The organism is Prochlorococcus sp. MIT2309, assembly GCF_059772305.1.
The window spans coordinates 1491368-1549038 of the sequence record NZ_CM186282.1 but is presented as its reverse complement, the minus strand read 5'-3'; the positions used below and the strand labels follow the sequence as shown (position 1 = coordinate 1549038).

61 protein-coding genes and 2 pseudogenes (2 of these 63 running past the window's edge) are annotated in these 57671 nt (G+C 36.1%); 21 read left to right on the top strand and 42 right to left on the bottom strand.

Annotation, left to right across the window (positions count from 1 at the left end):
* The 3 genes from AC6EJA_RS08385 to AC6EJA_RS08375 all read right to left on the bottom strand — a co-directional run.
* On the bottom strand, positions 1-441 hold the 5' end (the start) of the coding sequence (locus AC6EJA_RS08385; RefSeq protein WP_498502202.1) for an OsmC family protein. It extends 450 nt beyond the left edge of the window; 441 of the gene's 891 nt are visible here — the first part of the coding sequence; it begins with the start codon at positions 439-441; the stop codon falls past the left edge of the window.
* Between the two features lie 50 nt (positions 442-491).
* Positions 492-656 carry a hypothetical protein gene (locus tag AC6EJA_RS08380; protein WP_498502201.1) on the bottom strand — a complete coding sequence of 55 codons (165 nt, stop codon included), beginning with the start codon at positions 654-656 and terminating at the stop codon, positions 492-494.
* Positions 657-1170: 514 nt separating this feature from the next.
* Positions 1171-1518, bottom strand: coding sequence for a hypothetical protein (locus AC6EJA_RS08375; RefSeq protein ID WP_498502200.1), 348 nt, complete (start codon positions 1516-1518; stop codon positions 1171-1173).
* A 444-nt stretch (positions 1519-1962) separates the two neighbouring features.
* On the opposite strand from AC6EJA_RS08375, the gene AC6EJA_RS08370 reads away from it, so the two are divergent.
* On the top strand, positions 1963-2340 hold the full coding sequence (locus AC6EJA_RS08370; protein ID WP_498502199.1) for a hypothetical protein: 378 nt from the start codon (positions 1963-1965) through the stop codon (positions 2338-2340).
* Positions 2341-2343: 3 nt separating this feature from the next.
* On the opposite strand, the gene AC6EJA_RS08365 is transcribed toward AC6EJA_RS08370, so the two are convergent.
* On the bottom strand, positions 2344-3426 hold the full coding sequence (locus AC6EJA_RS08365; RefSeq protein WP_498502198.1) for a metal ABC transporter substrate-binding protein: 1083 nt from the start codon (positions 3424-3426) through the stop codon (positions 2344-2346).
* Positions 3427-4329: 903 nt separating this feature from the next.
* Here AC6EJA_RS08365 and AC6EJA_RS08360 point away from each other — a divergent pair.
* From AC6EJA_RS08360 to psb28, 6 genes are all read left to right on the top strand, one after another.
* Positions 4330-4476: a hypothetical protein gene (locus AC6EJA_RS08360; protein ID WP_498502197.1), complete on the top strand. Its 147-nt coding sequence runs from the start codon at positions 4330-4332 to the stop codon at positions 4474-4476.
* Between the two features lie 441 nt (positions 4477-4917).
* Positions 4918-5454 carry a prepilin-type N-terminal cleavage/methylation domain-containing protein gene (locus AC6EJA_RS08355; RefSeq protein WP_498502196.1) on the top strand — a complete coding sequence of 179 codons (537 nt, stop codon included), beginning with the start codon at positions 4918-4920 and terminating at the stop codon, positions 5452-5454.
* Between the two features lie 152 nt (positions 5455-5606).
* On the top strand, positions 5607-6647 hold the full coding sequence (locus AC6EJA_RS08350) for a discoidin domain-containing protein (RefSeq protein WP_498502195.1): 1041 nt from the start codon (positions 5607-5609) through the stop codon (positions 6645-6647).
* 69 nt (positions 6648-6716) lie between these two features.
* Positions 6717-6833 carry a type IV pilin protein gene (locus AC6EJA_RS08345; protein WP_498502194.1) on the top strand — a complete coding sequence of 39 codons (117 nt, stop codon included), beginning with the start codon at positions 6717-6719 and terminating at the stop codon, positions 6831-6833.
* 266 nt (positions 6834-7099) lie between these two features.
* Positions 7100-7264 (top strand): hypothetical protein, encoded by a 165-nt coding sequence (locus tag AC6EJA_RS08340; RefSeq protein ID WP_498502193.1) that lies wholly within the window; start codon positions 7100-7102, stop codon positions 7262-7264.
* Positions 7265-7395: 131 nt separating this feature from the next.
* Complete coding sequence (psb28, locus tag AC6EJA_RS08335) at positions 7396-7752, top strand: photosystem II reaction center protein Psb28 (protein WP_498502192.1); 357 nt, start codon at positions 7396-7398, stop codon at positions 7750-7752.
* Positions 7753-8206: 454 nt separating this feature from the next.
* Here psb28 and AC6EJA_RS08330 read toward each other — a convergent pair whose 3' ends face one another.
* The 5 genes from AC6EJA_RS08330 to AC6EJA_RS08310 all read right to left on the bottom strand — a co-directional run bounded on the left by AC6EJA_RS08330 (position 8207) and on the right by AC6EJA_RS08310 (position 9254).
* Complete coding sequence (locus AC6EJA_RS08330; protein WP_498502191.1) at positions 8207-8482, bottom strand: cupin domain-containing protein; 276 nt, start codon at positions 8480-8482, stop codon at positions 8207-8209.
* A 61-nt stretch (positions 8483-8543) separates the two neighbouring features.
* A complete protein-coding gene (locus AC6EJA_RS08325) occupies positions 8544-8708 on the bottom strand; it encodes a hypothetical protein (RefSeq protein WP_498502190.1) in 165 nt (54 codons plus the stop codon).
* A complete protein-coding gene (locus AC6EJA_RS08320) occupies positions 8709-8894 on the bottom strand; it encodes a hypothetical protein (protein WP_498502189.1) in 186 nt (61 codons plus the stop codon). It abuts the gene before it with no gap.
* 5 nt (positions 8895-8899) lie between these two features.
* On the bottom strand, positions 8900-9052 hold the full coding sequence (locus AC6EJA_RS08315; protein ID WP_498502188.1) for a hypothetical protein: 153 nt from the start codon (positions 9050-9052) through the stop codon (positions 8900-8902).
* Positions 9053-9056: 4 nt separating this feature from the next.
* A complete protein-coding gene (locus AC6EJA_RS08310; protein ID WP_498502187.1) occupies positions 9057-9254 on the bottom strand; it encodes a hypothetical protein in 198 nt (65 codons plus the stop codon).
* Positions 9255-9611: 357 nt separating this feature from the next.
* On the opposite strand from AC6EJA_RS08310, the gene AC6EJA_RS08305 reads away from it, so the two are divergent.
* The 6 genes from AC6EJA_RS08305 (at position 9612) to AC6EJA_RS08280 (ending at position 16361) form a co-directional block, all read left to right on the top strand.
* Positions 9612-10607 (top strand): lectin-like protein, encoded by a 996-nt coding sequence (locus AC6EJA_RS08305; RefSeq protein ID WP_498502186.1) that lies wholly within the window; start codon positions 9612-9614, stop codon positions 10605-10607.
* 366 nt (positions 10608-10973) lie between these two features.
* Positions 10974-11555 (top strand): prepilin-type N-terminal cleavage/methylation domain-containing protein, encoded by a 582-nt coding sequence (locus tag AC6EJA_RS08300; protein ID WP_498502185.1) that lies wholly within the window; start codon positions 10974-10976, stop codon positions 11553-11555.
* Between the two features lie 278 nt (positions 11556-11833).
* Positions 11834-13396, top strand: coding sequence for an FG-GAP-like repeat-containing protein (locus AC6EJA_RS08295; protein WP_498502184.1), 1563 nt, complete (start codon positions 11834-11836; stop codon positions 13394-13396).
* 1054 nt (positions 13397-14450) lie between these two features.
* Positions 14451-15362 carry a type IV pilin protein gene (locus tag AC6EJA_RS08290; protein WP_498502183.1) on the top strand — a complete coding sequence of 304 codons (912 nt, stop codon included), beginning with the start codon at positions 14451-14453 and terminating at the stop codon, positions 15360-15362.
* A 426-nt stretch (positions 15363-15788) separates the two neighbouring features.
* Complete coding sequence (locus tag AC6EJA_RS08285) at positions 15789-15917, top strand: prepilin-type N-terminal cleavage/methylation domain-containing protein (protein ID WP_498502182.1); 129 nt, start codon at positions 15789-15791, stop codon at positions 15915-15917.
* A 78-nt stretch (positions 15918-15995) separates the two neighbouring features.
* Positions 15996-16361: a hypothetical protein gene (locus tag AC6EJA_RS08280; protein WP_498502181.1), complete on the top strand. Its 366-nt coding sequence runs from the start codon at positions 15996-15998 to the stop codon at positions 16359-16361.
* Positions 16362-16419: 58 nt separating this feature from the next.
* Here the strand turns inward: AC6EJA_RS08280 and AC6EJA_RS08275 are convergent, their stop codons facing one another.
* From AC6EJA_RS08275 to AC6EJA_RS08210, 14 genes and pseudogenes are all read right to left on the bottom strand, one after another.
* On the bottom strand, positions 16420-17352 hold the full coding sequence (locus AC6EJA_RS08275) for a type IV pilin protein (RefSeq protein WP_498502180.1): 933 nt from the start codon (positions 17350-17352) through the stop codon (positions 16420-16422).
* Between the two features lie 32 nt (positions 17353-17384).
* Positions 17385-18599, bottom strand: coding sequence for a hypothetical protein (locus tag AC6EJA_RS08270; protein ID WP_498502179.1), 1215 nt, complete (start codon positions 18597-18599; stop codon positions 17385-17387).
* A 2-nt stretch (positions 18600-18601) separates the two neighbouring features.
* A complete protein-coding gene (locus AC6EJA_RS08265) occupies positions 18602-19192 on the bottom strand; it encodes a type IV pilus modification PilV family protein (protein WP_498502178.1) in 591 nt (196 codons plus the stop codon).
* 8 nt (positions 19193-19200) lie between these two features.
* A complete protein-coding gene (locus tag AC6EJA_RS08260; RefSeq protein ID WP_498502177.1) occupies positions 19201-21501 on the bottom strand; it encodes a hypothetical protein in 2301 nt (766 codons plus the stop codon).
* A 45-nt stretch (positions 21502-21546) separates the two neighbouring features.
* Positions 21547-22092, bottom strand: a complete 546-nt coding sequence (locus AC6EJA_RS08255) for a prepilin-type N-terminal cleavage/methylation domain-containing protein (protein ID WP_498502176.1) — start codon at positions 22090-22092, stop codon at positions 21547-21549.
* A gap of 204 nt (positions 22093-22296) precedes the next feature.
* Positions 22297-22851 (bottom strand): hypothetical protein, encoded by a 555-nt coding sequence (locus tag AC6EJA_RS08250; RefSeq protein WP_498503606.1) that lies wholly within the window; start codon positions 22849-22851, stop codon positions 22297-22299.
* Positions 22852-22854: 3 nt separating this feature from the next.
* Positions 22855-22932, bottom strand: a pseudogene (locus tag AC6EJA_RS08245) (hypothetical protein); the annotation flags it as partial.
* A gap of 160 nt (positions 22933-23092) precedes the next feature.
* Complete coding sequence (locus AC6EJA_RS08240) at positions 23093-23530, bottom strand: hypothetical protein (protein WP_498502175.1); 438 nt, start codon at positions 23528-23530, stop codon at positions 23093-23095.
* Between the two features lie 93 nt (positions 23531-23623).
* Positions 23624-24430 carry a prepilin peptidase gene (locus tag AC6EJA_RS08235; protein WP_498502174.1) on the bottom strand — a complete coding sequence of 269 codons (807 nt, stop codon included), beginning with the start codon at positions 24428-24430 and terminating at the stop codon, positions 23624-23626.
* Positions 24431-24481: 51 nt separating this feature from the next.
* A complete protein-coding gene (locus AC6EJA_RS08230; protein ID WP_498502173.1) occupies positions 24482-26797 on the bottom strand; it encodes a type II secretion system protein GspD in 2316 nt (771 codons plus the stop codon).
* Positions 26798-26914: 117 nt separating this feature from the next.
* Positions 26915-27838, bottom strand: a complete 924-nt coding sequence (locus AC6EJA_RS08225; RefSeq protein ID WP_498502172.1) for a hypothetical protein — start codon at positions 27836-27838, stop codon at positions 26915-26917.
* Positions 27835-28380, bottom strand: coding sequence for a hypothetical protein (locus AC6EJA_RS08220; protein ID WP_498502171.1), 546 nt, complete (start codon positions 28378-28380; stop codon positions 27835-27837). The genes AC6EJA_RS08225 and AC6EJA_RS08220 overlap by 4 nt, the downstream gene beginning before the upstream one ends.
* A 197-nt stretch (positions 28381-28577) precedes the next feature.
* Positions 28578-29558 carry a hypothetical protein gene (locus tag AC6EJA_RS08215; protein WP_498502170.1) on the bottom strand — a complete coding sequence of 327 codons (981 nt, stop codon included), beginning with the start codon at positions 29556-29558 and terminating at the stop codon, positions 28578-28580.
* A gap of 242 nt (positions 29559-29800) precedes the next feature.
* A complete protein-coding gene (locus AC6EJA_RS08210; RefSeq protein WP_498502169.1) occupies positions 29801-30355 on the bottom strand; it encodes a hypothetical protein in 555 nt (184 codons plus the stop codon).
* 330 nt (positions 30356-30685) lie between these two features.
* On the opposite strand from AC6EJA_RS08210, the gene AC6EJA_RS08205 reads away from it, so the two are divergent.
* The 4 genes from AC6EJA_RS08205 to AC6EJA_RS08190 are packed head-to-tail and all read left to right on the top strand — an operon-like array spanning position 30686 to position 35594.
* The gene (locus AC6EJA_RS08205) at positions 30686-32428 is read left to right on the top strand and encodes a GspE/PulE family protein (protein ID WP_498502168.1); all 1743 of its coding nucleotides are present in this window, start codon (positions 30686-30688) and stop codon (positions 32426-32428) included.
* 1 nt (position 32429) lies between these two features.
* Complete coding sequence (locus AC6EJA_RS08200) at positions 32430-33503, top strand: type IV pilus twitching motility protein PilT (RefSeq protein WP_498503581.1); 1074 nt, start codon at positions 32430-32432, stop codon at positions 33501-33503.
* A gap of 15 nt (positions 33504-33518) precedes the next feature.
* Complete coding sequence (locus tag AC6EJA_RS08195; protein ID WP_498502167.1) at positions 33519-34814, top strand: type II secretion system F family protein; 1296 nt, start codon at positions 33519-33521, stop codon at positions 34812-34814.
* Between the two features lie 54 nt (positions 34815-34868).
* Positions 34869-35594, top strand: a complete 726-nt coding sequence (locus AC6EJA_RS08190; RefSeq protein ID WP_498502166.1) for a hypothetical protein — start codon at positions 34869-34871, stop codon at positions 35592-35594.
* Between the two features lie 30 nt (positions 35595-35624).
* On the opposite strand, the gene AC6EJA_RS08185 is transcribed toward AC6EJA_RS08190, so the two are convergent.
* The 3 genes from AC6EJA_RS08185 to AC6EJA_RS08175 form a co-directional block, all read right to left on the bottom strand.
* Positions 35625-35972 (bottom strand): hypothetical protein, encoded by a 348-nt coding sequence (locus tag AC6EJA_RS08185; protein ID WP_498502165.1) that lies wholly within the window; start codon positions 35970-35972, stop codon positions 35625-35627.
* 307 nt (positions 35973-36279) lie between these two features.
* On the bottom strand, positions 36280-37128 hold the full coding sequence (locus AC6EJA_RS08180; protein WP_498502164.1) for a type IV pilin protein: 849 nt from the start codon (positions 37126-37128) through the stop codon (positions 36280-36282).
* A 198-nt stretch (positions 37129-37326) separates the two neighbouring features.
* Positions 37327-38160, bottom strand: a complete 834-nt coding sequence (locus AC6EJA_RS08175; protein WP_498502163.1) for a type IV pilin protein — start codon at positions 38158-38160, stop codon at positions 37327-37329.
* A 378-nt stretch (positions 38161-38538) separates the two neighbouring features.
* Here AC6EJA_RS08175 and AC6EJA_RS08170 point away from each other — a divergent pair.
* A pseudogene (locus AC6EJA_RS08170) lies at positions 38539-39435 on the top strand (replicative DNA helicase); the annotation flags it as partial.
* 155 nt (positions 39436-39590) lie between these two features.
* Here the strand turns inward: AC6EJA_RS08170 and AC6EJA_RS08165 are convergent.
* From AC6EJA_RS08165 to AC6EJA_RS08135, 7 genes are all read right to left on the bottom strand, one after another.
* Positions 39591-40397, bottom strand: coding sequence for a prepilin-type N-terminal cleavage/methylation domain-containing protein (locus AC6EJA_RS08165; RefSeq protein WP_498502162.1), 807 nt, complete (start codon positions 40395-40397; stop codon positions 39591-39593).
* A 108-nt stretch (positions 40398-40505) separates the two neighbouring features.
* The gene (locus tag AC6EJA_RS08160; protein ID WP_498502161.1) at positions 40506-41492 is read right to left on the bottom strand and encodes a prepilin-type N-terminal cleavage/methylation domain-containing protein; all 987 of its coding nucleotides are present in this window, start codon (positions 41490-41492) and stop codon (positions 40506-40508) included.
* 276 nt (positions 41493-41768) lie between these two features.
* On the bottom strand, positions 41769-42743 hold the full coding sequence (locus AC6EJA_RS08155; protein ID WP_498502160.1) for a lectin-like protein: 975 nt from the start codon (positions 42741-42743) through the stop codon (positions 41769-41771).
* 177 nt (positions 42744-42920) lie between these two features.
* Positions 42921-43091, bottom strand: coding sequence for a hypothetical protein (locus AC6EJA_RS08150; RefSeq protein ID WP_498502159.1), 171 nt, complete (start codon positions 43089-43091; stop codon positions 42921-42923).
* Positions 43092-43553, bottom strand: coding sequence for a hypothetical protein (locus AC6EJA_RS08145; protein WP_498502158.1), 462 nt, complete (start codon positions 43551-43553; stop codon positions 43092-43094).
* Between the two features lie 58 nt (positions 43554-43611).
* Positions 43612-43803 (bottom strand): hypothetical protein, encoded by a 192-nt coding sequence (locus AC6EJA_RS08140; RefSeq protein ID WP_498502157.1) that lies wholly within the window; start codon positions 43801-43803, stop codon positions 43612-43614.
* A gap of 110 nt (positions 43804-43913) precedes the next feature.
* Positions 43914-45614, bottom strand: a complete 1701-nt coding sequence (locus tag AC6EJA_RS08135) for a ShlB/FhaC/HecB family hemolysin secretion/activation protein (protein WP_498502156.1) — start codon at positions 45612-45614, stop codon at positions 43914-43916.
* A gap of 472 nt (positions 45615-46086) precedes the next feature.
* Here AC6EJA_RS08135 and AC6EJA_RS08130 point away from each other — a divergent pair, with 472 nt between their 5' ends.
* Positions 46087-50403, top strand: a complete 4317-nt coding sequence (locus AC6EJA_RS08130) for a beta strand repeat-containing protein (RefSeq protein WP_498502155.1) — start codon at positions 46087-46089, stop codon at positions 50401-50403.
* A 313-nt stretch (positions 50404-50716) separates the two neighbouring features.
* Here the strand turns inward: AC6EJA_RS08130 and AC6EJA_RS08125 are convergent, their stop codons facing one another.
* From AC6EJA_RS08125 to AC6EJA_RS08100, 6 genes are all read right to left on the bottom strand, one after another.
* Positions 50717-51928 (bottom strand): prepilin-type N-terminal cleavage/methylation domain-containing protein, encoded by a 1212-nt coding sequence (locus AC6EJA_RS08125; RefSeq protein WP_498502154.1) that lies wholly within the window; start codon positions 51926-51928, stop codon positions 50717-50719.
* A gap of 273 nt (positions 51929-52201) precedes the next feature.
* Complete coding sequence (locus tag AC6EJA_RS08120; protein WP_498502153.1) at positions 52202-52900, bottom strand: hypothetical protein; 699 nt, start codon at positions 52898-52900, stop codon at positions 52202-52204.
* Between the two features lie 5 nt (positions 52901-52905).
* A complete protein-coding gene (locus tag AC6EJA_RS08115) occupies positions 52906-53664 on the bottom strand; it encodes a hypothetical protein (RefSeq protein ID WP_498502152.1) in 759 nt (252 codons plus the stop codon).
* A gap of 283 nt (positions 53665-53947) precedes the next feature.
* Positions 53948-54109 carry a hypothetical protein gene (locus AC6EJA_RS08110; protein ID WP_498502151.1) on the bottom strand — a complete coding sequence of 54 codons (162 nt, stop codon included), beginning with the start codon at positions 54107-54109 and terminating at the stop codon, positions 53948-53950.
* Positions 54110-54193: 84 nt separating this feature from the next.
* Positions 54194-54820 carry a hypothetical protein gene (locus AC6EJA_RS08105; protein ID WP_498502150.1) on the bottom strand — a complete coding sequence of 209 codons (627 nt, stop codon included), beginning with the start codon at positions 54818-54820 and terminating at the stop codon, positions 54194-54196.
* On the bottom strand, positions 54774-55301 hold the full coding sequence (locus AC6EJA_RS08100) for a hypothetical protein (RefSeq protein ID WP_498502149.1): 528 nt from the start codon (positions 55299-55301) through the stop codon (positions 54774-54776). Before AC6EJA_RS08100 ends, AC6EJA_RS08105 begins: the two co-directional genes overlap by 47 nt.
* Before the next feature lie 249 nt (positions 55302-55550).
* Between AC6EJA_RS08100 and AC6EJA_RS08095 the strand changes: the two genes are divergently transcribed.
* Entirely contained in the window at positions 55551-56024 is a 474-nt protein-coding gene (locus AC6EJA_RS08095; protein WP_498502148.1) for an EVE domain-containing protein, read from the top strand.
* Here AC6EJA_RS08095 and AC6EJA_RS08090 read toward each other — a convergent pair.
* The 3 genes from AC6EJA_RS08090 to AC6EJA_RS08080 all read right to left on the bottom strand — a co-directional run bounded on the left by AC6EJA_RS08090 (position 56021) and on the right by AC6EJA_RS08080 (position 57253).
* Positions 56021-56341, bottom strand: a complete 321-nt coding sequence (locus AC6EJA_RS08090) for a DUF2811 domain-containing protein (protein WP_498502147.1) — start codon at positions 56339-56341, stop codon at positions 56021-56023. The genes AC6EJA_RS08095 and AC6EJA_RS08090 overlap by 4 nt on opposite strands.
* 302 nt (positions 56342-56643) lie before the next feature.
* Entirely contained in the window at positions 56644-57063 is a 420-nt protein-coding gene (locus AC6EJA_RS08085) for a DUF1818 family protein (RefSeq protein ID WP_498502146.1), read from the bottom strand.
* Complete coding sequence (locus AC6EJA_RS08080; RefSeq protein WP_498502145.1) at positions 57026-57253, bottom strand: DNA-directed RNA polymerase subunit omega; 228 nt, start codon at positions 57251-57253, stop codon at positions 57026-57028. The genes AC6EJA_RS08085 and AC6EJA_RS08080 overlap by 38 nt, the downstream gene beginning before the upstream one ends.
* Positions 57254-57414: 161 nt before the next feature.
* Here AC6EJA_RS08080 and AC6EJA_RS08075 point away from each other — a divergent pair, with 161 nt between their 5' ends.
* Positions 57415-57671 carry the 5' portion of an Hsp70 family protein gene (locus AC6EJA_RS08075; RefSeq protein WP_498502144.1) on the top strand. Its footprint extends 1357 nt past the window's final position, so the window shows 257 of its 1614 coding nt (coding positions 1-257); the start codon lies at positions 57415-57417; the stop codon falls past the right edge of the window.

Genomic DNA, 57671 nt, shown 5'->3' with positions numbered 1-57671 from the left:
TTTGACTCCAGCATCAAAAAAAGTGACTTGAGGTGTTTCCCTAAACACATTCGTGGCAACAAAGTTTAGAGAAGTATTTTTTTTACATTTCGGTAGGTTCCACTGAACATTAATTTGTATTGATTCATCTAGATTTCTCAAAACAGGACAGTCCTTCGTAGCCTTTTGAAGAACCTTTAATTGATAAGGCTCTAAACCATCTGGCATCTTAATTTGTAAAAGTAGTGATTCAATCTTGCGTGGGCCATGAGTTGTCATCTTCTTTTCAATTTCAACTATTATTTCACCTAATTTAAAACCTTTTTCTTTTGCTGTAATTCCCATCACTGTAATAAAACAAGTACCTACTGCAGTCGCCAATAAATCAGTAGGAGCAAAATTTTCTCCTTTTCCTGCATGATCAATAGGCGCATCAGTTCTAAGTGTTTGCCCAGAATGCACATGCCGGGCTTCTGTCTGCAGACCACCTAAATAACGGCAGAGAATTCTGTCTACACTTCGTAAAGCTTACAAGTAGATTTAGTAGGATGAAGTTTGCATTCCTCTTCCCAAAATAAGTCTTGCTTTTCTTCAGGCAATTCATAAGAGAAGTCATGAATATAGTCAAGATCTCTCAAAGGGTTTGGAAGAACTGTAAAAGGAGTTCTAAGTTTCATAATCCTCCTATTCGGTTGATTTATTTCTAACACATTCTTGAAATTTATGTATAGTGCTTACACGAAAGTATTTAAACTGTACGGTTCTACCTGCTCAAAGTTTTTTTAACCGTTTTAGATGATATTTACTGTATATATTTCTTGGGTTCATATTATTGTTAAATTTTAAAAATAGATTGAGAGTAATATTATTTATGAACGGAACTTTATATACAGTCCTTATCAAAAAGAGCTATCCATAACTCATTATTATCTTAAATGAGTAGGGAAAAATAATGATAGTTTAATCATGAAGAAGGAGGACCTATTTCAACGCAATTCTTTGAGTCCAGCTCTTTTTTAATACCAACTAGCTCGTACTCTATATAATTTCTAATCAACTAAGAACAATGCAAAAAATATAAGTACTTCTTTATAATATTTACTCCCCAACCAAAATGAGTGCAAGTTTAATTAAAAGAATAAAAGGACTATGGAATTGAATTTAAACGTTCTGATCAAAGCAATAGCGTCTTTAAACGTTTCCAAATCCCCACTCGCAGGATAATTCACACTTAGCGAGGCTTCCCTTCTCAAGGCGACTTAAAATTCTAACCATATCAACAGATGAGAGACTTCCATCAGCATTCCACTTAAGGGTTGTTTTTCGCTGAGCTGGAATGGAGTCTTTAGTTCTTGTTGAGGGAAGAAATTTAACCTTTTTATTTTCAAGCCGATCTAAAAAGTTTTTGGCAGCATGGAGATCTGCTGTATAAGTACATTTATTTAAAGAGCAAGCTCTAAACATTCTGCCAGTCAACCCTTGCATGCAAACAATTGAGCCACCATTAGGAGTTGTATGGAAAGGCTTTTGACTTGTCATTATTCTCTCTCCATTACTGAAGGGAAATGCATTTTTGTATCAATCAACACCAAATAGCAATGAGTCTTAATGCCTATACACCGAGTTTTTACCGTTCTCGAAGGTAAGTTCATTTTCACAATATTTATGAAATATATTGCCATGACCAATAAAAAACTACTGTTCAAGAAAAGGCCAATTATCGTTAGTTACTATTTGTAGGCTATTTATTATCAGAACTTGATTAAAGTACAATAAAGAAATATAGGTGAGAAGTTAAATCCATCCACGCGTCACCAACTCATTGCAATAGCCCTGAGCTCCAATAGCACTACTGGAGATTAATTAAAAGCCAATTAAAATTGATTCTGTAATTGCTGAAATGGATTAGATAGTCTAAAAGATATTCCTTAAGAGTAAAATACACACAATATTTTCATTAAAGATCCAAACTAAGAAAAACAAATGTGCGAAGAAATCACAGTTGAACATGCCAAAAAAGCTCAGAAAGATGCTAAATGGGCCTACAACAATGCAATGGAAAAGTTCTACTACTCTATGTTGGAGGTTGTTTTCTTAAGAATCAAAAGTCATCTCAGTCCAAAGGGGTTAAAGAAAGTAATAGAGATAGATAAAAAAAGGAACAACAATGAGAAACTTGCCATTAAATTCAGTCAAAAAACTTGGGCAGTTTTAGCAGAGTCTTGGACAGGGGCGGAAGGTTTAGCCATGACAAAAATCGCTGATCTATACGGACTGGATATAGCTGATTTCGATATATCTAAAATTGAAAAGCTCAATGAAAGCTCTAATTCAAAACAATGCAAACCAAATACAAAATAAAAATCAACGATTGGTTAACGAATCCCACCTATTTCCAATTTGACTACCTGACGTCTTATTACATGAACCACCCAAAGAATTCACAATGGAACAAGTATTATGAACAGCAACAGAAATAGTATTTCCAGTAGTCATTAAGCCATCAACATAAATTTGATTTGGTGCTATTGGAATAGAGGTCTGTCGACTCAAGTTTTTTAATAATTTTGAAGAAGGCTTTTGCTCGGGAAATAAGACTTTCACATTTCCTTCCCTTAGCTCCCTTAGCACAGTAGTCATGGCTTGAGGTCTAAGGCTGGCTGAGCTGCCAAGGACATCTAGCAAGCTAATAGTATTCAAGCCAAACGCTTTCCCAAAGTATTCCATAGATTTATGTTTTGAAACTAAAGTCCTTTGATCAGAGGGAATTGTGGCTACTTGTTTTTGAGTCCATTGATTTAAATCTTCCAAAATGACGTTAACTGATTTAGATCTATCTCTTAATATTTTTTTAGTTTCTCCATCAAAGGATGAGAGGTTCTTATTAATGTTTGCAGAAATGACATTACCCATTTTGATTATGTTCAAAGGATCATGCCAAACATGAGGGTCTAATTCGCCATGATTATGATGATCGTGACCTTTGGCTGTAATTTGGGCTAAGGGTTCATCATCGTGGTCGTCATGATGATCATGGTGCCTCGCAGATGAGTGATTATCGTGATCTTCTTCAATATCTATTGCACTTACACCAACTACAACAGTTTTAGATTTTTTCTGCCATTTCTTCATTGCAGGGGTCATCTCATGACCAAGGGTAAAAACTTGACTGGCTTTATCTAAATCTTTAGCCTGGCTAGGGGTAAGTACGACATCATGAACGTCTACATTTCTACCAATTAAACATTTAATCGGCATTGGAGGTGGAGCAATAGCCTTGACCAAGTCACAAACTAGTGGCTCCACTGCTACTATGGCCCTCTGGTTAGCTTTTACGTCTTGAGTCGTTCCAGATAAAAGAAATGCTACTGCAATAAGAGAGTTTTTTAAAATTGACCTTGTATTGAGGCATTCCCTTGGACTGGAATTAATGAGATGGCCAGCCATACACTTGAAGATATAATCCGTAAAAATGATAATCGTTTTAATTCCCTTTTTGGTAATCTGGTTCTTTTTATCAGGGAATGCTCAGCTAAAAATAACCTAAGTGCTTAAAATCTGATTATTCTTTTCTAAATCAATTTTCTTATTTTTAATTCAAAATCGTAACTTTACCAAGTCCAATCTGATGTCTCAATTAAATCCAGAATTTAAGTTAAACGAAATTTCAGAAATGTCGAGTTCTCGTATGACGCACAGCTAATACTTTTGGAAGGACCTATTTATTTCATTACGCTCCTAAAGCACAAAGAGCATAAATTATAAGAACCCTACCAAAAGTAGTCATTCCAACCAAGCTTTTAATTCTCATCCATTTTCTATCCCACTTATATGGAGCCATAAGAATTATTGAAGTAAGAGTAAAAGCGGCAAAACCAGCAGTTGGCCAGTGAGGACTTTCTCATTAAACAAGCATATGAATTCCATGAGAAAGGAAAAATAGTTGGTACATATACGACGAAAATGCTCCAAGGTTGTATACAAACTCTTTATTGGCAAAGGCTAGTTTTATCAGGGGGTTTATAAGCATTCGTATCAAGAATGTTCCTAAACAATAGCCACCAAAATCTTGATCGACATTTCTTATACATAATCTCAATAAGATCAAATAGCAGGGATCTTGTGAGACTTGTACAGCAATATTTTGAGAGGCTTTACACAATGTTCTTTAACTCTAAAGTGAATGTATAAAGAAATGCACCTTGAAAATATTTATGTTAGATTAATTTAATCTCTTAAGAGATCAACCTAAAGATAACGCTTAGGGAAAAGACGTGATATTGGCTAGTCAATTAATTTACTAGCAATCAAAGTATGTGCCCCTTCAAAAATTTAAACCACAGGTAATTTATGACCAAAAGCCAATTAAATAAAGAGTATGTAGATATCATGCTCAAAGCCGATAAAGCTGTTGGAAGGAAGGAAGCGGTTAGCCTTCTGCACAGGGCTGATTCGATCAGAAAGAAGCTTCATAAAGCAAATCATCATTCAAGCTAGGCCGCTTGATACTAATTGCCATAGTCGCTACAAAAAAATTTGGCCGGCTATTTATTATCGGCTTACACAGGGCGAAGGATCTCTCTATCGGTATCAAAACAACCACATCGAAGCACGAACCAAATTAATCAGTAAATACGCTGCCAACTGTGCTAACAGCTAATTGCTATCTGTCATATTCTATGGCAAATATGCACGAGCTACTGACTCCCTAGAGGAAATATCATTACCAACAGGTCAAGGGAAAGATTAAAAAGCTTGATATACAAAAACAAGCGATAATGGTAGTAATAAAAGTCGAGATCGAAAGTTTACTTAAACCTCACTCAAACACCACCTTTACTGAGAACGTAGACTATGATTGAACCTTAGTTTTTGGTCTTATTACTTTAATTATCATAGAAGACTGTCGGATTTAACTAATTAATCTAGTATGAATATATGAAGCTTTTAAAGAAACGAATACGAGAAGAAGAGGAAGGCTTCACTTTGGTGGAGCTAATCGTTGTAGTCGTAATTATTGGGATCCTCTCAGCTATTGCAGTCCCAAGTTTCAACTCGGCCTCAGACAAAGCGAAACAGCAGGAGGCCTCAACTTTAATTGCCTCTTACATAAAAGCTGCTCAACTTTTTTATATGGAAAATAGTCGCCGAGTTCAAAATGCTGGGGATCTTTCCCAGTATGTTTCTGTCGTAGGTTGCCAATGGGATGCTAGTGATAAAGGTTTGGACATCTGTAAAACATATCCACCTGTAATCATGGGTAGAGACAACCCATCAACTAGTCAATGGAATAGTCCAAGTGGACTTTATAATATACGAATTGAGCAATCATCATCATCTATTCAAAATATAAAAGCCATTCCTTATTTCGACACATTATATGGTGTCTCTGGTTGTATTAACTATGAGAATAATTCAACAAAAGTTGTACCTTTAACTAATAGAGGAAAAAATGTTTCTAACATTGAGTGCTAGAAATTGTTTGACTCAATCTTTTTTTTATCGTGATTGAGATGCTCTGATTTTTCAGAAGCAGTCACTTTGATTGGAGTAACGCTTAACATCAAAGATGACATCCCTGGATAAAAAGTTTTAATTTGGTGTAGACGATCTAGGTCATTACAGCCTTGAAGAAGCTAGCTCAACACCGATTTCTTAGCCATCTTCTATCTAGGAAGGAAGATGAAGGATTCACTTTGGTGGAGTTAATCGTTGTGATCATAATCATGGCGATCTTGTCTCAGATTGGATTGGTGTCGTTTAATCGCTATACCCGACGTACAAGAGCCTTTGCAGCAGAAACAGCAATGAGAAATATCAAACGTGAATGTGAGATGAATCGCGATCTAGGTATGGATCAAACGTTTACACCATTAACACCACGTGGATATTCACTCCAACCTGATAATTCCAATAGTTGTGTAGGAGGGTCAAGCAGTGAATTGGTTACTGCGATCCCAGATAATCAAGGAGAATATCCTTCTTATTTTTATAATTTTGCAGATGGGACTATAGGTTGTAGTTACTCCAATCCAACCGATAATTTATTTCCTGAATGTAAAAATAATGCAAGTCAATCTCAATCTTCTGTTGCTTCTGGTATCACTGATTGGAAAGCTTATGCAGCTGAGACAGCAGAAAACTTTGAAGAATTCTCACCTAATGTAAAACAGGCTTCTTGTGAAACTAGCTGGGCTGGGACTAGTTATACCGGAAAAGCGGAGCATGCTACTGACGGGAATCCAAATACAGTATGGACTTGCGACGGAATGGCCTCGATTGACTTTGATTTAGGTAAAAAACAAGAGATTCGTTCAGTTAATGTTCAATTTCAGGGGAACGTTGCAAATGGTAATTACATCAAACTATATGTTGACAACAATTTAGTTGCGGAAGGGACGCAGCCTTGTTGTGGAAATGGCTTTACTTGGTTTATTGAACCTACTGAAGGTCAAACGATTAGATATGAGACTGTTGATAAGCCCCACACCCTAAATTTAGGAGGAGTCGAGGAAGGAGAAAACCCTCAACTCCAAAGTGCTACTTGGAGCGAAATAGGGGAATTAACGGTTAATGGTGCCATGAGATATAGGACGAACAAAGGTCACTATGGTTCTGGTACTGGTGTTTACTGTGACGTCAGTTGGGCCAAAGAACCTTGTGATTAAAAACCATTAGTTTTTTAGATGGACTACAAGTTCAAGCTGGTTTTAATCAAAAAGCTTCTAAGGAAGAAAGTGGAAGAAGGATTTACGTTGATTGAGTTGCTGATGGTTGTAATTATTGCTGGAGTATTGGCTGCAATTGGATTCCCTGCCTGGCAAGGAATGAGATTAAAGACGCAAGCAGCTTGAGCAAAAACAGTGATTGCCAATATCAAAGTGGATGGTGTGTGGATGGCTTAATATTCTCGCCCTCATTTCTTTATTCTATTTCAATCAAGTTTTGATTACTAATAGCCAATCAATGAGTTATTGATCAGCAAGGGTTATTGATCCATTGAATGTGCCTGGTTTTCTTTTTGCTTTACCTTTGGTATGATTTTTGCACGTTCGTCCGATCTATATCTGGACGCATGACATGGAAATAGGGAACGGGATTTCCATTATAGATAAGGGTTATGAACAACCTTTTACTCACTAAAGAGCGAATCAAAAAAGCAGAAAGGCTTCACAAAGCTCAACTGGCTGCTACAAAAAATGGAAAGTTTATTTCTTATAAGCCTTCTGTTTTTGAAGAAAGGCAAAAGCAAGCTCGTGAAGACGTTGCAGCAATGGATTCTTAATTCAGAATTGAATTGTTGACAGTTGATCCCTAGGGGGCAATTAGCCCCCCTTTTTTTGATACGTCCTATTGTCAAGAAAATACAACTAACAATTTTTTGTTTGTCGATAATGGTTAAAGAGGAGTGAGCAAATGAGGAAAGCCTCCATTCAATTTTTTAAAGGTTTAGAGGAAACAGTAGTACCTGAAATTAGACTTGAGAAAAGCAAAAATAGTAATAAAGGACAAGCTATTTTTACTTTTCTGCATCCATCTGTTTTGACATCTCAGAAGTTCAACGAAATTAATGGAATGTATTTAGTAGACGAAGAAGGAGAAATTACTCTTACAGAAATAAATGTTGCTGTGTCTAAAAAGAATGGAAAATATACGGCAATACAAGCCATATATATATGGAAGAATCAACAAGGTTTTGAGAGGTTTATGCGATTTGCAAATCGTTATGCAAAAGAAAAAGGTCTTGGCTATCAGGAGATAAAGAATAACTAATTTGAATCGCATTCCCTTTAGGAATTGCTTCCCGGAATTTTGCTGGTATGAAAGCTTAGATCTAATCAATCAATATCTTCTGAAACCATTCAATTCCATATTTATTTTGTATAACCTCTCTAGCTTATCAAGGACTACAAGTCACTATCTTTTTGATACTTATTTGTTCTCCATAGTTTGATGAGCAATCGCTGTTGTAGGTAAAACGAGAGTAGCTATTAGTGTGAGTACTAAGCGTTTCATCTCGCATTAATCACAGAGAACACAAGTCCACCAAAAGTAGAACCAACTAATAACACCACCATCACTAAGACAATGATTTTGGTAAGGCTTCTAGTCATGTAATTATTATAGATAGCGCTTATTTTTCATTTGTTTCTATATGGATTTTTAGTCATTAAATAATTAAGAGAAAGTTTGGTTAAACCATTAATCTAAGGATTTTCTTGATTGGTTAGTTGCCAAAACGATAGTGTTTTTTTACTGCTTTATGCACTTCCCAGGTACAAGACATTCCTTCAGGAAAAACAACTAAATCACCGACTCCAAATCTGACTGGTTCTCCACCATAAGGTGTAACAGTGATATCCCCTTCAAGTATTAAACAGGTTTCTTTCTCGCTATATGTCCAAGGGAAAGTACTTGGATCACAAGTCCAGATTGGCCAGTTTTTTATTCCTAGATCTTCAATTGTGCTTTGAGAACATGGAGATGTAACGGAAATGCTCATTTGACCAAACTTTGCTTTCGGTGATTTCTTACTTTTATTATCCCTTAAATTAAGAAAAGTTTTAGTCAGATCTCGTAATTCCTAGATTCCTATTTTCACTATCTTTCTTCATCTCTTCTTTGAGTTGCCTGTAATAGGCAACTTCTTCAGGATCTTCTGAGCCAAGACCATATCCCATTATTGCTGCAATATAAATTTTTTGTTTTCTATGCGCACTGAGATTCATTTAGTTGTTACCCCAGTACTTCAAGATTGATAGAAAAGTGATCGTAATGACTCCATAGGTCCATATAGCTCCACTGTTATCCGATAGTCTGTCAATCCAGGGAGGTAGACCTTTGTTGTAGTTTATCAGGATGAAGATGAGTCCAAGAATTAATAGAGGAAGGATCAGAGCCAGTAAGGAATTCATTGTATTTAATCAAAAAACATTCCATCTACTGAGAGCTCTCTTCTTGTCTCTGGAGATGGATATTTCTGGTAATAAAAAAGCATTCCAAAGGTAAGAGCTATTGCAATCAGTATCCAAGCAATTAATGATTTTCGTTTTTTAGGAGCTTTTTCTTTCATTCCACTAGGCTTGTATTTCAGGGAAACAACTAGTGATTTTAATTAAGTCCCAAACGTCATCGGTGTCATAAGACGATAAGGTTTTTACTCTACTGCCTTCCACTAATCCTTGAACCTTCATTTTTTGCCTTAGCAAATCCTGTCTTTGATAACTGGACATTGCTAGAAAGCGTTTTGTTCGTTCTTCAGGTGTTTCACTCATAATTTTCAAAATAAAAAAGTCGCCTATTTAGAGCGACCTTTTCATTAATCATAAGATCGGCTGCCAACCAAACCGATTATGGGTCCTTCTAGAGCTTCCCTCCTTTAAAATTACTGACCAAAAGTACCGATAAATTAGTCAAAGAAAGTTCGGGTAAATCTTTAAGGATCGCTGAGAACGTCGTCCTGGCTGAAAGTTGCTGTTTTCATTAGCCAGTAGTTAATTTCAGTCATATCAAGGGATTTGGGTAAAAAATGGTGGTTTGAGTAAAGTTTGAGTAAACCTTAGCTCTTGGTCTTATTACTTTAATTATCATGGATGCCTGTTGGATTTAACTAGTCCATCTAGTATTGATATATGAACCAGTTTGACAAAAGAAAAAAAGAAGAAGAAGGATTCACATTAGTGGAGTTAATCGTTGTGGTGATCATCATGGCGATCTTGTCTCAAATTGGATTAGTGTCGTTTAATCGCTATACCCGCCGAACAAGAGCCTTTGCAGCAGAAACAGCAATGATGAATATCAAACGTGAATGTGAGACAAATAGAGACTTAGGAATGGATGAAATTTTTACACCATTAACACCACGTGGATATTCATTGCAATCAAGAGGTGCTAATAGTTGCTTAGGTCAATCAGGTAGTGGTTTGGTTAGTGCGATCCCAGATAATCCTGATCAATACCCAAGTTATTTTTATAATTATGGGACGGGAAAAATTCACTGTATCTATTCCAGTACAACTGACAATTTCTTTCTAGGATGTAAAGGTTCAAATAGAATTAACTTGGCAACATTTAAAGAAAGATATGAAACTGCAAAAAAAGAAGGAATTGTAGAAGGCCCATATTTCATTAGAGGTGATTCTGTTTATGTCGTAGTTAATGGACCAAGTTGGGAAGAAGCAGAAACTAATGCTAAAAATTTAGGAGGAAACTTAGCGACAATTAATGATGAGGAAGAGAATCAATGGGTAGTTGATATGTTTAGAAAATGGGTTCGTTTCAATGGAAAAAAAGGAGATAATACCGGCGACTGGCGATATACTCCAAGAGCTTATATAGGCCTAAATGATAAAAAAGAGGAAGGAGTTTATAGATGGAGTTCAGGAGAAGAAGTTACGTATTTTCAACCAAAAAATGATTATCAACTTACAGGAACTAAAGATAGTTATATGAGTCTAGAGAGAGGAGGTAGTCCTACTGTGCAGTATGTTGATCAAGATTATATCTCTATTCAATTAGGTCAAGATAGTAATAGCGATGACTGGAACCCAGGATATTGGGAAGATGTAAGGAATGATAACTGGATGTATTCACAAGGGATTGCTGAAATTAAATTAGACATCCAATAACTATATATATTTGATCTCAGTTCCAGTTCTCATCTTTTTTTTCTACCATTTTTAACATTTCTCAAGTTTGAATAAAGTTTGAATAGAAATTCCTTGTTTGCTGAGATCGGCTGCTATCACCTAAAGGGAACTTTTCATTAGCCAGTAGTTAATTTCAGTCATATCAAGGGATTTGGGCGAAAATGGGCGGTTTGGATAGAGTTTGGATAGACCCTCGATCTCAGGGTTTTACTTGCTTCCATTGTGACTGAGAAGCTTTAACTTGGGAGAGGGAGTCAATGTGAAGAAGAAGCACTTAACTTCACAGCTGACATTTCTGGATAAAGAGTCTTAGATGGGTATAGGTGAATCTAGGTCATTAAAGTCTTGAAGAAGCCAGAAGCGCAACAGCGAGTCCTTAGACATCTCTTCTCTAAGAAAGAAGAGGAAGGATTCACGTTGGTGGAATTAATTGTCGTAGTGGTCATTATTGGAATTCTCTCAGGTATTGCAGTGCCAAGTTTTAACTCCGCAAGTGAGAAAGCCAAACAACAAGAAGCTGCTGTATTAATTAGTTCATATATTAAAGCTGCTCAATCATATTTTATTGAGTATGGAGTCCCAATAACGGGAGCCGGTGACCTTGCTAATTACATAAACGTCATCGAATGCACATATCACCTCAGGAGTAGATGCAAAACTGAAAATGTATTACGCAATATTGGTGTTTCCTACCCTGAACAGCGGGTTTGGAATAGTCCAAGCGGAGGGTTTTCAATGAATATGAGTAATAGTAATAATAATCAATTTCTTATACGAGCACTTCCTCAGGCACAGACTTGGCCAGCTATGGAACTTTCAAATGATGCATATGGAGTTAGTGGATGTTTAAATTATTCAAGTGGAGCTTCTAAAGTGACATTAATGCAGGAAAAAGGGCATCAAAATGTGGTCGATATAGATTGTTGATAGGTAATTTTCTGAAGCTCTAATTATTTCATTTTAAGGGTGAGTATAGACATAGGGAAATCAACAAGAAAGAGGTAAGTTGGTCGTTATAACTAGGTTTTATTCGTAATAACATCTGGCTCATACTTCATTAGCCAGTAGTTAATTTCAGTCATATCATGGGATTTGGGCGAAAAGGGTGGTTTGAGTAAAGTTTGAGTAAACCTTAGCTCTGTTTCTTATTACTTTAATTATCATGGATGCCTATTGGATTTCACTAGTCAATCTAGTATTGATCTATGAACCAGTTGAAGAAACGAATACGAGAAGAAGAAGGCTTCACATTAGTGGAGTTAATCGTTGTGATCATCATCATGGCGATCTTGGCTCAAATTGGATTGGTGTCGTTTAATCGATATACCCGACGTACAAGAGCCTTTGCAGCAGAAACAGCAATGAGAAATATCAAACGTGAATGTGAGATGAATCGCGATTTAGGAATGGATCCAACATTTACGCGATTAACTATAAGTGGATATTCAATTCTGACTCAAAATTCCAATAGCTGTTTAGGCGAATCAGAAAGTGGCTTGGTTACTGCAGTGCCAGATAATCAAGGTCAATATCCCTCTTACTTTTATAACTTTGGAGAAGGAACTATCAGTTGTAATTACTCGGCAGATAGCAATATAAGGTTTGATGGTTGCACCCAATTAGCTTCTAAGAGCAGTAATAATTCCTCTTCAATATTTAATGCTTTAAGTAATCGTTCCTCGAGCATTAAAAAAGATTCACTCTCTTTTTCTAAATCAGCTGACTTGGCTGCTGATTTCCCGATGGATGTTTATTTGGCAGATATAGATGGGGATGGGGATTTGGATATTGTTTCTGCGTCCTATGACGATGACATGATTGCTTGGTTTGAAAATGACGGCAAGGGAAACTTTTCGGATGCTCCTAATGTTGTAAGTACTGGCGCTGATGGTGCTTCTGCTGTTTACGTTGCTGACGTCGATGGGGATGGAGATATGGATATAGTCTCGGCGAATAATAGAGAAGGTGCTATTACTTGGTATGAGAATAGTGGTAGGAGTGGTCAACCTAATTGGTCAGCCATCGACATAACAACAAGTGCTAATGGTGCTTATGACGTCCACTTGGCAGATATAGATGGAGATGGGGACCTGGATCTCGTCTCGGCTGAAAGACTCTCCAACAAGGTCTCTTGGTATGAAAATCAAGGGGGTAGTAGTCCAAGCTGGTCATCTGCTAAGGGAATAGGAACTGGTCTTGAAGTCTTTGATATTCATGTCGCAGATATGGATGGTGATGGAGATCTTGATGTTGTCTCATCTTCTAATGCGGATGACACTATTTCTTGGTTTGAGAATGATGGTTCTTCCAGTCCAAGCTGGTCAAATGCCAAGAAAATTTCAACTAATATTGTCAACGCAAGTGGTGTTGATGTTGCAGATATGGATGGAGATGGTGATTTAGATATTATTTCTACGTCCAGTGGATCTAATACTATTACTTGGTTTGAGAATGATGGCTCCTCCAATCCAAGCTGGTCATCTAACACCATTGATAACTCTGCGAATGGAGCGAATGACGCTTATATAGCGGACATGGATGGCGATGGAGACATGGATATAGTTGCAGCTCATTATAAAGATGACTCTGTTGTTGTTTATGAAAATAATGGAGACAATAATCCCAGTTTCTTTAACTCTAAAGTCGTAAGTACTAGTGCTAATGGAGTCTTTGACGTCAAAACTGGGGATATAGATGGGGATGGGGATTTAGATGTCGTTTCAGCTAATAATTTAGGGAATTCAATTTCTATATATAAAAGTAATTAAGAGTCTTTGTAGGTTCTATGTAGCCAGAAGCTCAAAAACGATTACTGAGCCACCTCTTCTCAAACAAAGGAGAAGAAGAATTCACGTTGGTGGAATTAATCGTTATTGTTGTAATTATTGGAATTCTTTCAGCAATTGCAGTTCCAAGTTTTAACAATGCCTCACTTAAAGCTAGGCAAAAGAAGCTTCAGTAATAGTTTCTACATACATTAAAGCGGCACAAGCTTACAAAGCTGAATATGGTTTAGATGCAAGAACCGTGATTTAAAGCATTATGTCTCTGTAAATGAATGCACTGCAGTAGTTGATGAAATAGAGGTTTGCAAAAACGCTACGCCTCAAATTGTTGAAGATGAAGATAGAGCTTGGAATGGTGTGAATGGTTATTACCGGTTTTATATGGAGTAGGAAGAAGGTCAACGGTTGGGCAACAGAGTTTGTAGAACCGTCAGCCAGGGTATAGTGGAGGTATATGGGAATATGAACTTTTATAATATAAAAGTACCTTGTGAATGAGTTCTTTTTAAACCGTAAATAGCATTATTATCAATTCTAAAAATGATCTTTAAAGAAATTATAAGTAGGCATAAAAATAGGGTAATAAGACTTCAAAAGAAGTTTGGGATAAGTAACTATTTGGTTTTCTGGATGGGTTTTGGAGAAGGAATCTTGATAGGTGGGGGTGTAGTTTTTGTTGTCTTGCAGTATTTCTTTTAAGGCTTGGGTTTATCTGAGAACTTTTTATTCTCAATTTAATATTTTTAGATCACTTTTTATTTGTTGGTTTCCGACAGCTAAAAAGATTGCTTCTTTCATTTTCACCATTTCTCTAGTTTGAATAAAGTTTGAATAGAAATTTGCGATTCGCTGAGATCGGTTGCTATCAACTAAAAGGAACTTTTCATTAGCCAGTAGTTAGGTTCCTTTTGTGCCATGGGATCTCAGCGAAAATGGTGGGTTTGAGTAAAGTTTGAGTAAACCTTAACTCTGTTTCTTATTACTTTAATTATCATGGATGCCTGTTGGATTTAACTAGTCCATCTAGTATTGATATATGAATCAGTTTTACAAAAGAAAAAAAGAAGAAGAAGAAGGCTTCACATTAGTGGAGTTAATCGTTGTGATCATAATCATGGCGATCTTGTCTCAGATTGGATTAGTGTCGTTTAATCGCTATACCAGAAGAACAAAAGCCTTTGCAGCCAAAACGGCTCTAAGCAATATTAAAAGTGAGTGTGAGATGAATAGGGATTTGGGTATGGATCAAACGTTTACTCCGTTAACACCACGTGGATATTCTTTGCAGTCAAGAAGTTCTAATAGTTGTTTAGGACAAACAGGTAGTGGTTTGGTTTCTGTAATACCTCAAAATCCAAGTGAACTTCCATCTTTTTTTTACAATCACTCTGAAGGTAAGATTAGTTGTACTCATGCAGATGCTAAAGATAATTTATTTAATGAATGCACAGAAAAAAATAATGGGATGGGCAATAGCGCTGGAGTTAATGGCAACTCCTCAAAACCTTGGGAAAATGTTAGTTGTGAAGGAAATAATTTAGTAGTAGCTAGGTACACAATGAACCGTAATGGAACTGTTCCAACTTCAGGGGGAATGATGAAATTTGGAGGTAGATTTTCTCATAGTTATGATATGCCGAATCAAGGACCAGAGCCAGATGGCTTCTCACATCATCAAGATACTTGGATGATTGGTATCTTTAATCAAGAAAAGTTTATGAAAATAGATGAGGAAGACCAGCCTAAAAAGAAGATTTTAAGAACAAAAGAAGAAATGATTGATTATGTTTCCAAGTGGTTTCAACCTCCTTCTCCCCCTTCTGCCGATACACCTCCTTTTGAGAGACGAATGTTTGAAAATAGTCCTAAGACAGCTGAAGAATATGTCAATCAGAACCTTGAAACCATGAAGCGGGATGCCGGTGGGGAGAAATTTTTCTGTGACTAGAAACATCAATTAAAGTATGTAGAAAGATCTGAATGACATCTTCCTGACTTTTTAGTAATGAACAAAATATGTGAATATTGTGTGAATGAATTTTTTGGATTTCTTCGAATCCCTTGGGATAACTTATGGCTCGCTCTTCATTAGCCAGTAGTTAATTTCGCTCATTTGCTTGATATCACTAGAGTTTGAAGGATTAGAGTAAAAGTAGAGTAACGTCAGTCTGAAACAAACGTTATAAATCTAACGATAATCTTTTGGAAGAGGAAAACTAATCAGGAGAAAGTTGGTTGACCAAGAGTCTGATCTTCTTCCATTCTCCCTCAGCTCTTTCATGTATAAAAGATGAACTGACGAGCTTCGTGCAGCTCCTTAACACTGAGCTGACAGTTCTGAATAAATGCTCTTAGATAGGTATAGGTGATCTAGATGTTTGCAGACCTTATGAAGCCAGAAGCTCACCAACGAGTTCTTAGATATCTCTTCTCTAAAAAAGGAGAGGAAGGGTTCACGTTGGTGGAATTAATCGTTGTGATCGTAATTATTGGAATCCTTTAAGCTATTGCAATTCCAAGTTTTCAAAATGCTTCTGATAAAGCTAAGCAAAAGGAGGCTGCTACCCTCATTACTTCTTACATGAAAGGTGTTCAGGCTTATTACATGAGCTATAGCACTCCACCTATTACTGATACAGATCTATCTGAATTTGTTTCAGTGCTTGGATGCGCATCCAATGTTGCTAATGGACAAAGAAATCCCACAGCATGCAAAACAAATCCTCTTAGTGGTCCAACAAATACAAGGTTCTGGAATAGCCCAAGTGGAATTTTCAATATTGCATTGGGACAAAAAACTGGAATCACTTATATAACGGCTCTTCCTGCTGGGGACTATTCAAATGATGGATATGGTGTCACTGGTTGCTTTAATCATCAGACTGGTAATACCAGAGTAGTTTTATTAACAGATAAAGGTCGTGAAGTTCCAGAACAGGAATGCTAGTGATTAATTCTTTTTTTTAATTTAGAAGTTAATTTATATCAGTATTTTATTTTCGAATTTATCTATTAATTCTATATTTCAACTCATCAGCATATGCACCTTCATTTCCCCATGTAAGTATCTCACCACTTTTTAATTTGACAGCACCTCCTCCATAACTAAATTGAATATCCTTAATTTCAGAAGGCGGGTTTATTAAGGTATTTATTGTCTCTAAATCATCTTGAGAATTCATACCTAATACAACCATACTTCCATCTTCACGCATAGCTGCATAACTTCCATATCCTCCAGCAAATATCTGCTTAAAACCTCCTTTTTGCAATTCTTTTTCCTGTATGGAGTTTAAATTGGAATATGCCCCCTCTAGTGTTATTTCGCCTTCATCAGAAAGATTAATATTGCCACTATCCGTAGAGATAGTCCCAGAACCTATCAAAGAGTTTACATCTGTAAATTTACAATCATGAGACCATGCAGAATCAGGTCCATAGCTATACATCTTTAAGCCAATCTCCTGACCATTTATACAATCATTTTTGATAGATTTAGGTAGTGCAATTAATTTAGATGTTTTAGAATTACTTGAATTTTGATTACATTCCGGAAAAAATTTCCCTGTAAAGAGGCAATTAATCTCACCATTCAAGAAATCATAAAAGTAATTAGGAATTTCATTTTGGTTATCAGCAATTAATGCAACTTTTCCATCAGATAATTGACCTAAACAACTATTCCTATCTCTTGTCGAAATTGAATAACCTTTAATTGGTAAAAAGGTAAATATTTCTGGAGCTTCTAGATCTCTATTCATCTCACACTCACTTTTAATATTGCTTAGAGCCGTTTTGGCTGCAAAGGCTTTTGTTCTTCTGGTATAGCGATTAAACGACACTAATCCAATCTGAGACAAGATCGCCATGATGATGATCACAACGATTAATTCCACCAACGTGAATCCTTGCTCCTGTTTATAGATCAAGTTCTTCATAAGGCAAAAATAAATTTGTTGATGATTTTTACTCAGTCACACTTTAATGCAAACCTTAAATCAGAAACTTGAGGATTCCCAGGGAATACGTAGGGATCAGTACCTGAATAAATCGAATTAATATTATTTCCTCCTACACTCGTATTTGCCTGGAATTGTATATTTTCTTTGTTAATGGACTGAGAAGAATAAACTTTTACCGAAGTTTTGTCATTAGGATCCACCTCTGCAGAATAATTTCCATTAGATTGATTGATAACTAAAACCATTTTGGCTGCGAAATCCTCTAACCATCGATTTGTATTTACAGCTCCTCTCCAAATCCAAGAAGGCAGTCTATAAGTAGTTGTACTTACATCTTTAACAAGAAATGATTCATTGCCGATAAAAATAGTTACGGGTTGAATTTTGATTCGATTAATTTCTCTTCCTCCCATATAATATCCTCCACCAATTGGATAGCCGTCTTCATTTTGAGGGATTTTAATTTTTGCCTCGTTAACTCTTTTGCAATTTGAGTTTTTAGTTTGAAATGAATTATCAGCTATTCTAGTAAAACCTCCAGAGGTTCTCGTAATTGATATATACTTATTAAATGATTTTATCTTCTCAACTGAAATAGAAATCTCAGCTCCTCTTCGGAATTTGTCAGTACATATTACAATCCCTTTTATTTCTCTCCTACTCCACCCGCTTGACTCAGAACAAATTATATTTTCAGTGGGTTTTGAGCTAATATTATTAAGAATATTAGAATCAGATATCTTATCAACAAGATAATAGCCTTTCCTATCAATTTGCGGACCTTTCCTTATTAGACTATAAGAAATTCTTCCTTCTTTCTGTTTTGAATATATTTTAATAGAATATGTAATTGGACACTCTATTTCTTTCCAGGAATTACTATCATTTAGTTGATAGAGATAAGATTCTTCGTTTATAGATTGTAAAGGGAATGAAATACCTAAAACAAATTCGCCAGCAGGCAATACACAATGACTTGGGTATTGATCTATATTTGTGAGAACTCTTTTACCACTATTTAATTCATTAACAAAAAAGTCAAGTGCATTATCAATCTTATCACTTAAAGCTAAATTAGTCTCATCAGATTTATTACCTCCCAAAATATTATTTACTAAAGAAAATCCAGCTATTAATACTGTGACTGAAATAACACTTGCCGTTATCAATTCGGCAAGTGTAAAACCTTTATTTCGCTTTAAATTCGAAAAATTAATTTTCATTATTATATATTTGGCTCACACCAGCCATGTTCTTCACTCGAAAGATTAATAGAAGTCCATATTTGATCATCATCATTTCTTCTAACAGTATAAACAATAGTTGCAACGCTTTTGTCAATTGATATTCCCCTAGCACTGGATCTATGATTAATTAAAGGGATATCTGTTCTAAGGCTTCTAATTATTGTTATGGGACTTCCTTTGAAAATTTTATTTCGTACCTGGCCCTTTATATTTAGTTTATTTTCTCCTGGTTTCCATTGTGAAGGGAACCAACTATCTAACTGGGTAATTGTTATACCGATATCTTCACATGATTCTCTATTAGGCAAATAATAATAGCTATTTTTATCTGGCAATTCATTATAATTATAAGACCATAACTCCAATTTCAATTTCTCAATATCTCTTCTAATTTCGTCATTAATAGCCCTAGTTAGATTCGCTTTGTAAATTGTTTGATTTCGCAAGGAAATTAAATATAAAGATGACAAAACAGTTGTTGTTAGTAGTACTATGCTAACAATAGATTCTATTAGACTGAAACCATTGCTATGTATTAATCGATTAAAAATATAAGTTTTTTCTTTCATATTAGTTATCAATAATCACCCTCAAAGTCTCTTAAGCGATCCCATGTTGTGACAAATTTACCTCTATAATATGGAACACCATACATATAACTCTTATCCTCAAACCTATTAACTAAAGATTCTCCGAAATTTTTGTCAAATTCCCAATTTACATTTTTATTTTTATCGAAGCAGATATTTTTCATCCAAGCAGCTCCTTTTACATACATCGGGTTATCATTATTTGTTCTAACTAATTCAATTCCGTAATAACTAAGCCATTCTTTTCCAGAAGGGGCATTAGCAAAAGGACTTTGACCAAGATCAATATTCCATTCTCTTCCATCTATATCTTTATCAACAAACTTTGCTATATTTTGGTTGATATCTATTCCTATTAATCTATAATTTCCGAAAGGTTTATTTACTGAGGGATTCCATACTAATCCTACATTTAACATTGCATCTCTACCTGGATCAGAATAACTAGATCTTTCACCAATAGCTAATAGATAATAACCATTAACTCCATCAAATATTAATTGATTATCCTCTTCCCTACTATTACTTAAGAATGGAATAAATTTGTTGTTATAATTTCTTAAAAATCTAGGGGCTCTATCTTGGGATGATTTCCCCTCAGGATCATTAAGGTAGGCATGTAATCCTCTAGCAGTTACTAAAAGTTTTTTTCCTGCTTTTGGTTTCTGATAATAGAAAACATCGGGAGATGAACTGCTTAAAGTTGTATCTGGTGCATAAATAAATGCACTGAATAATTCACTTTTATTATTTCCAGTATTGCTCAGTAAAAATGTATTATAAGGAATATTTTGAGCTCCAAAATCTTTATTATTTGACTTTAAACGCATTCCTCCATTAGCGGAACATTCAATCTCTTGTCTACCTTTAGGAGTTCCAATTGATGAGAGAGAGTTCTGACCTGGCTGTTCAAATAAAATTGTAAGGTTCTGTGGCTTGCCAGAACCGCATTTTGCGTTTATAGATCCCTCTCTATGGCAAAACCTACCCCCATTACTAATATCAATTGAGCCTCTTACGTTCAATATAACTCTCGAATCATCAGTAGTAATAACATCAAAAGTTGCCCCCTCTCCTTTTACAATAAGGTCATCAATTGTAGCTGCTCTATCTTTTTTTTGTCTCCCGTACCATCCCTGTGTAGCGAGAAAATTACAATTTGTATCTGAATATGTTTTGATATTATTTGAATTACTTGGTGTACATGAAATTTGGCCTAACACCCAAGGCTCATGGAATGAACCGCTCCAATCTGTTGAACTTGGTTTAGGGTACACAGGCCTAAGAGGTAATAATAACGGCTGAACCCATAAACCACCTTTGTTCCTAGAATGATCTGGGAGTTGAGATAAACTTTGTAGTCCTAGTTTTGATTTGAGAGCAAAACATTCATCTGATCTATAAATATTTTTTCGCCAAACTATCGAACCTAATGGGTTAGATCCAAATACATTAAAATCACCCAAATAAAGAGAATTTTTATCAGCTTCATTTTCACCAGCACTTAAAAATGCAAATCCTGACTGAGGAACAATTTTTTCGACGTTTATACTAACTCTAAGTTTGTTTGCTGCAGTAGTAATATTTGAATTTTCTCCCTCCTTTGCATATCCCTCTATAAAAATAGAACTTTGACCACCGTGCTCATTTCCCATAAAATTAATTGACTTAATAGAATAACTCTGGAAGTTATTTTTACGTTGCTTATTGCCAGTATCACCTACAAAATCTTCTTGGCTATCAATAATGAATGATAAATTATCTCTATAATTATTCCAATCAATTTGTTGAGTAGAATAACTACACTTTGGAGCTAATTGCCTACCAAAACATTCATTCGCATTCGCTTTGGATTCAATTTCAGAACACCAAGTCACCGAATCATTTGCCCAATAGAGCTTTGATGGGTCGTCAAATAAACCATTTACACTTTCATCGCCTTTATTTATATCAGAAGAATCTCCAAAGAAATCAGGGCATTCTGTCTTATTAGAATTAACAGCGCAGGCGTTTGCTAGCCAAAAATAATAGTAAACTCTTCCCCGACTATTATTTAATAATGCTCGCAGTGTAGTTATTCCTGATTCGGCTGAATTAATAGCCTGCATTTCTAAGGTACGTATTCTAGAATTAGAAAGATTATTTAAAGCTACAGTCATTAGACTCGTAAGCCCAATAGAAATTCCAACTAAAAGTATTAGTACCTGAGGGAGAGCAAAAGCATCTTCTTTATTAAAAGAGTGTATTACCTTTTTTTGTAATTTTGACCACTTATTTTCATTCCACATAGTATTTCAAGCCATGTGATATTTAATATTTTGCGGTTTATTAATTTAGTTACAATCTGGAGCAGAAGCAGTACCTTTCGTTGTTGCTTCTACAACTCTAGTCACCCCATTTTGGCTGCTAAAGCAAGATCCAACTCCGTAACCATTAAAACCACCTGTTGGGGTTGCCGTGAACTGAACTTGATTATTACTAGTGTTCATTGTGATGCTATAAAGACCACTTGGTGAGATCCAATCTGTTCTTGTTTGGTTTTGAAGATTCTCCGGAGGAGTGTTCTTGCAGCTACTGGGATCAGCAGTAGCACAACCTGTAACGCTGATATATTGGCCCAATTCTTGAGTGTTCATGACTAGTCGACTATATTCTGTGTAGTAAGCCTGAGCAGCTTTAGAATATGAAGCTAATAATACGGACGCTTCCTTTTGCTTAGCCTTGTCACTAGCGTTATTAAAGCTTGGGACAGCAATTGCCGAGAGAATTCCAATAATTACAACTACAACAATGAGTTCAACTAGAGTGAAACCCGATTGAGATTCTTGTTGTCTTCGACGGAGATGTTCAAGCAATCTATAACTGAGTGTGTAGTTCATTTGGGGATTTACCTATACATTCTATAAATACTAGTAATTGTACTCCGTACTGTCTACAAGACGATTTTTACTTTAAGTATGATTTGTAAAGTTTTGTTGTTATGTAGCCAGGGAAATGATTTTTAGCCAATGATCATTTCTTAAAATATAAAATTACAAATTAATTAAAAATCAAAAAATAACTACGTTTAATTAGAAAAAATTTTAAAAAATACATTTTTTACCTTCTAAATCAAAATTATAACTACTTAATGCTTTATTAGGAAAATACCTATAAGTATCTTGATATATTCCATAGTTTAAATTACCAGTAGGTGAATTTATTAATATACATTTTGGCTTTTGATTGAGCTGAAGTGAATTATATCTACCTCCAACAAGAATGACTACATCAGTAACACCTTCTTTTACATTTGGGAGAGAAATCATACCTCTAGATGTAATAAAAATATCATTGTTAATTTCTTGAAAAAGAGTTTTTGATATTAAGGGACTCGATTGTATAATACTATTTTGAGAATTATTATTCATTCCACTACAGGAAACATTAAAACCCTGAACTTGATTCTCATTTTGTCTCGCTAGAGCATTAACGTCAGCAGTTATATTTAGAGAGATTGAACAGCTACTTCCCCATCTTCGAGCTTCTCGTCTAACTAAGGAAATAAAAAATCCCACCTCTCGCAAATAGGATTTTTCTCTTTCATTATAAATCCAATTTTTTGAGGAAGGAATTAGTATTGAAAGGAACACTCCCATAATAGAAAGAGTGATAATTAACTCAACTATAGTAAATCCTTCCTTTTTAAAGATGAAATTTAGGTTTTTAGGTTTTATCATTAAATTGCTGAAAGACATATCTAATAGAAATTTTAATCGGGGTTTGATAATAGTTAAATTTTGATTATTTGCATATTATATGTAATTCGGTAAAAATGATAATTAGATTCTCTTATGTTAATTAGAAAGCTTTATGTATTTAAAGCTTTCTATCAATAAGTTAATGATTTAAATAGCTTCCTCCAATGCTGCCTGTATAACCATTATTTATATCGTCTGTATAAATTGAAATGGGCAAGAATTGCTCTTCCATTAAAATATTATATGTTTTCCATAGATGGTGACCATCATAGGCTATACGTTGATCTGGATAACTTAAATTTAGTCCTTTTTTAAAAGATATTCCAAATAGGTTAAAAAATTCGTTAACAGGATTCTGACTCTCTTCATAAGTAAAACCATATTTATAGAAGCTTTTATCAAGTTCTGATGATATTTCTTTAGTTTTTTGGCAATGCAAAGGGGTCCAAGTGTCTGCCAATAAAGTTGCTTCATCAATAACTCGTCTGCATCCTCTTGTACCACTAGATGCTGGGATTACTTGCAAGAATGGATTCCAAAAGAGCGTTAGAAGGACAAAAGGAAGATATTTTTTCAAGTTCTCCATTGTGATTTCTACCAATTCTATTAAATTATAATTTCTTTTTGAGAATTTCGCAGTTTTGAATGTAAAGCCATAAGATTCATTAAATTAATTATAGAATGATATATTATATAAAAAAGAGATCCAATAATTTTTTCCAAAAAACAAAACTAAATATGCCCCCATAAACATAAAAGGAGCAAATGGTATTTTGCTCCTCATCTTTATACCACCAGAAAAATATACGAAAATAATATATAAACCGGCCAAGTAAATACTTAGGAGTAGTGATATAAGCCATCCTTTGAAACCTAACCAAAAAGCAATAACGAAGGCAAGTTTAGAGTCGCCCATACCAAAAGCAACTTTACCTCTTAATTTATAGTAAAGAATCGATACTAATTCAAGAGAAGTAAAGGCAATGGATGAGTTCAGAAATCTTGATGACAAAATTGAATAAGCTTCTATAACATTATCCTGTATAGAACTAAGATAAACTATAGCTAGAATAAAAGCAATCAGATTTAATCTATTAGGGATCTTTAAATGTTTTATATCAATTAGACTGATAGATAATAAAACCAATGAAAATATACTAATTCCAATAAAATTAATTACATAATTATTTAATGAGAAATATGGATATGAATAGAGGTTTAAAATAATTAATCCTGAAGTTAAGAGTTCTATTAGTGGATAACTTATAGAAATCTTACTTTTACAAAATCTGCATTTTGCACCTAATAGTATCCAAGAAATAATTGGTATATTGTCATACCAGAGAATAGTCCTATGACATTCTCTACAATTACTAGAAGGGTAAAGGACTGATTGATTGCGAGGTAATCTTAATCTTACAACGTTAATAAAACTACCTATCGATAAACCAAATAACAAAAGTAATATAATATTCATTTTCTATTGGTAAACGATAATCATCAAAAAGTATTATTTTGCAATATAAAATTATTGATTCTTTAAAAAATCTTCTGCTTCGTTTGATTTGGGAATATAACCTTTTCCTTCTACAAAATAACCGCTGCCGGAACCTCTCAATATTTGAGGTGTTACTAAAATTACCAACTCATTTTGCTCCTTAGTAGATGCCTTATTCCGGAAAAATTTACCAATAAGAGGAAGATCACCAAAAATAGGCCATTTTGTTGCGGTCTCCTTGTCTGTCGTGTTAATGACTCCAGTTAATATAAGTGTATGCCCATCTCTTACTCGAATTGTTCCACTGTCTAAGCGTCTAGTTGCAAGTAAATCAACCGTTCCACAATTAGTTATGTCTCGTTGTTCAGATGGGGCTGTGACAGAAGGTGAGATAGCAAAGGTTACGAATCCATTATCATCAATCCGCATAACTCTTGCTCCAAAGGTCAATCCTTTGATTCCATAAGTAAAACTAGGCACAGTCGTTTCTTCAGAGGCTGTACAATTGACAGGTACCTGTGTTCCTACTACAACAAATGCTTCGTTGCCATAAGATCTGCCAATTGTGCCTGCGGTGAGAGAGTTTGAGATACTTCCAAAATTAACTGTGTCGCCGCCAGCTTCCCCTGGATATTCATTAAGAATAAGGGTAGGGCTAGCTAAAATTTTAGTATTTTTAGAGATTATCTGAGCTTTTAAGAAATCTAAAAAAGTATTATCTACATAATCCGCCGCTGGATTTATCCTTAGACGTCTACTATAGGTAGAATCATCGGTTCCAGCAGCTGTATCAGTTGTCAATAATTTTGTGGTGTTACTGTCCCCAAAGTCCTTTGAATCATTTGGAGGTAAATATTTACCAAAAGCCGCTAGAAGTTTTCCATTGTCATTAACAATAAAATTATTATTCTGCCTAAGAGCCCAACTATTATTATATGTAGAGCCATCAGAAAGGTTAACGTCTAAGACCTTAACTGTAAGTGCAACCTGTCTTTGTCTTAAATCTAGTTGCTTTAGGTAACCTTCAGCAATCCCGACTAATTCAGGTGATCCTAGCATGGTTACTGTTTGAAGCCTATCATCTGTTGTTACTATCAACCCAAGTAATGGTCCGATGTCTGAGCCATATATTTCAACAGAAGTTGATGTCCCCTGGGAGGTTGTAGATGAAGTTGATGATCCTACGGGAGTTTGCGACTCCGAAGCACCTTGAGTGATTGCTGTTGTTATAGTTGAAGTTTTAGTTACCTTTGCGCCTAAAGTGGCTAGATATGACGCTGCTGCATTTGCTGTTGTTTGATTTAATCTATAAACCCTAGAAAGTCTACTCGAAAAAATAGTATCTCTTACAGTGGGGCCTACATAGACAATATTATTTTCTAGCCGTGCTTGTAATCGACTAGCCATTAATACGGCATTAAATGCTTTTGAGAATGGCTGATCTTGAATGGTCATTGTAATTAACCGTTGTGTATCTGCATTCTTTTCTGAAGAACCTTGAAGTGAAGGGGAATAGGGGGGGAATGAACTAGACAAAGGCTGGATCACTTGTGGATTTTCATCGTTTCTATTTAAAGAACGAGCTCTATTAAAACCTATGCCACTGTTGCCATTAGTTGGGTCAAATGAGGGGTCATCTTGAACCCAAGCAAAGCTATATTTTCCTTTAGAAAGTAGATATTCCAATACTTTCTTCGCAGGAGTCTGCTTGAAAACTAAGGACACATTAGGTCCATCAAGGTTAATAAGATTTGGATTAGGGATAATCTTCGTACCTATAGCTATATCTCCTAATGGTGGAGCTACAGCTCGGTTCAGAAGAGGTGATTGCAAATTACTTGTCAATGCTGAAGTTGAAAATAGATTCTCAGCATTAAGAAGTGTATCCTCAGTTGACTGATTAGATGGGAAACGAAGTATGAGATCGTCCTCTTCTACAAGAAACTTTGATTTTGCTAAATCAACCCCTTCTGAAGCTATAACTCTTAATTGAAAAAACTCACCACTTCCCTCAAGACTGACTACTTCTATCCCTGCTGATGGCAAAGAAATACTTTGTGACTTACTCAAGATAGAGCGAGGATTGCGAGTATAAATCTTTGAAAAAAGCGTCTGGCCCTTAAGTTGTTGTGTGAATTTAACATCAGGTCCGAATCCTTCAATGATTAGCTCAGTAACTTTTGGAAGTTTTACAATTCGCATATCAATTTTCTTACTTGCGACCTTAACTTCTGTCGGGACTTTTACATTATCAGAGGATGCTTTAAGATCCAGAGGAGAAAATATTAAAGGTTGATTTAAGAAAAGTGCAAATAATATTAAATATGGCTTAATTTTTCTTGCCATTAATATACGAATAAGTTTCTTTATATCTTTAAAATCACTTTAACAAGGGATAACTGGGATAGCCATAATTTGTGGTAGATATCAACAAAATATTATTTTCTGAATATCTTATTTTTTTTAGCGAGTGGGGACATTTATTACGAGTCTTGCATTAACCTCTCCAGAACTACTCAATTGGTCCATCATTAGTGGCGGTTGATTCTCTTCAGAAGATTTTGGACTAAAGCAAACAGGAACTAATGTAGCTTTATATTCTTGTATAACTCTGAGAAAGTCGAGTATGTTCATGTAATTTCCTGTTAACTGAAGATCAAAATAATTTGATGAGAATCTGCTATTAGTAGATTTAGGGATTGTCCTGAAGATATTAGTCATTTTTGCAATAGGCAAATTATTTAACAATGCTTTTTCTTCAAATTGATAAGTGTTATTAACTGAATTATTTGAGAGTGGAATTAGATTTTGGTTGGATCTTGATTGGTAAGAAGTTTGGTTGTTTGTTCCAATTCTTTGATTTGTACGATTATTATTATTTGATCTTCTTTGATTATCTTTTACAGTTAAGCATGATTGTATTTGATTATAACTTGCTGGCTCAAAAAGGTTTATGTTTATAGATGTTTTACTTGCCGAATCTTCTAGTAAATTTGTTAATTTAATCAAGCTAGCATAATTTAATACTAATGATCTTATCTCTGGCATTCTTTTATCAAAACCATTTTTGATAGTTATCTTTTTATTGAGGTTTTCCCTTACGGAATTTATAGAAGATTCTTCCAAGTTGTACTTTCTTGAAGTGTTAATTTTCTGTCGAAGATCCTTATAAGCTGGGATCAAGAAGAATATAGAAATTAAACCAGCAAAAGATAATCCTAAAAATGGATAGAAAAATTGAGAGTCCTTAATTTTTTTTATATCACTGAATTTAATCGATTTAATATCCTCTATATTTATACTTCTAGCCTTTTCCAGTAGAGCTAATACATCTACTTTCTTTAGTCTATTCAAAAATTCCTGGAGTGATAATGGTTGTTTGTTCATTGTTTTTCAATATCAAATAAATTGATTAGTGCCTTATAATCATCTAATTTTCTAAAATAACCATAGTTATATGAAGATTTCAGATAGGATATTCTTGATTCTAGAGATAATGGCTTGATTTTACCCGTAATTTCAAAACCAGAGGATTTTTCATTATTTATTATTGAAGATCCTGAGTTTGATCGAGTTATAATACGTTTAACTAGCAATGTTTCTGATCTAATTAATGGCGATTCAACCAACAAGGTAAGCATTTTATTGATTGATTTAATAGAAGATCCACTTGCTTTGATAAAAAAACCATCTTTATCTACTAAGTATTCGTTTAGTTCAACATCATTTGGAGTTGATTTTTGAAGAAAATAAGCGAAAAGGAAAGCCTGAGCTGATGATGCATATATAGATTCATGATCTACTAATTCATTGATATAAGAATTTAACTGTAGTTTTAATGATGATATTCTAGATATTTTCTGTACATATTCGTTATGAATTGATTCGAGCCGATTAATATTAAGTCTGAAAGGAATCGAAATACTCATTATGATAATAATAATAATAATAATTAGCGTAGATGGATAATAAAGTATTTTGTTAGACCTTAAACCTCTTATTAAAATCGTCAAATTATATAACTCTTTATTTAGTTTAAATGATTCTAATTTTTCTTTTTCTTGCGTTACTTCACTCTCATTCCATATATTAAGATCCGAGTAATTATTTATAAAATTGTAATCAATCATTCTAAAAAACCTCTACTAAAAAAGGCTAGAGTATCTAAAGCATATCTATTCTCTGACTTTATTTCCGCTACTTTATCAGATAAAAATATTTCTTTATCAAGAACATTTGATGGTATATTTTTAAAAATTGAAGGCAATTCATATTCTTCATTGATCAATATATCTAATCCTTTGCCAGCAATATAAATATTATCAGGAGTAGGATAATCATAATCATTTAGAATTTTTTCAACTGAAAAAAGCAGTCTTTCGAAAAACTGATCTGTAATAGACTTGACGTTAGACTTATAAATAGCACATCCATATGGAAGTTTTATACTGAAAAGCTGAGATGATTTCTTTTGAAGAAATACAGTTATAACTTTATCTTCAACATCACAAAAAATAACAACTTCGTCCTTAACTAAAGGATCTAATCCTCCTAATATTTGCAAGCCAGAGCTAGATAGCACAGCTATTGGATTTTCTAGCATTGTAAGACATGATAACCATGATTCAATAATTTGCTTATTCCCATAAATAACTCTATGAAAAGAACTTAATTTGTCGCCAGGTACCTGCTTGAATTGCAACGATGTGTTTAATGGCAAATAAGGACTTCTCGATAAAATTTGTGGATTATTTTCTGAGAAAGATCTTACTTGATTGCTGTCAAAACTAGATGCTGTAAAATAAGAAGATCCCAAAAGAAGAATTATTGGCGATCTTGTGAGTTTAAATACTGTTATTACATCCTCGATTATTTTCTTGACTTCTAAAGGCCTTTCCAACATTAAATCTCCTATAAGTTCAGTTGGTAATGTTATCTTTACAATATTATTGAAGTATGTTCTACCTCTAGAATAATTTATTTCTACAATAGTTAATTTATACTCTGAATAATAAATTCCTATAAATTGGGCTTTTTTTTTTGAATTAATACTATTATTTTTTCTTCTCTTAGAGATATTATCTTTTCTTTTTTTGATACTTTTCAATTTTTTAATTAAAGTATTCTTCAATCTGGAAAATTTATCCTCTGTAGACTTATTTATTTTAATGATATTATTTTTTAGATTAATTAAAGACTTTAGATTTAAAGTTAAATAATTTAATTCAATCTCTTTATTACTTATGAACTTTAATTGCTCAAAAATTTTTCTAGTATTTTTTTGCAATCTCTGTGAAATGTTTAAATATTTTTTTTTCAGATTACTCCTTAATCTTCTAAAATTATTTTTCATTTTCTTGACACCTGATCTAATTCGATTAATTTTGACCCCTTCCCATTAGAAATTTCTAGAAATGCAGGGTCACTACTTATTTTTATAATTGAAAACCCTTTGCCAATTTTCTGACCCTCCTCATAAATATCTACTCCCATTGGACCTGATATTAAAGCAGTTGTCTCTTTGCCAACTTTAATTACACCTGTAAAGCGAACACTTGAAGGCAATTTGGAGCCATTGATTGGAACTGATAAACCTTGTCCTGAGAAAGGGTTTCGTCCAAGCTTGATTGATTTTAATAATTCTTTATTTCTAAGAGATGGCAAAGGGGATAAAGATTCAAACTCTTTATTCAGAAGAAATGGTATTGGTTTATTTTTTATTTCCTCATTAGCTTGAATAAAGGTTTTCTCTTTCTCTGATGTATGTTTGTTATTTAAATCCTGAGCTTGCATGGGGTTTATTACAGTTAAGCAAAGAAATAGACATCCTGACTTAAATGAATTAAGAGAATATATTTTTCTTTTAAATATATTATTTAGTTTTTTAAATAAAATTACGTTCACTATGTTATCGAAAGACTTCATAAGAATAATGATATCTACTCATCCTAAATAGGGCAAGCAGGTGTATATATCTAAACAATCAATCTGTATAAATAGTGAACATAAGCAAATATTCATTTCTTTCTATGAGAATTGAAACTGCCTAGATATTGACTTTCGCCTAGTTTTAGTGGGGGCTTAGAGAGACTGAGCCAGATCAGAAATAACAATTCAATTGCTTTCCTTGAAGTTTTTGTGTGGTCTCCTAGAATTTAAAATATAGTACTATACAAAGTTTTTTTTCCACTATAGAAATCAAACATTTTCGGTTAATTTCTTTATTTGAGCCTCATGGATATCAAAGAAATACTTTCGGTTGAAATCTGCGAATCGGCAGGTGTCATGCCTGTTTCTATTGATCAAGAGAGAATTATTTTGGCCGCAATGAACCCAGAATATGAAGAGGTTCTGAAAATTAAAGATCGTCTAAAAGAAAGATATTCTATCGAAGTGGACATGAAACAAATAACTTCTAAAGAGTGGGAGAATTGGTTCGAAGAGGGTCATATTTATCCACAACACTCTCCTCTAAGCACAGTTGCTGAAAATAAATCTCCACAAAATGTCAATAAACAAACATCAATTGATGATCTAAAAAAATATAACCCCGAAGAGCAACCTAATTCAAGAAAAAGTTGGTTTAATCCTCTCAATATAAAAACGACATTATCTAATCAAGAAGTTCCTGTCGAAAAAAAATTTAAAGAGGTGAATTCAGCAGGCAGCCTAGGATTCCAAGAGGATGAAGGTAAATACGATTTTTTTGACTCTGATGAAGATGAGGAAGAATTAGACGCAGATATTATTTATTATGATGAAATCGATGATGCAGATGACCCTGTAATATCAGCAGTGGGATCAATATTAGGGACTTGTGCACGTTTAAAAGCGTCAGATATTCATGTAGAGCCTCTAGAGGAAAGGATGAGAATCAGATATAGAATAGACGGAGTTTTAAGTGAGATTTATTCATTACCGAAAACAAAATCCAGAGCAATTGTAAGCAGAATAAAAGTTATGAGTAAATTAGATATTGCCGAACGAAGGCTCCCACAAGATGGAAGAATTAGATGTAATATCTCAGACTCGATATTAGATTTTCGTGTTAGTACTCTTCCAGGAAAGTGGGGGGAAAAAATTGTCTTGAGATCTCTTAGTTCCGATTCTTCTATCCTGCAATTAAAAAAGCTTGTAAATTTACCCTCTGAATTATCTCTTGTAAGAGCTTTAGGGAATTCACCTTATGGGATATTTATAGTAGTTGGGCCTACTGGCAGTGGAAAATCAACTACATTATATTCAATATTAAATGAAAGAAATACCCCAGATGTAAATATAAGTACAGTAGAGGATCCAGTTGAATATACCTTAGATGGCATTCATCAAGTTCAAGTAATTCGTGAAAAAGGTCTAGATTTCGCAAGGGCATTACGCTCATTGATGAGGCAAGATCCCGATATTATTTTAGTTGGTGAGACGAGAGATAAAGAAACTGCTCAAACAGCAATGGAAGCAGCTCTTACAGGACATATGGTTTTCACAACACTACATGCAAATGACACAGCTACAGCAATAACACGTTTATCTGAGATGGGAATTCCTCCTTACTTGGTAGGGTCATCTGTTGTGGGAGTAATGGCTCAAAGGCTTGTGAGAAAAGTTTGTCCCGCATGCAGTACGAGTAGAACCGTTAATCAGCAACAAGATCAAATTGCATTTAATTATGGAATTAAGCGCCTAAAAGTAGCGAATACAGAACAAATAAAGGCAAAAATTTCAGATGACAACTTATGTCCGACATGTAATGGAACAGGTTACAAAGGAAGATTAGGATTGTATGAAGTAATGAAAGTCACTGAACCTATTAGAGAGCTAATTGTTAATTCGAGCACCTCAGAAGCGATAAGAGAGTATGCATCTCAAAACGGGGTTAAATCTCTTTTGGAATATGGACTTGAGCTTGTAAAGAAAGAACTTACTACTCTGGAGGAGGTAGAAAGAGTTTGTATTTTTGAGGATTCTAAAGATGACTGAGATGAACATGAGATTGACAAAATTAATGACTGAATTGGTTAATAGAGGAGGTTCAGATCTACATCTCACTGGAGGAAGTATTCCTTATTTTCGAATACAAGGGCAAATATTACCGGCCGAAACAAATCCATTCTCTGACGACAACCTGAAAGAGGAGTTAACAAAACTCTTAGGGCAAAAGAAACTAGATGTTTTCATTGCTAAGAAAGAATTGGACTGTAGTTATGGTCTTAGGGGTATAGCCAGATTTAGAATGAATATTTTTTATGATAGAGGTCATATTTCCTGTGTAATGAGGGCTCTAAGCACTGATGTACCTACTTTCTCAAAAATTGGTTTACCTGATAGCGTTCAACAATTACTCAATAGACCTAGAGGACTTATGCTGGTAACAGGCCCTACTGGGTCAGGGAAGACTACTACTTTAGCTAGTTCTGTTGATTGGATAAATGACAATAAAGCTCACCATATTCTGACAATTGAAGACCCCATTGAATTCATTTTTGAGAATAAGAATTGCTTGGTTAGGCAAAGAGAAGTAGGAGAAGATACTTTATCTTTCAGCCATGCATTGAAATCAGCATTAAGAGAAGATCCCGATATCATATTGGTAGGAGAAATGCGAGATTTAGAAACTATTAGTTTGGCTATTACTGCAGCAGAAACTGGCCATTTAGTAATGGGTACACTCCATACTTCCTCTGCCTCTCAAACTATAGACAGAATAATTGATGTTTTCCCAACCGCTCAGCAGCAACAAATAAGAGTTCAACTTTCATCTTCTTTAATAGGAGTGATATCTCAAACATTATGCAAAACTATCGGAAACAAACGATCTCTTGCCGCAGAAATATTGGTAAACAATAATGCAATAGCAAATTTAATTAGAGAATCAAAAGCCGCACAGGTTTATTCTCAAATCCAAGTGGGGGCAAAATATGGCATGCAAACACTTGAACAAGCTCTTTTCAATCTATTTAAACAAGGTATTATTACAAAGGAAGAAGCTTTTTATAAGTGTAATAAACCTAATGTTTTGAATGGACTTTTAGGTGCAAATGAACAGTCTCCTTAAATAGAATAGTTTGATATGGAGTATAAATTTATTTCAGACCCAGAATTAAGAGATGCACTAAATGATGCACGTGCAAAAAATATAGCTAATGATATTAAAGAAAGAAAAATAGGTAATGATGACTCAGATTCATTATTAAATAAAAAGCAAAATTTAAATCAAGATAATGATCAATTGAATGAGCTAAAATTAAAACCAAGATCCAGCAAAAATAAGAAATTCGACAGTTTAAAATCCAATAAAAAACGAAAAAGGAAAAGAAGATTAAAACCACCTTCTATCAAATCACTTGCAATTTCTACCAAGCAGCTAGCCTCAATGCTTCGCACCGGACTTCCATTACTTGAATCGCTTAATATTTTATCGGAGGCAACTGATGACAAGACGTTAAAAATATTTTTTAAAGATGCGTCTTTGCAGCTGAGTCGTGGCTCTACCTATGTTTCAGTATTAGAAAAGTATCCTGAGATATTTGATGATATGTATGTAGCTTTAGTATCAGCTGGAGAAGCAGCTGGATTATTACCTTCAGTTTTAGAAAGAGAGGCATTACTTTTACAAAGTCTAGCAAAGATTAAAGGCCAAATACAAAGTGCTCTTGCATACCCCATAGCAATATTTATTCTTACAATTATTGTTATTATTATCATGCTTGTATTTGTGATCCCAATATTTGTTGATATGTATCAATCTTCTGGAGCGCAATTACCTTTATTAACACAGGCATTAGTGAATTTATCAAATACAATAAAAGAGCCCTCATTTACTTTTAAAGCGTTGCCGATCGGAATTTTCTCGACTTTTATGTTAAAAAAACAATTTCAGAGAGAGTATTTTCTTAATTGGCGTGATTCAACATTATTAAAGATCCCTATTACAAAAGATCTAGTAACAAAGTCCTGCTTGGCTAATTTCTCAAGAACATTATCTGCTTTAAATTCTGCTGGAGTGCCAATTCTTGAATCACTTTTAATAGCGAAAAGGACACTAGGTAATAGAGTCTTTGCAAGAATTGTTGACAAAATGGATATTGAAATTAAAGCTGGACAGCCTATTTATAGAGTATTGGCAAAAGAAAGAATTATCCCAATCATGTTTGCATCAATGTTTCGTGTTGGAGAAGAAACAGGAGAACTTAGTGAGATGATTAATAAGCTTGCTGAATTTTATGAAGAAGAGGTTTCTGGAAGTGTTAAATCAATAACTTCCATAATAGAACCATTAATGATAGTTTTTGTTGCCTCAATTGTTGCATTTATACTTGTTGCAATGTATTTACCTATGTTCAATATGATGAGTACCGTAAGCTGAATCTTCTAAATATCAAATGATTTCATATAGATGATCAGATTAACAATTTAGAAAATGAATAAATATTTAATTACCTTTCTTAAAATCTATATTTTTATAAATATAATCTTTTCTATTCAAATTACCTTTCAATATCCATTAAAATCTAAAGAAAATTTAAATCAACCTGAAATTGGAAAAGATTTCATTTTAACTAGTTCTAATTTAATTTCTATATTTAAAATATTGGAAAAATCTGACAGTAAATTATTACCTACTAAAACAATTAATAGAGATGGATCTATAACTTATAGGTATTTACAAGAGCAATATGAAGATGAAAAAACACTTTTTGAAATTAAACAACTCATAGCAAATCCACCTAATTATAGGTTTGAGAAAAATTTTATTATTTCTGTTTTAACTAGATTAAATAGCTTAGGTGTTAAAGTAATTATAGGAAATACTACAGTTGAAGAATCATCCGCAGAATGGATCCCATTTTTAAAGACCATAAGAATTAGTCCAGAAGTTTTAAAATTAGGTTCTCATAAATTTGCTGTCGTTTTGAATCATGAGATAATACACATTGCTCAATCATGTTCAGCAGGAAAAATAAAATACCAGCCTAGATTTATTGGTACAGAAATATCTCTTAATAGAATGCATAAAGATTCTTTATCAAGTCCTGTGTATTCAAATATAACGCCTATGGAGAGAGCTATAGAAATTGAGGCTTATTCAAATCAAGACAATTTGAGTCTTGGTTATTGGTTACTGGGGCAATATTGTATTAAATAGTAATTTTTAAGAGATAATATTTTTATATTTCTATTTGTTTCTATTAATTTGTTTATTGACAGATTTAAAAAATCTCTCTAATGCATAATCGTCTAGTTCCTCATTGTTGAAATTGTCTATGAGTTCTTCTTTGAGTTTTTCTAATCTATCTTTCATCATCTCACCCTCTAAATCTACAGTAACTATATTTCCTTGATTGTCTTTCGTTTGAGAGCTCGCCTGCCATAAAATCAAAATAGCTTGTCTGCCTGGTGTTAATTTCTCAACATTTTTTGTTGAATAAGCAGCACATGCTCTTTTAAAAGATGCCCAAAAGGGAAAGGCATCGAGTTCTCTATCAGTTTGGTCTAATAGTTCTGTAAATTTATCTGATTGCATTGGGCGTTTGCTTGAATAATAATTAGGTGTGAATCTCCAAAAGGATAATTTTTCCAATACAAGTCTAGTTCATTTGTTGATTTATAAAAGCAGATAAAGGTTTTGCATACTTTAGTGGATTAACTGTTATGGAATAGAGTTCCCTAAGAAATAAGAACAACAGCCTTCACACAAGTTCGTTGAAAATAATAAGCAATTAAATTTATTCAAGAAACTTAAAGAGCTTTTCCCCTTTCATTTACAGCTTTGGGTATTAAGACCGACTATCTTAAGCGGTAAATGCACAGGCAATATACGTGAACTTCAATTAATTCAAATCCAACCCAGGCGAACAATTAACTTTTGGGCTGATGATCGTCTCACTTATCCCAAACCTTGGTTGTGTATTGGATCCACCTTGATCGTTGTATGCAATAGCTTTAACCTCTAAATTACTTTGACCTTTGCTTTGAATCATTATTTGATTGTAATCCACTGAAGCAGAAATTTTGTTCCCTTCCTGATCAATTAAGTTTGCTTCATTAATTTGATCTGCTAATTGTTGCCAAAACTTGCCATACCAACGTATTTTACCGCTCTTATTATTGTCAGCTGGATATTCGTCTAAATCATCATTCCTTACACCCATTGTGCTGTCATAAACCCCTGCAGTAAATCCACGTCCGTTAATTATTACGGTTGCACGATCATTCCTACCCCACCAACCTGAAAGTTCTAAAGATGTTTGATTACCTTCAAAAGTTGGTGAAGGACTGGAAAGACTTGCAAGATTCTGCACATTAATTTCACAACCTAATTTACCTTGCAAAAAATCATAATAATAATAGGGGTATTCATCTTGATTCTCAGGTTGGGCAACAACCAATCCACTAACTAAGTTACCTAAACAACTATTGGAATTCCGCGTCTCAATTGAATATCCATTTAGAGTTAATAATGTAAAGGCTGGATCCATTCCTAAGTCTCTATTCATCTCACACTCACTTTTAATATTCCTTAGAGCCGTTCTGGCTGCAAAGGCTCTTGTACGTCGGGTATAGCGATTAAACGACACCAATCCAATCTGAGACAAGATCGCCATGATGATGATCACAACGATTAACTCCACTAATGTGAATCCTTCTTCTTCTTTTTTTAGGTTCTTCAACTGTTTCATAGGTCAATACTAGATTGATTTGTTATATCCAACAGGCATCCATGATAATTAAAGTAATAAAAGCAAAAGCTAAGGTTTACTCAAACTTTACTCAAATTTTCTCTTACTTATTTCTCTTTACTTTTTTTCAAATCACTAATCAACAACACTTCGGTAAATTAAGTTGATGCAAATGGAGAACTTGTAATGAAGTGGTAATTAATTAATTGGATTACTATGCATTTCCCCTGGGCGGCCTCCATCTTCAACCCATTTCTTATATCTCAACCAATCATAATTATCGCCAGAGCGTCCTCCAGGATTATCAGTATTTGGAATAACCCAATTTGGCTTTTCTTTTACTCGTTCTCCATTTTTCCCATAGCAACTCAAATGAACTGAAGTACCTGCTTCGCCTATTATTAGATTTTTTTTCTTGAAAGTATATGCATAGGTTTCTCCTTTTTTCGCATTACAGTTGCAATGCAACCCACCACGAACACTTTCCATACCATAATTTCCTTGGACTCTAGATTCACTACCACATGATGGTCCATCGAAGATTTGATCACCTTTATCATTAGTTCTAACAGCAACTAATGATCCATCATTTTTTGAGTCATTTGCATTTGGGATGCCATTAGAACAATCTTTAAATAGATCATCTTTTGTACTGGAATAATTACAACCTATAGTTCCATCTACAAAATTATAAAAATAAGAAGGATATTCTCCTTGATTATCTGGGATGGCAGAAACCAATCCATTACCTGATCCTCCTACACAACTATTGGAATTATCAGGTTGGAGTGAATATCCACGTGGTGTTAATGGTGTAAACGTTTGATCCATACCTAGATCGCGATTCATCTCACATTCACGTTTGATATTTCTCATTGCTGTTTCGGCTGCAAAGGCTCTTGTACGTCGGGTATAGCGATTAAACGACACCAATCCAATCTGAGACAAGATCGCCATGATTATGATCACAACGATTAACTCCACTAATGTGAAGCCTTCTTCTTCTCGTATTCGTTTCTTCAACTGGTTCATAGATCAATACTAGATTAACTAGTTAAATCCAATAGGCATCCATGATAATTAAAGTAATAAGAAACAGAGTTAAGGTTTACTCAAACTTTACTCAAACCACCATTTTCGCTGAGATCCCATGGTACCAAAGGAGATTAACTACTGGCTAATGAAATACGTAAGACGCTTTGATGAGCTCAAAGAGTAATGGGGTCTAGAACGCAGAGGTGCAGTACTGGAGGGGCTTCTCGATGAAATTTTTGAAGAAGATAAAGATAATCCAAAGAGTTAACGTGGAATCTAGGCTTAAGTATTTCTTCCTCTGGTCAGGTCAAAATTTTATGGTTTAGATGATGGTCCATCCCCAAATATTTGATGGAGCAAAAGCAAGGAAACATGGAGACTGAGCAAACTGGACAAGCAAAGGAATCAGCAGAAATCTCATCAACAGCAGAAATCCTTAGCTCTGTTTTTGATGAAATAGAAAGCCGTTCTAATGGGACTTCCGTTTCAGGAATACCGGTTAATTTCTGGGACTTCGATGCAATGACTCAAGGACTGCAAAGAGGGTCTTTAATTGTTATCGCTGGCAGACCAGCGATGGGTAAAACATCCTTATGCCTCAACATTGCAAAGAATGTTACCGAGATTCATAATCTGCCTGTTTGTATCTTTGGCTTAGAAATGAGCAAAGAGCAATACACCTATCGACTTCTGTCAATGGAAGTTGGCATTGAATCACAAAGACTGAGAACTGGACGACTTCAAAAAGATGAATGGCCTCTTCTTGGCAAGGGTATTGAAGAGCTTGGCCAGTTTCCCCTTTTTATCAATGATAGATGCGATATTACTGTTGAAGAAATACATGCTACATGCAAAAAAATTAAGGAAGAAAAAGGCAATGGTGAACTTGGCTTAGTCGTTATTGATTATGTTCAACTCATGGGCGGACCAGTATATCCATCACGAGATGAAGAACTATCTAAAATCATTGTCAAATTCAAAGATGTGGCAAAGCAACTAGATGTTCCTGTCATTCTAATGTCTCAAGTTAGTCGTGATATTGAAGCAAGAGAGAATAAACGTCCTATTCTTTCCGACCTAAGAGAAACACAATCACTAGAGAGTCATGCAGATCTTGTTGTCATGATGTATCGAGATGATTACTACGACCCTGAATCAGAAGAGCCCGGGATTACAGAACTCATCTTTTCTAAGCACCGCAATGGTCCAATCGGCACAGTGAAGATGTTATTTGAACCTCAGTACACAAGATTTTGGAACTTAGCTGCTTAGAAGAAGAGAAAAAAGAAAAGGATGAGAACTCCCTACTGAATTATGAATATGACGATGGTGTCGACTGGGAGGACTAAGAAAACTATAAGTACTCATCTTTAATTAAAATTAACCCCAAATTGTTCACATATAATCAAAGAAATTAGAGGAATACCCTATTGAACATCTACCGTTAACTCACCCAGTGCAGTATGGCGATGTCTAGGATAACTAGTGTATGACCTATATTCAATATATCTACCTTTTATATTTCCCAAGTCAATCTTGGTAAAAAGATTTTGATTATTTGGGTCATTTTCTACATATGGATCTGTAATTAATTGATCATCTACATATATTTCGACATTACCTCCTTCAGGTAAAACAATGTTGACTGACCCTATTATTTTTTCTTCTCCTAAATCAAATTTCATATGAACATTACCTCTACAAGTCCAAAAAGTTTTAGGGTTTCCATCAGTAGCAAATGAAGGAGGATTGCGCCTACTTATCGCTCCCCACAATTGTCCATACCTAGACCCTAACAGCCCGCAAGAAGATTCAAGAACATCAGGAGTAAGTACCGTGACATTGTTAGAAGTTCTTGAAGAAGATTCACTGATTAAACCGGTTAAGTGTTCATAGAAGTAAGTCGGGTTTTTATTAACTTCATTCGGTACTGCAGAAACTAATCCGGTCCCAGGATCGCCATAACAACTCAAAGATTCTTGAGGTTGCACTGAATATCCACTCGGTGTCATTGGCGTAAAAACTTCATCGACTCCTAAATCTCGGTTTGACTGGCATTCTTTCTTGATATTGGCAATCACAGTTTTCGCTCCAGCTGCTTGCGTCTTTAACCGCATTCCTTGCCAAGCAGGTATTCCAATCGCAGCTAATACTCCAGCAATAATCACAACCACCAACAGCTCAATCAACGTGAATCCTTCTTCTTCTTTTTTTAGGTTCTTCAACTGGTTCATAGATCAATACTAGATTGACTAGTTAAATCCGACAGGCAGCCATGATAATTAAAGTAATAAGAGCAAGAGCTAAGGGTTACCCAAACTTTACCCAAACCACCCATTAATTTAATTCTTAAGACCTGAATCTAACGTTTCATAATCAGCTTCAAAGCCAAACCATTCTTTGAATTTTTCTGGACTATCCCACTTTGGTCTTATAACCACTATTGGATTGCCCTCTGAATCAAATGCAGCTTCTGGCCGATAATAATTATAAGCTCCGCACCATTGGTTACTGCATGAAAAGTTTTGATGATTAGGGTTGAAATTTTTAAAATTTCCATTTTCATCATAACCATAACGTTTTGGAATTTCCCAAGCTTTAGGTTTAACTCCACCAAAAGCTTCTAAAGGAGCTTTTACGGTTTTGCAAGGCTGGGAATTAGAAGATCGAATACTTATTGCTTTCCTCTCATAATGTCTCTTTGCTATTGGATGATTTGGAGAAAGCATTACATACCTAGTTTGGAAATTATTTGGATATTCATTAGTTTTTTTGGCAGGATTCTCTTTCATGACTTCCCCATAAACAGCTATGCAACTGCCCATGTTCCATACTTTCACATCATTAATTATCAGATTTCCATTTGAATCTCTATTGGGAGCCCTAATTGATTTATTTGTTTGATTTCCAGTTTCCGTTTGACATTGAGGAAACAAATTATCTGTTGTATTGGAGTACTGACAACTTATATTTCCCTCCTCAAAGTTATAGAAATAACTTGGGTATTCATCAGGATTATCTGGTATTGCAGAAACCAAACCACTACCCGCTTGACCTAAACAACTATTAGTTCTTCTTGACTGCAAAGAATATCCACGTGGTGTTAATGGTGTAAAAATTGCGTCCATTCCTAAGTTTCTATTCATCTCACACTCACTTTTGATATTCCTTAGAGCCGTTCTTGCTGCAAAGGCTCGTGTTCGTCGCGTATAGCGATTAAACGACACTAATCCAATCTGAGACAAAATCGCCATGATGATGATCACAACGATTAACTCCACTAATGTGAATCCTTCTTCTTCTTTTTTTAGGTTTTTCAACTGGTTCATAGATCAATACTAGATTGACTAGTTAAATCCAACAGGTATCCATGATAATTAAGGTAATAAGAAACAGAGCTAAGGTTTACTCAAACTTTACTCAAACCACCCTTTTTTGCCCAAATCCCCTGATATGACTGAACCTAACTACTGGCTAATGAACAGTGGGTCGGAAGTTTAGATGTCAAAGCTATATTCAAATCAATGCATTAGCTTCTTTTCTACTGGTTTAGCTTTATTTTTTGGATCTTAACTTTATCTCAGAGATATTTCTTTGAATAATATTTAGCTATTACATCTTTGTATCTCGACTATCCCATATTCCATTTGGTACCAAGTCCTATGGTCACCACTCCCAATGGTGGGATCGGCCATATCGTTGAAATGTCCAGTATTTACTAACCCAAAAAAGTTTTCATCAGGCACATTCCCGTCAGATCTACCTTGATGCATATATGTCGATTCAACTGGCGTACCATCTGCCCATTCAAGATTCTTTTTTTGTTCTTCCTTACTCAGTAGATGTTGATTTGAAAGTTCTCTACCTGGCTTTTCTCTCAATCCAATCCAATAAGCAATTTCCTTACCTCCGCCTCTACCACCAGAGCCATCATTCCAACCATAAGCTCCATAATTAGGATTTTTTGGTTTAAGCCATTTTAGATTTTGAACAATCCAATCACTTTCTTTTTTATCATTTATCGTAGCCAAATGGCCTCCAATTTTTCGAGAATTTGCTTCAGCTTCATCCCAATTCTTCCCTTCAACAACAGCATAAGCAGAACAACCTCTCTCTATATAAGTATCTTTAACAACAAAATCATTCCTCTCTAGTTTATTTTTTAGACTCAGACAGTCTTTGAACAAATTATCTGTTGTACTGGAGTACTCACAACTTATATTTCCTTCCTCAAAGTTATAAAAATAACTTGGGTATTCATCAGGATTATCTGGTATCGCACTAACCAAACCACTCCCCGATTGACCTAAACAGCTATTAGTATTTCTTGATTGCAGTGAATATCCACGTGGTATTAATGGTGTAAAAATTACATTCATACCTAGATCTCTATTCATCTCACATTCACTTTTAATATTCCTTAGAACCGTTCTGGCTGCAAAGGCTCTTGTACGTCGGGTATAGCGATTAAACGACACCAATCCAATCTGAGACAAGATCGCCATGATGATGATCACAACGATTAATTCCACCAACGTGAATCCTTCTTCTTCTTTTTTTAGGTTCTTCAACTGGTTCATAGATCAATACTAGATTGACTAGTTAAATCCGACAGGCATTCATGATAATCAAAGTAACAAGACCCAGAGCTAAGGTTTACTCAAACTGTACTCAAACACCCCTTTCGCTGAGATCCCATGGCAACAAAGGAGATTAACTACTGGCTAATGAACCACGTACCAGAGCTAATATAACAGTTATACCAAGGCTTTAAGAAAAAGAGTAGAATCATATCCACTGTTTTGAAAGCATTTTGCTCCTACCAAAAGTCCAACCACCGTGGCTTTGTCTCTACCTGATACATCAAAAGCCTTAACACCAATAGGTAAGGCAAGAACAAGGATTAGGAAAAGTGTTAAGCGTTTCATTTATTTACCCATAACAACTTTTACTGCGTCTTTAATGTATTTTTGCCCCAATACCAAAGAGAAGACACCGATAAATGAAATAACAAAAGGAAAGCTAAAGGCAAAAACCACACCTAAAAACCAAAAGATAGGAAGGATAATAACGTATCCAAATAATGCACGAGGACTGCTGATAGAGCTAGGCTTGTCTAGATGTCCACCTTGAAAAAAGTGACTCCACATATCTTGGTAATACGGTGAAGCTATTAATAAATGCAGTCCTTGATATGTCATGAGTACTGCACAAAAAGCTCCTATTAAAAACAATAATGCTCCCAAGCGAATAACCATTCCTTTTCTTTCTTCACCGACTGCAATCACACGTGGGTGATGATCGTTTGTTATTTTCTTCCTCAAGTAATTGAGAGGAATTAGATAGCAGAGACCTAAAAGAGCAACAATGAATGCAGTTTCGTTATTCATTATTTACCGATGACACAGTAATAACTTCTTCCCTTTCTAGCGGATCCTTCTGAACTCTTCATGCAGCCTTAGCCGCTTTATTTCTTTTGGCGTAAAGATCAGCATTACCAACAGATAAAGAACATGCGAGTCTTTCCTCGGTTATTAGTAATAGAAACCTGATTGAAATAGAATAAAGAAATGAGGGTGAGAATGTTAAGCCATCCACACACCATCCACACATAACAATATCGCTGAGATCCCATGGCACAACAGGAACCTAACTACTGGCTAATGAAAAGTGAGCCTTGAGTGACTGACTTAGTTCTCAAGGAATCATAATTTTTTACCCAAACTTTACCCAAACTTTTTACACATTATTTAGAACCGATATCTGATATTCGAGAAGACTCCATCTCCTAGCAACCAATCATTCCATACTCCTTTGTTGTCATCCGTATTAAAAGAGTCGACCCAACCGACTTCAAGAACAACTTTTGACTTAACGAACCTACCAAGAATTCCACCAGCCCCAACAGCATCAGTGGTGGTGACCCCTTTTAATTCTGTATGAGCTCCGCCTGCTCCTAAGAAAGGCACCACTTGAAAAGCCTTATCCTCTTTTCTCCAGGGTGTAAAAGCCAATTCGCTTGTTCCAAGCCAACCACTATCACCACTCGTCAGGCTACCTGGAAGTCCCCTGATCCCTGCATTACTACCAAGTCCAAAAGTCATGCTATTAAACAGTGGATTCAAGGCAACTTGTCCACTCGCACCAAGATTGAGACCAACGCCTGGCTTCAGTGTCCATGCCAAATTTCCCTTCACACCGACTGCTCTTGCTTCCCCAGGCTTAATCCCATCTTCTGCAAAATCTACACGTTGAAAGTCTTCGCTGATTGCATTAATACCTTGCATTCCATAGATACTTCCTGTCCAAGACTTGGACTGATGTGATCCGTTGAAATTGACTCCAGCCTTTAGATGACCAGTTCTTACCCAACCCTCATCGCCTGCTCCAGCGACAAGATCCGATCTCAACCCGGAAAGATAGCTATCCGTTCGGTTGATATTTAATCCAACGAATGCGGTCCATGCCTGATTCGTTGAACTAGAAATTGTTTTCTCCAGTTGTCCCAAAACATGGTGAGTCATAAAGCTGATCTCACCTAAAGAGCCTGAGTGTTCCACATATTCCCTCTCACCATAAGCATAAGAAGAGATCAACCTCGTTTGATTGGCTAGTGGCCAGGAATAAGAAGTCGAAGCAACAATTGCTCCAACTTCAGGATCAGAATCATTATGAACTTCGAATGAGCTAATCAAACGATCCAGTTCTCTAAAGAGATTAGGCTTTACGAAAGTTGCCGTCGTTTTATACGCACCTGTTCCAGCATTACCATCATTTCTCACGCTCACTTGCCTTTGCCAAGGAAACGAGGGTGATTTCACAGTCAAAGTCAGAATTGCTTGCGTGGGGTCATTTCCTCGTCGACCCATATTCCCTTTGATTTGACCAACGCCAGGAAGTTTTCGAATTTCTACTAAAGCTTTTTCAATGGTTGGTAAATGGAGAACTGTCCCATTGAGATCATTTAATTTTTCTCGAATTAATGTCGTCAAAGCTTCATCATTACTTTCAACTTGTAGCTCTACTATCTGACCTAGAACGACCTCAATGATTCCATTGGATTCTTGATTGGGTTTTCGTATCTGCCAAAATCTTCTCTTTTGTTCCTCGGGTCGCTTGGTAAACACTCTGCTATTGATAAAGCCATCATCGAGCAAATATTTTCTAAGAACTTCCGCACAAGCTTCTAAGGTTTCTAATCGTTCTTCTCTTTTACATGAACTGAAAATTTGCTTGAGTTGTTCCTTGGAATATGGGGTTGGACCTTGAATCTCTGGCAACCATTCGAGATCAAGATCTTCTGAGTTGATTTCTTGAAGCTGGAAATCTTGAATCGATGGAGACTGTTCTAACGGTGCGTTTTGTTGCTGCTCTTCAAAAGGAGACGTTAAAGGCAACTCAACATTAGGGACAGTTACTGCTGCTACTAATAATGGGCTTAGAAGCAACAAATCAAAATTCTTGAAAACCTATCTAAATTAACTAGCCGCTGATCACGAGCAATCAAAAATCATCAGAGAACCATAATCACATTGTTCAATCTCAAAGAATTGAATAGTTTATAAGTACATCGAGCAAGCAGATATAAGCAAGTCATTTCTAAAAAAGAAGACTCAAAAGACGCTTGGACTGACGTTTGGGGTATTAGCTTGTCTTGTCGGATCTCCTAGCTCAGCAGAGATCAGTTCTGCTGGCTCCAATAATCTTGGCACGACAGTCAATGGTCAAGTTGGTGGTGGCTGCAGTTCGGGAACATGTCAGATCACGGGTGGGACCGTCAGTGGAAATAATCTCTTTCATCGCTTTAGTTCTTTCGACACTCGAGGTGATATTCAAAAGGTCAATTTCGAGACAGGTGGTCAAAGCAACCTTGTTGTTGGAGTCACCACACCGACAGGAAGCTATATCAATAAACCCATTAGTTTGTCGTCTCAGGCAAATTTATATTGGGTTTCACCTGGCGGAATCCGCACAGGTCCAGGTGCTGACTTCATTAATGTTTCCCAACTCACCTTAAGTACTGCAACCTCTCTTCATTTCAGTTCAGGGGGGGTCTTTGATGTCTTTGGAAACACATCCATGCATCTTCCCAGTGTTTCATCCGATCCTTTGCCTGGTTCCCTTGGCTTGATCAATGACCCGGATCAACGAACAGTCAATGGAATCACGGGTACTCCAAAAATCTTGCTGGAAGGAATAGATATCACTGTCGACAAAAGTCTGTTAGTTGAGGCACCCGATGGAACCGTTGAGGTCATCAACAGCCGTTTAGTTGCGACCTCTGCAGACAATGTTGCAGGCAGTATCACAATCACTGGTGATGAAGTCAGAATCGATGGTGATTCACAACTACTGGCAACAGGAAACGATCAAGGAGGTTTGATTCAAATTGGTGGTAGCTGGCAAAACTCCAATCCAACCGTCAGACAAGCCATCAAAACAACGATTGAATATGGCGCATTCTTAGATGTTTCCGCGATCTACAACGGCAACGGTGGAACCATTGTTGCCTGGAGTGACATCACCAATCTTCTTAGCATGACACTCGTTAGTGGAACGTTAAAAGCACGCGGAGGAGAACATGGAGGCAGGGGAGGACGAATTGAAACCTCTGGTGCTCATCTAAGAACAGAGAAAGTCATTGTTGACACAGGAGAAGGAGGAGAATGGCTCCTGGATCCTTATAACTACACCATTACCGATAACGCATCGCCAAGCTTCACAGCAGAAGATATCGCTACTAACGCTGATGGTGCCTACGATGTCTATGTAGCTGATCTAGATGGGGATGGAGATTTAGATGTTGTCTCGGCTTCTTATATCGACGACACCATTGCTTGGTATGAAAATGATGGCAACGCTAATCCAAGCTTCACCAAACATGTTGTCACCACATCCGCTGATAGCGCCCGTGATGTTTTTGTCGCAGACATGGATGGTGATGGTGATTTAGATATTGTCTCGGCTTCTTCTAGCGACCACACCATTGCCTGGTATGAGAATGATGGAGCGGCTGACCCGTCTTGGACCGCAGCGGATATTGATACTAACGCTAGGGGTGCGATGGATGTCCATGTCGCGGATATGGACGGCGATGGTGATTTAGACATTGTCTCGGCTTCTTCTAGCGACGACACCATTGCTTGGTATGAAAATGATGGAAATGCTAACCCGTCTTGGAGTGCAGCTGATATCGCCACCAGTGCTGATAATGCCCGTGATGTTTTTGTCGCAGACATGGATGGTGATGGTGATTTAGATATTGTCTCGGCTTCTTCTAACGACCACACCATTGCCTGGTATGAGAATGATGGAGCGGCTGACCCGTCTTGGACCGCAGCTGATATCGCCACCAGTGCTAATGGTGCAACAGGTGTTCATGTCGCTGATCTAGACAGCGATGGTGATTTAGATATTGTCTCGGCCTCTCAAAACGACGACACCATTGCTTGGTATGAAAATGATGGTGCTGCCGATCCTTCTTGGACAGCAGCTGATATCGCCACCAGTGCTGATAGGGCCTACGATGTCCATGTAGCTGATCTAGATGGGGATGGAGATTTAGATATTGTCTCGGCTTCTTGGGACGACGACACCATTGCTTGGTATGAAAATGATGGTGCTGCCGATCCTTCTTGGACGGCAGCTGATATCGCCACCTCTGTTGATGGTGCCTACGATGTCCATGTAGCTGATCTAGATGGGGATGGAGATTTAGATATTGTCTCGGCTTCTAATGTTCGTGACACCATTGCTTGGTATGAAAATGATGGGGCAGCTACGTGGACGCCTGCCTTCACAGCAGCTGATATCAATACTTCCGCGAATGTTGCCAGGGATATACATATTGCTGATATGGATCGTGATGGGGATTTAGATATCATCTCAGCTTCTTCTGGAGACAATACAATCGCGTGGTATGAAAATGATGGTACTGCTAATCCATCTTGGTCTGCTACCGATATCGCCTACACCGCTCTTGGTCCACGAGGTGTTTATGTCGCTGACATGGATAGTGATGGTGATTTAGATATTGTCTCCGCTTCTTCTGGAGATAACACAATTGCCTGGTACAAGAATGATGGTGCCGCTAATCCTTCTTGGTCTGGCACTAATATCGATACCTCCGCTGATGGTGCAAGAATTGTTCATGTTGCTGATATAGATGCCGATGGGGATTTGGATATTGTCTCGGCTTCTCATGACGATGATACGATCGCTTGGTACGAGAATGATGGAAATAGCAATCCAAGCTACACAAAAAACGTGGTCGCCACATCCGCTGATGGTGCAAGAAATGTCCATGTCGCCGATATGGATGGTGATGGGGATTTAGATATTGTCTCCGCTTCTCGTCTCGATAACACCATTGCTTGGTATGAAAATGATGGTGCGGCTGATCCATCATGGACAGCAGCTAATATTGCTACCAGTGCTGCTGGTGCAAGGGATGTCAAGGTTGCCGATATGGACGGGGATGGAGATTTGGATATTGTCTCGGCTTCTTCTGGAGATGACACGATCGCATGGTATGAAAATGATGGTGCCGCTGATCCATCATGGACAGCAGCTGATATCGCTACCTCTGCTGATGGTGCGAGAGATATTCATATCGCTGATTTAGATGCGGATGGTGATTTAGATATTATCTCCGCTTCTTATTTCGATGACACCATTGCTTGGTATGAAAATGATGGGGCAGCTAACCCATCATGGACGGCAGCTGATATCGCCACCTCAGCTGATGGTGCCTCAGCAGTTTATGTGGCGGATATGGACAGTGATGGTGATTTAGACATTATCTCCGCTTCTCGTCTCGATGACACTATTGCTTGGTATGAGAATGCTGGGGGGAGTCATTTCAATAGTACAAGAAATTCCCTAGAGAATGCTCTCAATGCGGGAACTAGCGTCACGATTACAACCACGAGTGCCAGTAATTCTTATGTGAATAGTAAAGATGTTAGTTCAGGAGTTGGGAATATCACACTCAATACAAATCTTGATTACACCGATGGTTCGGGTCGCCTAACGTTCAATGCTGCCGGAGGAATTGGTTTAGCAGATGGCTACACACTGAAAACAGGTAGTGGTGGCTTAGAGCTGATTTCTTCTGCTGGACTAACTGGCTCAGGCTCCATCGTCATCGATGAAGACAATGCCAGCGGTGATCCTTCTTTAACAGTTGAGCAGAGTTCAAACTCAACCTTCTCTGGTTCGATCTCAGGGAATGGTTATTTCGAGAAAAAAGGAAGTGGTGTCCTAACGCTTAGTTACAATCACACTTTGACTGCCAATGATGATATTGAAGCAGGGCAGTTAATTCAACCAACAACCATTTCAATTGCTGATGTCACCACCTCCAATGAAAACGCAGCAAATGCAACCTTTACTGTCTCGTTAACAGAAGCACTCGCAAGAGATATTTCCTTCAACTACGCAACCTCTAACGACACTGCAACCGCTGGTTCTGACTACACTTCCACGTCCGGATCCCTAACTATCTCTGCAGGGGATACCTCAGGAACCTTCAATGTTCCCATCCTGGCTGACTCAACAGATGAGAACAATGAAACTGCAACCATCACTCTCTCGAGTGCAACTAACTCCACCTTCTCTGACGATACGGCTACCTTAACCATTGCAGATGATGATAATGCTCCAACACTCTCCATCGCGGATGTCACCACCTCCAACGAAACAGCCTCCAATGCTACCTTTACTGTTTCACTCTCTCAGGCGTCTGCTAAAGATATTTCCTTCAACTACGCAACCTCTAACGACACTGCAACCGCTGGTTCTGACTACACTTCCACGTCCGGATCCCTAACTATCTCTGCAGGGGATACCTCAGGAACCTTCAATGTTCCCATCCTGGCTGACTCAACAGATGAGAACAATGAAACTGCAACCATCACTCTCTCGAGTGCAACTAACTCCACCTTCTCTGACGATACGGCTACCTTAACGATCACTGATGACGATGAATCATCCAGCACATTAGCAATCGATAGTTCATCTATAGAAGCAATCAAGACCAGACCTTTATCTTCCTCGATACCTTGTCCAAAGTGTGGCAACATTCATGAAGGCATATGCCTTAGCAGCGATAGCAATAAAAACAAAAAACGAATTCCCCCTCGCCCCCTCCAAGAAGCAGCTAAAGGACTCAATAATATTCACTTATTTTCAAAAATAATTGAGTCGACCTTACAAGTCACAGACAAAAAGAAAATGTAATCTGTTAGCTATTAGTAATAGAAACCTGATTGAAATAGAATAAAGAAATAGGGGTGAGAATGTTAAGCCATCCACACACCATCCACACATCGCAATATCGCTGAGATCCCATGGCATCACAAGAGATCAACTACTGGCTAATGAAAACATAACTTTTAGCCGTGGACTACGTTTTCAGCGAAGCGTTGAGATTTACTCAAACTTTACTCAAACTTTCGCTTACTTATTTCTCTTAACTTTTGGTCAGCAATCTTTAGCCTAGATTTTCATTCATTTGAACGTTCCTGCTTATTTTTATTCTCACCTCATATTACTAATTTAGCCTTGCCTTTGCTTCTGAAAAATATTGTCTAGCTTCATTCTCAAATCGATTAATTTGACCATCCCATTTTTGGAAGCCATTAATTTTGAATCCGTTGAGAGCTAAATTGGCTTTACTTAGCTCTTCCTGAGCTTCATCTACTACCCATGATGCCTTGATAGAAGGATTTAATTCAATTCTCAATTGACCAGTACCACATCTTTTTGCAAGTATGTCGCTCCTTGTTGAAGATAATCTTCCTTGTCTTACTAATTTATCTAGCTCTCGTTGATTCTGTGCACTGCATGGATCATTTACCTCTTGCGCAGCTCTTTGAGCAAGAATCATTGCTTCATCTCTTACTGCTATGTCATAATTCCGTTGGGATTGAGCAACTTTAAATTCGGCGTTTGCTTGTTGTTGAATAAAATTACTGAGATTCTTTCTGCAATACTGAATATAATCAATTTTCCGCTTATACCCTGTGATTGCATTCGCAGATCTATTTGTTATTTGGCTTCTATTACCCAATCTTGGAGTGTTCCAAACAATAATATCTAAAGCTTTCATTGCTTCAAGACCCCTTTGCGCAATAGCTAATTCATTGGTAGATCCGCATTTTGACTTAATTGCTTTTGCATTGTATTGCTGATCAAGCTTTTGATCTCTTTCTAGTTTTGCTGTTTCAAGAGCTGCTATAGAAGCTCTTTCTTTCTCTTTAGCTACTTCCTCAGCCTCCAGTTCTTTAGCGATTTCATCATCTACTTTCGCTTGAAAGGAGTTATTTGATTGACTACTTTTAGTACCTATTTTTTTACATTCAGGGAAAAGATTATCTTTTGTACCTGTATAACGACAGCTTATACTCCCTTTCTCAAAATTATAAAAATAACTTGGATAATCGTTCGAACTATTTGATATAGCACTAACCAATCCACTACCCAACAAACCTAAACAGCTATTAGGACTTCTTGATTGCAAAGAATAACCACGTGGAGTTAACAATGTAAATATTGGATCCATTCCTAAATCTCTATTCATTTCACATTCACTTTGAATATTCCTTAAAGCAGTCCTTGCTGCAAATGCTCTTGTCTTACGGGTATAGCGATTAAAAGAAACCAGCCCAATCTGCGCCAAGATCCCCATAATCACAACAACAACGATTAGTTCTACCAACGTAAAACCTTCTTCTTTCCTTAAAAGCTTCTTTAAATGCTTCATCTAGCAATACTAGATCAATTATTTACCAATCCAAGATGCGTAATAATAGGAGTAAGAAAACAGGCTTTTCATGGGTTTAGCACCCTAAAAAGCCAAATACAAGCAAAAATCGTCCTCCAAATCCCTTGATATGACTGAAGAAATTAATTATTGGCTAATGAAAACAGCAACTTCAAGCTAGGACTACTTTTTCGGCGAACCGAAAAGATTTACCCAAACTTTACCCAAACTTTCTTTCACTTATTTATCTTTACTTTTGGAAACTTGTATTGATTAATAGCAAGAGGTATATGCTGTTCTCCCGTAATAGTTGCTAGAGCAATAGATTGGTGCCGATACTTGATTTTTCAAGCTATTAATACTGTTTTGAATATTAATCTGACCAATAGTATTTGCCCTTCTCATCCGTTTAATTTCTTGTCTTAACTTATAGGAATCCATCTGAGCTTCACTCATACATCCAAGGTCTACAGTTTTGGAGCCAATTCCAAGGAATCCAGAATAAGTCTCAAAATATTTCTCTTTTCCTTCTGGACATGCAAGTCCTTTGGAATTTAATCCAACTTTATTTAAGGCATGATTCAAAGCATCATTCCTTGCTTCTAAATCACCTACCTGAAATCTACTTGCAAAATCTCTACATATCGTGTCGTAATCGACTGTTCCCAAGTCAGGAGAGACTTGATCTATTCTTGGTCTAGTTTTGGCCATCCTTCGAATACATTTTTCATATTTAGTATTAATGCTGTCTTCTAGTTGAGGAATTCTACTAGTAGATTCTTTTGGTTGAGATAGAGAAGAATTATCTTTGTTAAATAATTTTTGAAATAGATTCTTGCCCGAATTTGATTGGGCTTTAACGCAGCCCAGATAGTCTTTTACATCTTTACAAAGGTTATGAACTTCAGGGGCAACCCCTGCTTGAGCAGGTAATACAAAAGCAGCGATTAGGGGAAGTAGTAAGCGTTTCATATCAACTACCTACATGTAGTCGTTGCACCATAAGTCGTGCATGTAATTGTAGGTCTATTCAACCTATCTAAGGTGCGGTCCAACATACGTTGTTTTCTCCTGCTATTAGCATTATTTACTCCCATTTCCATTTGAGCAGCTTCTCCATCAGTCAAGCAATAACCACTCGTCTTCCATTTCCCAACCTTTGCCCCAAAAAACGTTTTCCCATAGGAATATTCATAATATTTAGTTCCTTTTGGACATCCTTGCGGATTTTCTACTTGCTTCCAGAAATCATCTGTGGCTTGCTCTGATTTCTGCTTTGCTAAGCGATGTTCATTAGCAACATCCTCAGGGACTTCCCAGTTACTGTTATTCGTAATACAAAGCAAATACTCTCCGAGTTCGCCCATACCTGCACCACATGTTTTATGAAGCAATGGGTCAATATCTAAAACAGTTGAACCTACTTGAGAAAGTACATCTACACACTTATCTATCGATTCAATCACTCCTACATAACCAGCTTCGTAGCCAGCTTCATTACCTAACAAGCATCTCTCCCTTAATTGGCGTTTGCTTGGTTCTTTTTTTAACTGGAATATAGATAAAACACCGTTTGTTTTTTTGCTCTTTACCTTTTTATTATCTGATTGCTTTTGCATTTCAACGCATCCTTTGTAATCAGAAGCTTTAAGACAAAGCTCATGAACTTCAGGATCAACCCCTGCTTGAGCAGGTAATACAAGAGCAGTGATTAAGGGAAGTAGTAAGCGTTTCATAAACCCTTTCTAGCTGTTTTTGAAAGTCTCTTCAATTTGAGTAAGAATAGAGAAGAGAATGAAGGCAATTCTTAGGTTTTAACACCGAGAATAACCTCAAAGTATCACGGTTAAAAGCTGAGATCCCTTGTTATGACTGAAGGAATTAGGTACTGGCTAATGAAGAGTGAGCCATAAGTGATACCAATGGATCTCGGCGATTCGAAAAAATCTATACTAGCAAAATACTAGCAAGCAGGTTCTGTTAAAAACGAATAATATCGAGCAATGGTAGTCGTTTTATTTAATCCTCCTTCTTATCCTTTTTCCCTTTCCTTACAAGTGGGTTTTCGGGGAAAAAGAACGTCACAAGTCTTCCAAAGAAGTAACTGCCTAATAAAACGAACCCTCCTCCTAATGCGTAAAGAAGGTTTGCTTGTGTGGATGTAGCAAGTATTGGGGTCATTTATTTGCCCTTAAGGATCATTAACAAGGGAACTCCAATAAGCATTAATGAAGCATCAATAGCAAGGAAGGTTGTGAGGTTCATTTAATCCATATCCATTGGTGAAGTTATTGAAGGTTCAGTCTCTGGAGTTGTTTTGATTGACCAGTCTTTAATTGCTGGATTGTCGTATGGGTTTAAACCTTTATCTCTACCTTGTGTATCTTGTGGCCCTTGGCTTCCTGGATAACGATAATTAGGAATTGGTTGAGGTGATTGTTTTTTCCAACGAATAAAAGCTTTAATAAACTCTGCCTGAGCTTGTCTTTTGGAAAATAGAAACAAAGCCTCTTTTTTTTGCCCTGAACTAGACAAATAAGAGATGTAATTATAAAACTCTCCATTTTCACTCCCCCAAGTCAATTTGCCATCAAAACCATATCTGTATCCAATAAATTGAGACCGTTGAATACCTCCTTGACCCTCTACCCACATTGCTTTTCCTTGAAATCTAATTCGACAATTATTTTTAATTGCTCTACACCATCCATCGTGATAACTCTTGGGGCTGTTTTCAAATAATCCAATAGGAAAATCTGCATCACCAAAGTCAGCCCTCACAGGTAATCCCAAAGGAATTGCAAATAAAAGAACATAAATACAATTGAATTTATTTCTCATAGACTTATTCACTTTCAACACATTCAAATCCAATCCGCACTCCTTTTGCATTCATTTCCTTTGTAGATTTAAGCAATGACCCTTGTAATTGACATTGCTCCATATCTTTCATTGGGATTTTTTCAATAGCTGGGGCCAAATCTCCAGCACCCATTTCTCTCCCGCTATTACCTAACCGTAGTACAAGCCAAACTTTCGCAGAATTATTTCCTGAACCAGCTCGCTCAATATCATTTAACGCTTCTTTTTTTGCTGACTTTACTTCCCCTAAAGCATTAACTCTGTCTGCCTTGATCTCCTTCAAAGCATTGGATCTAATCGTATCTAACTCTTGTACAAGTTCTGATCTTATTGATTTCACCTCCGCTAAAGCATCCTTGCGAGCATTTTTGATATCAACCATTGTTTTAGCTAATTGATCGTCAGCATTATTACCTTTCTTCAGTGCTGTAGTTACCTGTATCCCAGCTATAACCAAAATTCCAGCGGTACTTAAAGCAGCCAAAGCCTTATAAAAAACGTTATTGCTCATTTAAGTCCTGCGAAACCTTTACCCTTTCTAGCTGATCTAGCTGTATTCGTTATGCAGCCTTAGCTTTATTTTTTTTACTGTAAAGATCAACCGTAAGGAAGCAGTAAGGGTTTCATATTCCCTTTCTAGCTGTTTTTTGAAAGTCTCTTCAATTTGAGTAAGAATAGAGAAGAGAATGCAGGCAATTCTTAGGTTTTGACACCGAGAATAACCTCTAAATATCACAATTAAAAGCTGAGATCCCTTACTATGACTGAAAATATTAACTGGTGGCTAATGAAGAGTGAGCCAGAAGCATACAGTATTCAAGATTTGAAAACCGATTCAACAACTCTCTGGGATGGAATAAGAAATTATCAAGCCAGAAACTTCATGCGTTCAATGAGGAAAGGAGATAAAGCTTTTTTTTACCACTCAAATTGTAAACCACCTGGCATTGTTGGCTTGATGGAAATTATTAACACTCAGATAGTTGATCCTACGCAATTTGAACCAAAATCAAAATATTATGATCCAAAATCTATCTCTAATAATCCAAGGTGGGATTGTGCTGAAGTTAGATTTTTATACGAATCCAAAAATAAATTAACACTAAAAGAAATTAGAGAGAAATATAATAAAGATGATTTAAAATTAGTGCAAAAAGGCAACCGATTATCAATAATGCCAGTCTCTTTAACAGTTGCTTCTGAGCTCCTAACTCAAATAGGGTATATCAATTAATTTTTGATAGAAGCATCATCAGAGCTTACTAAAGGAGTTCGTGCGAGAGAATTTAAAGCGAACATATTAGATACGTATAAACGAGTAATTTGTCTTGATTCAACTCCATTTTGCACCAGAAATCCTGCTAAAGCTGCTTGAATCAACCTGTATTGATCCCAATTGGGATAACGCTCAATAAAACTTTTCATTGACGCCTGTAATTGAGAAGGCACCTCTGCATAAAAACTTACTACTGAATCAGAAATATCACTATTTTGATTATTTGAATTTTTTAATTCATCTCTCTGTACATCTTGTAAATCACTCAAGTTCATCACAACTACTATTAAAAGGCTTTACTACTTCATCACAAAATAATCTAAACGTCATTAAAGATTAATTTTAATATTCTTGCTTGATCCCAAGGGAAGACTCAAGTTTTTGCAGGGGATTACAAGAATCTCAGGAAATTTCATCGCATGATTGCGCTTAATCACATTAAGAGAAAAGAAAAGTTGTTTTTTCCACATTCACATCAGGAATCTACTAGTCAATGGATGGTCCTGTGGAAAACGTGTGTAATACCATCAGGGCTTCTGGGAATAGAGACACAAATCTTAGCCAATGTAAATAATCTTTATTGATTGGAATCCCACATTATTCTCATTGCAGCTACAAATTCTTGAGCACTAAAATTTGGCCAATACATTTCAACTCCCCGATCAGAAATATCGTCCCCGGAAATAATTATTCTCATGCTCCAAAAATCCTTATAACCCTCTAGACAGCCCCACAAATTTGATTTTTCCATCTCATATGTTATTTCCTCTTCTTCAAGCAATTTATCTTTGTAATCTTCATGTTGAGATGTCAATGCCAAAACTATACCTACGAGTTTCTCCCATTCTTTATCGGTTAACTCAACAGCCCAATATTGCCCCCCAATAAGAACTGGAAATTTAGATCGCTTTCTATCAATAGCAATTCTCCAACCTTTTCCATTTTTCTCAATCAAAGTTTTATCCAGGAAGTAAATCAGGTTGATCTTGCTCGTCACTCAACTCAACAATTGCTCGTTGAACAGGCTTAACAGTTGATTCTTCAAGGAGACCGTCAAAATCATCGAATCGCCTTTGCTTAGCCCTAAATGCAATTTTCACTGTAGTTAGATACCTATTGCTTGATTGTCTAATCAGACTCTCGCCACGCTTAGCAAGATCTTTGGAATTTATGCCTGTAGGGATCACGTTGGTAAAATTTTTTACCAGTCTAGTTCAACATCTGGATGATGAAGAATTTTTGAGCATATTTCTATTAATTTTGAATTCTAATAGCTTTAATATATGAAAAATTTCAGTAAAGGTTACTCTCCAAAAAATCCAATCAAATTCCTTTGATTAAGCTCACATTGGACTCAGACAATTCACAAGAAAAAAAGAATATAAATCATCAAGAGGTTGGCACTTTAGCCATTGATCTCGGTAATTCAACAACAGTTGTTGCCTTTCAAAATGAAGCCAATGGCTCAATGCAGTTACTTGATATGCCCCCTCTAACACGCATCCCTGGAGAAATTCCTTCATTAGTTTGTAGAGACGCTAATGGGGCCAAAGGTTTAGCGGTAGGGAATGAAATATTTGAACTTGACTTGCACAAAAATAATCA

Excerpts from the sequence above, each read along its gene's own strand:
- AC6EJA_RS08220 (WP_498502171.1), bottom strand. The coding sequence starts at position 28,380 with ATGAGTATTTCGATTCCTTTCAGACTTAATATTAATCGGCTCGAATCA.
- AC6EJA_RS08125 (WP_498502154.1), bottom strand. The coding sequence starts at position 51,928 with ATGAAGCATTTAAAGAAGCTTTTAAGGAAAGAAGAAGGTTTTACGTTG.
- AC6EJA_RS08295 (WP_498502184.1), top strand. The coding sequence starts at position 11,834 with ATGAACCAGTTGAAGAAACGAATACGAGAAGAAGAAGGCTTCACATTA.
- AC6EJA_RS08150 (WP_498502159.1), bottom strand. The coding sequence starts at position 43,091 with ATGAAACGCTTAACACTTTTCCTAATCCTTGTTCTTGCCTTACCTATT.
- AC6EJA_RS08115 (WP_498502152.1), bottom strand. The coding sequence starts at position 53,664 with ATGAAACGCTTACTACTTCCCTTAATCACTGCTCTTGTATTACCTGCT.
- AC6EJA_RS08235 (WP_498502174.1), bottom strand. The coding sequence starts at position 24,430 with ATGAATATTATATTACTTTTGTTATTTGGTTTATCGATAGGTAGTTTT.
- AC6EJA_RS08175 (WP_498502163.1), bottom strand. The coding sequence starts at position 38,160 with ATGAACCAGTTGAAGAAACGAATACGAGAAGAAGAAGGCTTCACATTA.
- AC6EJA_RS08230 (WP_498502173.1), bottom strand. The coding sequence starts at position 26,797 with ATGGCAAGAAAAATTAAGCCATATTTAATATTATTTGCACTTTTCTTA.
- AC6EJA_RS08360 (WP_498502197.1), top strand. The coding sequence starts at position 4,330 with ATGACCAAAAGCCAATTAAATAAAGAGTATGTAGATATCATGCTCAAA.
- AC6EJA_RS08355 (WP_498502196.1), top strand. The coding sequence starts at position 4,918 with ATGAAGCTTTTAAAGAAACGAATACGAGAAGAAGAGGAAGGCTTCACT.
- AC6EJA_RS08340 (WP_498502193.1), top strand. The coding sequence starts at position 7,100 with ATGAACAACCTTTTACTCACTAAAGAGCGAATCAAAAAAGCAGAAAGG.
- AC6EJA_RS08195 (WP_498502167.1), top strand. The coding sequence starts at position 33,519 with ATGGAGTATAAATTTATTTCAGACCCAGAATTAAGAGATGCACTAAAT.
- AC6EJA_RS08145 (WP_498502158.1), bottom strand. The coding sequence starts at position 43,553 with ATGAATAACGAAACTGCATTCATTGTTGCTCTTTTAGGTCTCTGCTAT.
- AC6EJA_RS08090 (WP_498502147.1), bottom strand. The coding sequence starts at position 56,341 with ATGAACTTGAGTGATTTACAAGATGTACAGAGAGATGAATTAAAAAAT.
- AC6EJA_RS08380 (WP_498502201.1), bottom strand. The coding sequence starts at position 656 with ATGAAACTTAGAACTCCTTTTACAGTTCTTCCAAACCCTTTGAGAGAT.
- AC6EJA_RS08255 (WP_498502176.1), bottom strand. The coding sequence starts at position 22,092 with ATGAACTACACACTCAGTTATAGATTGCTTGAACATCTCCGTCGAAGA.
- AC6EJA_RS08160 (WP_498502161.1), bottom strand. The coding sequence starts at position 41,492 with ATGAACCAGTTGAAAAACCTAAAAAAAGAAGAAGAAGGATTCACATTA.
- AC6EJA_RS08370 (WP_498502199.1), top strand. The coding sequence starts at position 1,963 with ATGTGCGAAGAAATCACAGTTGAACATGCCAAAAAAGCTCAGAAAGAT.
- AC6EJA_RS08155 (WP_498502160.1), bottom strand. The coding sequence starts at position 42,743 with ATGAACCAGTTGAAGAACCTAAAAAAAGAAGAAGAAGGATTCACGTTG.
- AC6EJA_RS08325 (WP_498502190.1), bottom strand. The coding sequence starts at position 8,708 with ATGAATCTCAGTGCGCATAGAAAACAAAAAATTTATATTGCAGCAATA.
- AC6EJA_RS08260 (WP_498502177.1), bottom strand. The coding sequence starts at position 21,501 with ATGTGGAATGAAAATAAGTGGTCAAAATTACAAAAAAAGGTAATACAC.
- AC6EJA_RS08310 (WP_498502187.1), bottom strand. The coding sequence starts at position 9,254 with ATGAGTGAAACACCTGAAGAACGAACAAAACGCTTTCTAGCAATGTCC.
- AC6EJA_RS08110 (WP_498502151.1), bottom strand. The coding sequence starts at position 54,109 with ATGACCCCAATACTTGCTACATCCACACAAGCAAACCTTCTTTACGCA.
- AC6EJA_RS08280 (WP_498502181.1), top strand. The coding sequence starts at position 15,996 with ATGAAAGGTGTTCAGGCTTATTACATGAGCTATAGCACTCCACCTATT.
- AC6EJA_RS08275 (WP_498502180.1), bottom strand. The coding sequence starts at position 17,352 with ATGAAGAACTTGATCTATAAACAGGAGCAAGGATTCACGTTGGTGGAA.
- AC6EJA_RS08095 (WP_498502148.1), top strand. The coding sequence starts at position 55,551 with ATGACTGAAAATATTAACTGGTGGCTAATGAAGAGTGAGCCAGAAGCA.
- AC6EJA_RS08365 (WP_498502198.1), bottom strand. The coding sequence starts at position 3,426 with ATGGCTGGCCATCTCATTAATTCCAGTCCAAGGGAATGCCTCAATACA.
- AC6EJA_RS08100 (WP_498502149.1), bottom strand. The coding sequence starts at position 55,301 with ATGAGCAATAACGTTTTTTATAAGGCTTTGGCTGCTTTAAGTACCGCT.
- AC6EJA_RS08180 (WP_498502164.1), bottom strand. The coding sequence starts at position 37,128 with ATGAAACAGTTGAAGAACCTAAAAAAAGAAGAAGAAGGATTCACATTA.
- AC6EJA_RS08285 (WP_498502182.1), top strand. The coding sequence starts at position 15,789 with ATGTTTGCAGACCTTATGAAGCCAGAAGCTCACCAACGAGTTCTTAGA.
- AC6EJA_RS08200 (WP_498503581.1), top strand. The coding sequence starts at position 32,430 with ATGAACATGAGATTGACAAAATTAATGACTGAATTGGTTAATAGAGGA.
- psb28 (WP_498502192.1), top strand. The coding sequence starts at position 7,396 with ATGAGGAAAGCCTCCATTCAATTTTTTAAAGGTTTAGAGGAAACAGTA.
- AC6EJA_RS08375 (WP_498502200.1), bottom strand. The coding sequence starts at position 1,518 with ATGACAAGTCAAAAGCCTTTCCATACAACTCCTAATGGTGGCTCAATT.
- AC6EJA_RS08320 (WP_498502189.1), bottom strand. The coding sequence starts at position 8,894 with ATGAATTCCTTACTGGCTCTGATCCTTCCTCTATTAATTCTTGGACTC.
- AC6EJA_RS08265 (WP_498502178.1), bottom strand. The coding sequence starts at position 19,192 with ATGAAAGAAAAAACTTATATTTTTAATCGATTAATACATAGCAATGGT.
- AC6EJA_RS08185 (WP_498502165.1), bottom strand. The coding sequence starts at position 35,972 with ATGCAATCAGATAAATTTACAGAACTATTAGACCAAACTGATAGAGAA.
- AC6EJA_RS08190 (WP_498502166.1), top strand. The coding sequence starts at position 34,869 with ATGAATAAATATTTAATTACCTTTCTTAAAATCTATATTTTTATAAAT.
- AC6EJA_RS08225 (WP_498502172.1), bottom strand. The coding sequence starts at position 27,838 with ATGAACAAACAACCATTATCACTCCAGGAATTTTTGAATAGACTAAAG.
- AC6EJA_RS08165 (WP_498502162.1), bottom strand. The coding sequence starts at position 40,397 with ATGAACCAGTTGAAGAACCTAAAAAAAGAAGAAGAAGGATTCACGTTG.
- AC6EJA_RS08250 (WP_498503606.1), bottom strand. The coding sequence starts at position 22,851 with ATGGGAGTGTTCCTTTCAATACTAATTCCTTCCTCAAAAAATTGGATT.
- AC6EJA_RS08315 (WP_498502188.1), bottom strand. The coding sequence starts at position 9,052 with ATGAAAGAAAAAGCTCCTAAAAAACGAAAATCATTAATTGCTTGGATA.
- AC6EJA_RS08305 (WP_498502186.1), top strand. The coding sequence starts at position 9,612 with ATGAACCAGTTTGACAAAAGAAAAAAAGAAGAAGAAGGATTCACATTA.
- AC6EJA_RS08330 (WP_498502191.1), bottom strand. The coding sequence starts at position 8,482 with ATGAGCATTTCCGTTACATCTCCATGTTCTCAAAGCACAATTGAAGAT.
- AC6EJA_RS08105 (WP_498502150.1), bottom strand. The coding sequence starts at position 54,820 with ATGCAAAAGGAGTGCGGATTGGATTTGAATGTGTTGAAAGTGAATAAG.
- AC6EJA_RS08205 (WP_498502168.1), top strand. The coding sequence starts at position 30,686 with ATGGATATCAAAGAAATACTTTCGGTTGAAATCTGCGAATCGGCAGGT.
- AC6EJA_RS08120 (WP_498502153.1), bottom strand. The coding sequence starts at position 52,900 with ATGAAACGCTTACTACTTCCCCTAATCGCTGCTTTTGTATTACCTGCT.
- AC6EJA_RS08290 (WP_498502183.1), top strand. The coding sequence starts at position 14,451 with ATGAATCAGTTTTACAAAAGAAAAAAAGAAGAAGAAGAAGGCTTCACA.
- AC6EJA_RS08270 (WP_498502179.1), bottom strand. The coding sequence starts at position 18,599 with ATGAAAATTAATTTTTCGAATTTAAAGCGAAATAAAGGTTTTACACTT.